General features: G+C 73.3%; 52 protein-coding genes and 2 riboswitches (2 of these 54 only partly in view). Of the genes, 24 read left to right on the top strand and 28 right to left on the bottom strand.

Annotated elements, in window-relative coordinates; translation table 11 throughout:
- Positions 1-180: the start of a GlxA family transcriptional regulator gene (locus IE170_RS10605; RefSeq protein ID WP_189809076.1), read on the bottom strand. It extends 852 nt beyond the left edge of the window; only the first 180 of its 1,032 coding nucleotides appear in the window; its start codon is at positions 178-180; its stop codon lies off the left edge, out of view.
- A 134-nt stretch (positions 181-314) separates the two neighbouring features.
- On the opposite strand from IE170_RS10605, the gene IE170_RS10610 reads away from it, so the two are divergent.
- Positions 315-1,244, top strand: coding sequence for an NADP-dependent oxidoreductase (locus IE170_RS10610; RefSeq protein WP_189809077.1), 930 nt, complete (start codon positions 315-317; stop codon positions 1,242-1,244).
- 45 nt (positions 1,245-1,289) lie between these two features.
- On the opposite strand, the gene mnmA is transcribed toward IE170_RS10610, so the two are convergent.
- The gene (mnmA, locus tag IE170_RS10615) at positions 1,290-2,420 is read right to left on the bottom strand and encodes a tRNA 2-thiouridine(34) synthase MnmA (RefSeq protein WP_189809078.1); all 1,131 of its coding nucleotides are present in this window, start codon (positions 2,418-2,420) and stop codon (positions 1,290-1,292) included.
- Positions 2,421-2,488: 68 nt separating this feature from the next.
- On the opposite strand from mnmA, the gene IE170_RS10620 reads away from it, so the two are divergent.
- Positions 2,489-3,172, top strand: a complete 684-nt coding sequence (locus tag IE170_RS10620; protein WP_189809079.1) for an N-acetylmuramoyl-L-alanine amidase — start codon at positions 2,489-2,491, stop codon at positions 3,170-3,172.
- An 11-nt stretch (positions 3,173-3,183) separates the two neighbouring features.
- Here IE170_RS10620 and IE170_RS10625 read toward each other — a convergent pair whose 3' ends face one another.
- The 11 genes from IE170_RS10625 to IE170_RS10675 form a co-directional block, all read right to left on the bottom strand.
- Entirely contained in the window at positions 3,184-4,347 is a 1,164-nt protein-coding gene (locus IE170_RS10625; RefSeq protein ID WP_189809080.1) for a cysteine desulfurase family protein, read from the bottom strand.
- Positions 4,348-4,493: 146 nt separating this feature from the next.
- Positions 4,494-5,348, bottom strand: a complete 855-nt coding sequence (locus tag IE170_RS10630; protein ID WP_189809081.1) for a thioesterase family protein — start codon at positions 5,346-5,348, stop codon at positions 4,494-4,496.
- Between the two features lie 58 nt (positions 5,349-5,406).
- Positions 5,407-6,063, bottom strand: coding sequence for a trimeric intracellular cation channel family protein (locus IE170_RS10635; protein WP_189809082.1), 657 nt, complete (start codon positions 6,061-6,063; stop codon positions 5,407-5,409).
- A gap of 152 nt (positions 6,064-6,215) precedes the next feature.
- Positions 6,216-7,310, bottom strand: a complete 1,095-nt coding sequence (locus IE170_RS10640) for an ABC transporter ATP-binding protein (protein WP_189809083.1) — start codon at positions 7,308-7,310, stop codon at positions 6,216-6,218.
- Between the two features lie 5 nt (positions 7,311-7,315).
- Positions 7,316-8,338 carry an ABC transporter ATP-binding protein gene (locus IE170_RS10645; protein WP_223857032.1) on the bottom strand — a complete coding sequence of 341 codons (1,023 nt, stop codon included), beginning with the start codon at positions 8,336-8,338 and terminating at the stop codon, positions 7,316-7,318.
- Positions 8,339-8,433: 95 nt separating this feature from the next.
- On the bottom strand, positions 8,434-9,435 hold the full coding sequence (locus tag IE170_RS10650; RefSeq protein WP_189809085.1) for an ABC transporter permease: 1,002 nt from the start codon (positions 9,433-9,435) through the stop codon (positions 8,434-8,436).
- A 139-nt stretch (positions 9,436-9,574) separates the two neighbouring features.
- Positions 9,575-11,338, bottom strand: a complete 1,764-nt coding sequence (locus IE170_RS10655; protein WP_189809086.1) for an ABC transporter substrate-binding protein — start codon at positions 11,336-11,338, stop codon at positions 9,575-9,577.
- 41 nt (positions 11,339-11,379) lie between these two features.
- Positions 11,380-12,372, bottom strand: coding sequence for an ABC transporter permease (locus IE170_RS10660; RefSeq protein WP_189809087.1), 993 nt, complete (start codon positions 12,370-12,372; stop codon positions 11,380-11,382).
- A gap of 616 nt (positions 12,373-12,988) precedes the next feature.
- Complete coding sequence (locus IE170_RS10665) at positions 12,989-13,729, bottom strand: enhanced serine sensitivity protein SseB C-terminal domain-containing protein (RefSeq protein ID WP_125543002.1); 741 nt, start codon at positions 13,727-13,729, stop codon at positions 12,989-12,991.
- Positions 13,730-13,811: 82 nt separating this feature from the next.
- Positions 13,812-14,558 carry an enhanced serine sensitivity protein SseB gene (locus tag IE170_RS10670; RefSeq protein ID WP_189809088.1) on the bottom strand — a complete coding sequence of 249 codons (747 nt, stop codon included), beginning with the start codon at positions 14,556-14,558 and terminating at the stop codon, positions 13,812-13,814.
- Between the two features lie 104 nt (positions 14,559-14,662).
- The gene (locus IE170_RS10675; RefSeq protein ID WP_189809254.1) at positions 14,663-15,346 is read right to left on the bottom strand and encodes an AAA family ATPase; all 684 of its coding nucleotides are present in this window, start codon (positions 15,344-15,346) and stop codon (positions 14,663-14,665) included.
- A gap of 227 nt (positions 15,347-15,573) precedes the next feature.
- Positions 15,574-15,677, top strand: a riboswitch (glycine riboswitch).
- 182 nt (positions 15,678-15,859) lie between these two features.
- Here IE170_RS10675 and gcvT point away from each other — a divergent pair.
- The 5 genes from gcvT (at position 15,860) to IE170_RS10700 (ending at position 21,106) form a co-directional block, all read left to right on the top strand.
- Positions 15,860-16,975, top strand: a complete 1,116-nt coding sequence (gene gcvT, locus IE170_RS10680) for a glycine cleavage system aminomethyltransferase GcvT (RefSeq protein WP_189809089.1) — start codon at positions 15,860-15,862, stop codon at positions 16,973-16,975.
- A gap of 109 nt (positions 16,976-17,084) precedes the next feature.
- Entirely contained in the window at positions 17,085-17,468 is a 384-nt protein-coding gene (gcvH, locus tag IE170_RS10685) for a glycine cleavage system protein GcvH (RefSeq protein WP_189809090.1), read from the top strand.
- Between the two features lie 14 nt (positions 17,469-17,482).
- Entirely contained in the window at positions 17,483-18,739 is a 1,257-nt protein-coding gene (gene glyA / locus IE170_RS10690) for a serine hydroxymethyltransferase (protein ID WP_189809091.1), read from the top strand.
- Positions 18,740-19,030: 291 nt separating this feature from the next.
- The gene (locus tag IE170_RS10695) at positions 19,031-20,413 is read left to right on the top strand and encodes an L-serine ammonia-lyase (RefSeq protein WP_189809092.1); all 1,383 of its coding nucleotides are present in this window, start codon (positions 19,031-19,033) and stop codon (positions 20,411-20,413) included.
- A 171-nt stretch (positions 20,414-20,584) separates the two neighbouring features.
- Positions 20,585-21,106, top strand: coding sequence for an AMIN-like domain-containing (lipo)protein (locus IE170_RS10700; protein WP_189809093.1), 522 nt, complete (start codon positions 20,585-20,587; stop codon positions 21,104-21,106).
- A gap of 21 nt (positions 21,107-21,127) precedes the next feature.
- On the opposite strand, the gene IE170_RS10705 is transcribed toward IE170_RS10700, so the two are convergent.
- Complete coding sequence (locus IE170_RS10705) at positions 21,128-21,859, bottom strand: flavodoxin family protein (RefSeq protein WP_189809094.1); 732 nt, start codon at positions 21,857-21,859, stop codon at positions 21,128-21,130.
- Between the two features lie 297 nt (positions 21,860-22,156).
- A riboswitch (cobalamin riboswitch) is annotated at positions 22,157-22,351 on the top strand.
- A 29-nt stretch (positions 22,352-22,380) separates the two neighbouring features.
- Between IE170_RS10705 and IE170_RS10710 the strand changes: the two genes are divergently transcribed.
- From IE170_RS10710 to IE170_RS10730, 5 genes are all read left to right on the top strand, one after another.
- Positions 22,381-23,073, top strand: coding sequence for an energy-coupling factor ABC transporter permease (locus tag IE170_RS10710; RefSeq protein ID WP_189809095.1), 693 nt, complete (start codon positions 22,381-22,383; stop codon positions 23,071-23,073).
- 5 nt (positions 23,074-23,078) lie between these two features.
- Positions 23,079-23,432, top strand: coding sequence for an energy-coupling factor ABC transporter substrate-binding protein (locus IE170_RS10715; RefSeq protein WP_189809255.1), 354 nt, complete (start codon positions 23,079-23,081; stop codon positions 23,430-23,432).
- 3 nt (positions 23,433-23,435) lie between these two features.
- Positions 23,436-24,185, top strand: a complete 750-nt coding sequence (cbiQ, locus tag IE170_RS10720) for a cobalt ECF transporter T component CbiQ (protein WP_189809096.1) — start codon at positions 23,436-23,438, stop codon at positions 24,183-24,185.
- The gene (locus tag IE170_RS10725; RefSeq protein WP_189809097.1) at positions 24,182-25,003 is read left to right on the top strand and encodes an energy-coupling factor ABC transporter ATP-binding protein; all 822 of its coding nucleotides are present in this window, start codon (positions 24,182-24,184) and stop codon (positions 25,001-25,003) included. Before cbiQ ends, IE170_RS10725 begins: the two co-directional genes overlap by 4 nt.
- A gap of 73 nt (positions 25,004-25,076) precedes the next feature.
- Complete coding sequence (locus tag IE170_RS10730; RefSeq protein ID WP_189809098.1) at positions 25,077-25,670, top strand: PadR family transcriptional regulator; 594 nt, start codon at positions 25,077-25,079, stop codon at positions 25,668-25,670.
- A gap of 64 nt (positions 25,671-25,734) precedes the next feature.
- Here IE170_RS10730 and IE170_RS10735 read toward each other — a convergent pair whose 3' ends face one another.
- On the bottom strand, positions 25,735-25,947 hold the full coding sequence (locus IE170_RS10735) for an EF-hand domain-containing protein (RefSeq protein ID WP_114054268.1): 213 nt from the start codon (positions 25,945-25,947) through the stop codon (positions 25,735-25,737).
- 255 nt (positions 25,948-26,202) lie between these two features.
- Here IE170_RS10735 and IE170_RS10740 point away from each other — a divergent pair, with 255 nt between their 5' ends.
- Together IE170_RS10740 and IE170_RS10745 are read left to right on the top strand one after the other, a co-directional pair.
- Positions 26,203-26,943, top strand: a complete 741-nt coding sequence (locus IE170_RS10740) for a tRNA-dependent cyclodipeptide synthase (RefSeq protein WP_189809099.1) — start codon at positions 26,203-26,205, stop codon at positions 26,941-26,943.
- Positions 26,924-28,162, top strand: a complete 1,239-nt coding sequence (locus IE170_RS10745) for a cytochrome P450 (RefSeq protein WP_189809100.1) — start codon at positions 26,924-26,926, stop codon at positions 28,160-28,162. The genes IE170_RS10740 and IE170_RS10745 overlap by 20 nt, the downstream gene beginning before the upstream one ends.
- A 47-nt stretch (positions 28,163-28,209) precedes the next feature.
- Here IE170_RS10745 and IE170_RS10750 read toward each other — a convergent pair whose 3' ends face one another.
- The 7 genes from IE170_RS10750 to IE170_RS10780 all read right to left on the bottom strand — a co-directional run bounded on the left by IE170_RS10750 (position 28,210) and on the right by IE170_RS10780 (position 37,180).
- Positions 28,210-29,400 carry a YncE family protein gene (locus IE170_RS10750; RefSeq protein ID WP_189809101.1) on the bottom strand — a complete coding sequence of 397 codons (1,191 nt, stop codon included), beginning with the start codon at positions 29,398-29,400 and terminating at the stop codon, positions 28,210-28,212.
- Positions 29,397-30,188, bottom strand: a complete 792-nt coding sequence (locus tag IE170_RS10755) for a polysaccharide deacetylase family protein (protein WP_229884675.1) — start codon at positions 30,186-30,188, stop codon at positions 29,397-29,399. Before IE170_RS10755 ends, IE170_RS10750 begins: the two co-directional genes overlap by 4 nt.
- 387 nt (positions 30,189-30,575) lie before the next feature.
- Positions 30,576-31,184, bottom strand: a complete 609-nt coding sequence (locus tag IE170_RS10760; RefSeq protein WP_373298973.1) for an ATP-binding protein — start codon at positions 31,182-31,184, stop codon at positions 30,576-30,578.
- Between the two features lie 142 nt (positions 31,185-31,326).
- Positions 31,327-32,094, bottom strand: a complete 768-nt coding sequence (locus IE170_RS10765) for an enoyl-CoA hydratase/isomerase family protein (protein ID WP_189809104.1) — start codon at positions 32,092-32,094, stop codon at positions 31,327-31,329.
- 87 nt (positions 32,095-32,181) lie between these two features.
- Positions 32,182-33,405 carry a L,D-transpeptidase gene (locus IE170_RS10770; protein ID WP_223855885.1) on the bottom strand — a complete coding sequence of 408 codons (1,224 nt, stop codon included), beginning with the start codon at positions 33,403-33,405 and terminating at the stop codon, positions 32,182-32,184.
- Positions 33,406-33,592: 187 nt separating this feature from the next.
- Positions 33,593-35,803: a choice-of-anchor A family protein gene (locus tag IE170_RS10775; RefSeq protein WP_189809106.1), complete on the bottom strand. Its 2,211-nt coding sequence runs from the start codon at positions 35,801-35,803 to the stop codon at positions 33,593-33,595.
- 153 nt (positions 35,804-35,956) lie between these two features.
- Positions 35,957-37,180, bottom strand: coding sequence for a L,D-transpeptidase (locus IE170_RS10780; RefSeq protein WP_189809256.1), 1,224 nt, complete (start codon positions 37,178-37,180; stop codon positions 35,957-35,959).
- Positions 37,181-37,360: 180 nt separating this feature from the next.
- Between IE170_RS10780 and glgX the strand changes: the two genes are divergently transcribed.
- On the top strand, positions 37,361-39,631 hold the full coding sequence (gene glgX, locus IE170_RS10785) for a glycogen debranching protein GlgX (RefSeq protein WP_189809107.1): 2,271 nt from the start codon (positions 37,361-37,363) through the stop codon (positions 39,629-39,631).
- A 59-nt stretch (positions 39,632-39,690) separates the two neighbouring features.
- On the opposite strand, the gene IE170_RS10790 is transcribed toward glgX, so the two are convergent.
- The gene (locus IE170_RS10790; RefSeq protein WP_223855867.1) at positions 39,691-40,185 is read right to left on the bottom strand and encodes a MarR family winged helix-turn-helix transcriptional regulator; all 495 of its coding nucleotides are present in this window, start codon (positions 40,183-40,185) and stop codon (positions 39,691-39,693) included.
- A gap of 70 nt (positions 40,186-40,255) precedes the next feature.
- Here IE170_RS10790 and IE170_RS10795 point away from each other — a divergent pair, with 70 nt between their 5' ends.
- Together IE170_RS10795 and IE170_RS10800 are read left to right on the top strand one after the other, a co-directional pair.
- Positions 40,256-41,458 (top strand): MFS transporter, encoded by a 1,203-nt coding sequence (locus IE170_RS10795; protein WP_189809109.1) that lies wholly within the window; start codon positions 40,256-40,258, stop codon positions 41,456-41,458.
- 64 nt (positions 41,459-41,522) lie between these two features.
- Entirely contained in the window at positions 41,523-42,245 is a 723-nt protein-coding gene (locus IE170_RS10800; RefSeq protein WP_189809110.1) for a CDP-alcohol phosphatidyltransferase family protein, read from the top strand.
- Here IE170_RS10800 and IE170_RS10805 read toward each other — a convergent pair.
- Entirely contained in the window at positions 42,226-42,708 is a 483-nt protein-coding gene (locus tag IE170_RS10805) for an FAD synthase family protein (protein WP_189809111.1), read from the bottom strand. The genes IE170_RS10800 and IE170_RS10805 overlap by 20 nt on opposite strands.
- A 172-nt stretch (positions 42,709-42,880) precedes the next feature.
- Here IE170_RS10805 and IE170_RS10810 point away from each other — a divergent pair, with 172 nt between their 5' ends.
- From IE170_RS10810 to IE170_RS10820, 3 genes are read left to right on the top strand one after another with little or no spacing between them, the layout of a single operon-like run.
- Complete coding sequence (locus tag IE170_RS10810) at positions 42,881-44,086, top strand: glycosyltransferase (RefSeq protein ID WP_189809257.1); 1,206 nt, start codon at positions 42,881-42,883, stop codon at positions 44,084-44,086.
- Positions 44,083-45,819 (top strand): lipopolysaccharide biosynthesis protein, encoded by a 1,737-nt coding sequence (locus IE170_RS10815; RefSeq protein ID WP_189809112.1) that lies wholly within the window; start codon positions 44,083-44,085, stop codon positions 45,817-45,819. The genes IE170_RS10810 and IE170_RS10815 overlap by 4 nt, the downstream gene beginning before the upstream one ends.
- Complete coding sequence (locus tag IE170_RS10820) at positions 45,816-47,009, top strand: MATE family efflux transporter (RefSeq protein ID WP_189809113.1); 1,194 nt, start codon at positions 45,816-45,818, stop codon at positions 47,007-47,009. The genes IE170_RS10815 and IE170_RS10820 overlap by 4 nt, the downstream gene beginning before the upstream one ends.
- Before the next feature lie 18 nt (positions 47,010-47,027).
- On the opposite strand, the gene IE170_RS10825 is transcribed toward IE170_RS10820, so the two are convergent.
- Complete coding sequence (locus IE170_RS10825; RefSeq protein ID WP_189809258.1) at positions 47,028-48,491, bottom strand: hypothetical protein; 1,464 nt, start codon at positions 48,489-48,491, stop codon at positions 47,028-47,030.
- Between the two features lie 178 nt (positions 48,492-48,669).
- Here IE170_RS10825 and IE170_RS10830 point away from each other — a divergent pair, with 178 nt between their 5' ends.
- The 4 genes from IE170_RS10830 to IE170_RS10845 are packed head-to-tail and all read left to right on the top strand — an operon-like array spanning position 48,670 to position 52,386.
- Complete coding sequence (locus IE170_RS10830; protein ID WP_189809114.1) at positions 48,670-49,209, top strand: WcaF family extracellular polysaccharide biosynthesis acetyltransferase; 540 nt, start codon at positions 48,670-48,672, stop codon at positions 49,207-49,209.
- On the top strand, positions 49,206-50,324 hold the full coding sequence (locus IE170_RS10835; RefSeq protein ID WP_189809115.1) for a glycosyltransferase: 1,119 nt from the start codon (positions 49,206-49,208) through the stop codon (positions 50,322-50,324). The genes IE170_RS10830 and IE170_RS10835 overlap by 4 nt, the downstream gene beginning before the upstream one ends.
- A gap of 12 nt (positions 50,325-50,336) precedes the next feature.
- Positions 50,337-50,975, top strand: a complete 639-nt coding sequence (locus IE170_RS10840) for a hypothetical protein (RefSeq protein ID WP_189809116.1) — start codon at positions 50,337-50,339, stop codon at positions 50,973-50,975.
- A gap of 43 nt (positions 50,976-51,018) precedes the next feature.
- A complete protein-coding gene (locus IE170_RS10845; RefSeq protein WP_189809117.1) occupies positions 51,019-52,386 on the top strand; it encodes a CoA transferase in 1,368 nt (455 codons plus the stop codon).
- Positions 52,387-52,453: 67 nt separating this feature from the next.
- Here the strand turns inward: IE170_RS10845 and IE170_RS10850 are convergent, their stop codons facing one another.
- The 3 genes from IE170_RS10850 to gmd all read right to left on the bottom strand — a co-directional run.
- Positions 52,454-53,125, bottom strand: a complete 672-nt coding sequence (locus tag IE170_RS10850; RefSeq protein ID WP_189809118.1) for a hypothetical protein — start codon at positions 53,123-53,125, stop codon at positions 52,454-52,456.
- A gap of 87 nt (positions 53,126-53,212) precedes the next feature.
- Complete coding sequence (locus tag IE170_RS10855; protein WP_189809119.1) at positions 53,213-55,990, bottom strand: DNRLRE domain-containing protein; 2,778 nt, start codon at positions 55,988-55,990, stop codon at positions 53,213-53,215.
- A gap of 245 nt (positions 55,991-56,235) precedes the next feature.
- Positions 56,236-56,725, bottom strand: the end of a protein-coding gene (gene gmd / locus IE170_RS10860; protein ID WP_114054250.1) for a GDP-mannose 4,6-dehydratase. The gene runs 524 nt beyond the window's last position; 490 of the gene's 1,014 nt are visible here — the last part of the coding sequence; its start codon lies off the right edge, out of view; its stop codon occupies positions 56,236-56,238.

Genomic DNA, 56,725 nt, shown 5'->3' on the forward strand with positions numbered 1-56,725 from the left:
GGCGGCGGAGCCGATGGTGAAGCCCGCGTCGGTGGCGACGGGCCCGCCGTCCGGGGTGCAGACGGTGACCTCGTACAGCAAGGAGCCGTCCTCGGCGCGGGCGTTGCCGAACACGCGGGACGGCATGCCGAGCTCGAAGGGTGCGACGCCTTCCAGGGCGAGTACGGCGACACGGTGCATGGCCAGATTCTGTCACATGGTGGCCTTCCGGCCACCACCACGCGGGGCTCCGGGCGGCGAAGCTGGTCCTACCGGCCGGGCGAACCGGCACGGAACTGCACGAAGCACCGCACAGCACTACCGAGGAGACATCCATGCGAGCCGTCGTCATCAGCCAGTGGGGCGGGCCCGAGGTCCTCACCGAGGTCGAGGCGGACCGGCCGGAGCCGGGCCTGAACGAGATCCTGGTCCGGGTCCGCGCGGCCGGCGTGAACCCCGTGGACTGGAAGACCCGGGCCGGGGGCGCCCTGATCGGCTGGGGCGAGACCCCGATGGTCGGCTGGGACGTCTCGGGCACCGTCGAGGCGGTCGGCCCGGGCGTGACGGTGTACCGCCCGGGTGACGAGGTGTACGGCATGCCGCACTTCCCGCGGCAGGCCGGCGGCTACGCGGAGTACGTGGCGGCCCCGGCCCGGCACTTCGCCCGCAAGCCCGCCTCCCTGGACCACGTGCAGGCGGCCGCGCTGCCGCTGGCGGCGCTCACGGCCTGGCAGGCCCTGGTCGAGGGCGCGGGCCTGCAGCCGGGCGAGCGCGTGCTGGTCCACGCGGCGGCCGGCGGCGTCGGTCACCTGGCCGTGCAGATCGCCAAGGCGCGCGGGGCGTACGTGATCGGCACCGCCAGCGCCGCCAAGCACGGCCTGCTGCGCGGGCTCGGCGCCGACGAGCTGGTCGACTACCGCGCACAGGACTTCGCCGAGGCCGTCTCCGAGGTGGACGTGGTCCTCGACGGGCTGGGCGGCGAGGTGGCCCGCCGCTCCCTGGAGGTGCTGAAGCCGGGCGGCCGGCTGGTGTCGCTTCCGGGGCCGGGCGACGTCCCGGCGGAGGCCGCGGAGCGGGGCGTGCACGCGTCCTGGATGCTGGTGGAGCCGGACCGCAAGGGGCTGGAGGAGATCGCCGCCCTGGCGGACCGCGGCCTGCTGAAGCCGATGGTGGACACGGTGCTGCCGCTGGAGCAGGCTGCGCGGGCACACGAGATCGGCGAGCAGGGCCGCACCACCGGCAAGATCGTCCTGACGGTGGCCTGAGCCCGGAAGCTGGGGCGGCCGCGGGGGCGGGGCGGCCGCCCGGCGTCACACCGCGGCGGCGGCGCGGGTGGTCGTCGCGATGGTGGCGGAGCCGACGACGCGGGTGCCGTCGTAGAGGACGATCGCCTGGCCGGGGGCCACCCCGCGGACCGGCTCGGTGAAGCGGACGCGCAGCTCGCCGTCGACGACCTCGGCGAAGACCTCGGTCTCGCCGCCGTGGGCGCGCAGCTGGGCGGTGTAGGTGCCGGGGGCGGCGGGGGTGGAGCCGCACCAGCGGGGGCGGATCGCGGTGAGGGCTCCGACGTCCAGGGACTCGGCCGGCCCGACCGTGACGGTGTTGTTCACCGGCGAGATGTCAAGGACGTAGCGCGGCTTGCCGTCGGGGGCGGGGTGGCCGATGCGCAGGCCCTTGCGCTGGCCGATGGTGAAGCCGTACGCGCCGTCGTGGGTGCCGACCTTGGCGCCGGACTCGTCGACGATGTCGCCCTCGGCCCGGCCGAGGCGCTTGGCGAGGAAGCCCTGGGTGTCGCCGTCGGCGATGAAGCAGATGTCGTGGCTGTCGGGCTTCTTCGCGACGGCGAGGCCGCGGCGCTCCGCCTCGGCGCGGATCTCCTCCTTGGTGGTGATCGTGTCGCCGAGCGGGAAGAGGGCGTGGGCGAGCTGCTTCTCGTCGAGGACGCCGAGGACGTACGACTGGTCCTTGGCCATGTCGGAGGCGCGGTGCAGCTCGCGGGTGCCGTCCTCGCCCACGACGATCGTCGCGTAGTGGCCGGTGCAGACCGCGTCGAAGCCGAGGGCGAGGGCCTTGTCGAGGAGCGCCGCGAACTTGATCTTCTCGTTGCAGCGCAGGCACGGGTTGGGGGTGCGGCCCGCCTCGTACTCGGCGACGAAGTCCTCCACCACGTCCTCGCGGAAGCGCTCGGCGAGGTCCCAGCAGTAGAAGGGGATGCCGATGACGTCGGCCGCGCGTCGGGCGTCCCGGGAGTCCTCGATGGTGCAGCAGCCGCGCGCGCCGGTCCTGAAGGACTGCGGGTTCGCGGAGAGCGCCAGGTGGACACCGGTCACGTCGTGCCCGGCTTCGACCGCGCGGGCGGCGGCGACGGCGGAGTCCACGCCGCCGGACATGGCGGCCAGGACGCGGAGGGGACGGGCGGGGCGCGGCAGGTTCTCAGTCATAGCGCTTTCCAGGGTACGGGGGAACCGTGCGGGGTCACAGTGCGTTGTCGGGGGCAGGGGGTGAGCGCATGGGGACCGGGGAGAAGGCGGGGAAGCCGGCCGGCGGGCCGGGCCGGGGCAGGACGCGCCGGGCGGTGCTGTTCGGGGGCCTCGGCGTCGCCGCCGTGGCGGGCGTGGCCGGGGCGGACGAGGTGCGGCGGCTGTGGTGGCTGCTGCCCGGGGTGTCCAAACCGCGCAAGGAGGGCGAGCTGGACTACGCGGGCGCGGGCTGGACGGCGGCCTCGCCGGCGAACTGGCGGCTGGCGGACCGGCCGGACGACTACCGGGTCGACCGGATCGTGGTGCATGTCACGCAGGGCGGCTTCGCCTCGTCGGTGGACGCGTTCAGGAATCCGTGGCACAAGGCGTCGGCCCACTACATAGTCCGCCAGGACGGGCACGTGGAGCAGATGGTCCGCGAGCTGGACGTCGCCTTCCACGCCGGGAACCGCTCGATGAACGAGCGGAGCATAGGCATAGAGCACGTCGGCTACGTGGAGCGGCCGCGGGACTTCACGGACGCGATGTACGCGTCCTCGGCGCGGCTCGCCGCCGACATCTGCCGGCGGTACGGCATACCGGTCGACCGCAAGCACATCGTGGCGCACTCCGAGGTGCCGGGCACGGACCACACCGATCCCGGGCCGCACTGGGACTGGGACCGGTACCTGCGCCTGGTGCGGGCCGAGGTGGCGGCCGGGGGCCCCGCCTGACCGGGCTTCCGTCAGGAGAGCCCGGCGGTGCGGGCGCGTGCGACGGCGGGGCCGATGGCGGCGGCCACGGCGGCGACGTCCTCCTCGGTGGAGGTGTGGCCGAGGGAGAAGCGCAGGGTGCCGCGGGCCAGCTGCGGGTCGGTTCCGGTCGCGAGGAGGACGTGGCTGGGCTGGGCCACGCCGGCGGTGCAGGCGGAGCCGGTGGAGCACTCGATGCCCTGGGCGTCGAGCAGGAGCAGCAGCGAGTCGCCCTCGCATCCGGGGAAGCTGAAGTGCGCGTTCGCGGGGAGCCGGTTGTCGGGGTCCCCGCCGAGGACGGCATCGGGCACGGCGGCGCGCACGGCGCGGACCAGCTCGTCGCGCAGCCGTCCGACCTCCGCGGCGAACCGCTCGCGCCGCTCGGCGGCGAGGACGGCGGCGACGGCGAAGGCGGCGATGGCGGGCACGTCGAGGGTCCCCGAGCGGACGTGCCGCTCCTGGCCGCCGCCGTGCAGGACGGGTACGGGCGTCTGGTCGCGGCCGAGCAGCAGGGCGCCGATGCCGTAGGGGCCGCCGATCTTGTGGCCGCTCACGGTCATCGCGGCGAGCCCGCTGTCCCCGAAGCGGACGTCGAGCTGGCCGACGGCCTGGACGGCGTCGGAGTGCAGCGGGACGCCGAACTCGGCTGCCGCCTCGGCGAGTTCGCGGACCGGCATGACGGTGCCGATCTCGTTGTTGGCCCACATCACGGTGGCCAGCGCCACGTCGCCGGGGTTGCGGGCGATGGCCTCGCGCAGGTCCTCGGGGCTGACGCGGCCGTACCGGTCGACCGGCAGGTACTCGACGCGGGCGCCCTCCTGCTCGGCCAGCCAGTGGACGGCGTCGAGGACGGCGTGGTGCTCGACGGGGCTGGCGAGGACCCGGGTGCGGGCGGGGTCCTGGGCGCGGCGGGCCCAGTAGAGGCCCTTGACGGCGAGGTTGTCGGCCTCGGTGCCGCCGGCGGTGAAGACGACCTCGCTGGGGCGGGCGCCGAGCGCCTCGGCGAGGGCCTCGCGGGCCTCCTCGACGGTCCGGCGGGCGCGCCGGCCGGCGGCGTGCAGGGAGGAGGCGTTCCCCGTGGCGGCGAACTGCGCGGTCATCGCCGCGGCGGCCTCCGGGAGCATCGGAGTGGTGGCGGCGTGGTCGAGGTAGGCCATGATTTCCCGATTCTACGAGCCCCGGGGCGCCCGGGACCCACGCCGCCCCCCGCTCCGGCCCGCCGGAGGACCGGCCGCCGGACGGCGTCGGCCCCGGCCCCGTCAGCGGGGGCCGGGGCCGGGCCGTCGGGCCGTGCCGCAGCGGGTCAGCTCCGCGGGGCGCGGGCCAGCTGGCGGGACTGGGCGACCAGGCGGTCCTCGGAGTCCCAGACCTCGGCGTCCTCCTCCAGGAAGCCGCCGGCGAGGTTCCGGGTGGTGATGGAGATCCGCAGCGGGCCGGGGGCGGGGCGGCGGCGGACGTGCGCGGTCAGCTCGACCGTCGGGCTCCAGCCCATCATGCCGAGGTCGAAGCAGGTCGGCGGCAGGGCGTCGACGGCGAGGAGCAGGGACAGCGGGTCGGCGTCGCGGCCGTCGGACAGCTCGAACCAGGCCCGCATCTCGCCCTTGCCGGAAGGCGCGCCGAGCGCCCAGCCGGCGGTCGCCGGGTCCAGCCGCAGGCGGAGCCGGTCGACGATGGCGTTGCTGCCGGGGATGGGGGCCGGGCCGGCCTCCGGGCCGAGGCAGGCCTCGTACGGCGGCATCGCGGGCGGGAGGGCGGTGGTGCGGACGTCGTCCGGGAGGGCGGCGAGGTCGCCGTAGGAGGCGACGACGCGGATGCGCTCGATCTCGGCGCCGGACTCGTCGTACTGGTACAGGGAGGCCTGGCCGGTGGAGAGGGTGCGGCCGACGCGGACGACTTCGGTGCGGATGACGGCGGGGCCGGGCTCGCTGGAGGTGAGGTAGTGGGCGGAGACCGTGAAGGGGTCGGGGTGCGGGAGGGCCGCCGCCAGCGCCCTGCCGACCATGGCCAGCAGGTAGCCGCCGTTGACGGCGGTGATGATCGTCCATCCGGCCGAGAGCTCGGCGTCGTACACCCCGGGCTCGCCGGCCCGCTCGGTGATGGTCGTGTCGCGGTCGAACTCGCTGTCGCCGATGGAGGCCTGGGCTGCTGCGTATGCCATGCGATCGAGCCTACAACCGAAGGCTACTAAGCGGTAGCTTTTCAGGGTGACGCGGTGGTCACGGCTCCTCGGACACAGCGGAGCGACGGTTCCAGGCCAGCGGGGCCCGCCAGTGGAACTGCATGGCGAGCAGCCGCAGCACGAAGGTCGTGACGATGGCGGCGGCCGTGGTCAGTGCGTTCAGCGCGTCGAAGGCGATGGAGAGGGCGACCATCGCCGCGCCGACGGTCGCGGGCACCGCGTACATCTCGCGGTCGCGCAGCAGCGAGGGCACCTCGTTGACGAGGACGTCGCGCAGGACGCCGCCGCCGACGGCCGTGGCCAGCCCTAGCGCGGCCGACGCCGTCAGGCCGAGCCCGTACTCGTACGCCTTCGTCGTGCCCGTCACGCAGAACAGGGCCAGGCCCGCGGCGTCGAAGACGTTGATCGCCCGGTTGATGCGCTGCACCTCGGGGTGGAGGAAGAAGACGATGGCCGCGGCGATCAGCGGGGTGACGAAGAAGCTGAGCTCGCCGAAGGCCGCCGGCGGGACCGCGCCGATGACCAGGTCGCGGAAGAGGCCGCCGCCCAGGGCGGTCACCTCGGCGAGGACGGCGATGCCGAAGACGTCGAAGTTCTTGCGTACGGCGAGCAGGGCGCCCGCGGTGGCGAAGACGAAGATGCCCGCGAGGTCCAGGGCGTGCTGGATGCCGGGCGGGAAGAGGTCGTGGAGCACCGCCCCATTGTGCCGCCCGCCCGCGGCCGGACCGCAGGACGCCCTTCCCGTGCCCGCCGGACGGCCCCGCGGACAGGCCGGCGGCCCGGACACCGACCGCTACTCGGTGTCCGGGCCGCCGGACGAAGGTGCCCCAGAGGCGGGCCGTCTGTCTAGGGCGTCACCGCCGCCAGGGCGTCCGCCGCACCCGGCAGGGCCGGGTCGCCGGGCGCCTGGTCGGGGGCGTTCTCCGGGTGGTGGCAGGCCACTTGGTGCCCGGCGACCGGAGACGCCAGCGGCGGCTCCTTCACCGTGCAGATCTGCGTCGCCTTCCAGCAGCGGGTGTGGAAGCGGCAGCCGCTCGGCGGCGAGATCGGCGAGGGCACGTCGCCCTTGAGCAGGATGCGCCCGCTCTTCGCCCCCCGCCGGCGCGGGTCCGGCACGGGCACGGCCGACAGCAGCGCCTTGGTGTACGGGTGCATGGGGCTCTCGTACAGCGAGGTGCGGTCGGTCAGCTCCACGATCTTGCCGAGGTACATGACCGCGATGCGGTCGGACACGTGCCGGATCACCGACAGGTCGTGCGCGATGATCACGTACGTGAGGCCGAGCTCCTCCTGGAGGTCGTCCAGCAGGTTGACCACCTGCGCCTGGATCGACACGTCCAGCGCGGACACCGGCTCGTCGGCGACGACCAGCTTCGGCTTGAGCGCCAGGGCGCGGGCGATGCCGATGCGCTGGCGCTGCCCGCCGGAGAACTCGTGCGGGTAGCGGTTGTAGTGCTCCGGGTTGAGGCCGACCAGCGACAGCAGGCGCTGCACCTCCGCCTTGAGCCCGCCCTCCGGCTCGACGCCCTGGAGCCTGAACGGCGCGCTGACGATCGTGCCGACCGTGTGGCGCGGGTTCAGCGAGCCGTACGGGTCCTGGAAGATCATCTGGACGTCGCGGCGCAGCGGCCGCATCCCGGCGACCCCGAGGTGCGTGATGTCGCGGCCCTCGAACTCGACCGTGCCGCCGGTGGGCTCCAGCAGGCGGGTGATGAGCCGGCCCATCGTGGACTTGCCGCAGCCGGACTCGCCGACGACGCCGAGCGTCTCACCGCGCCGGACGTCGAAGTCGATCCCGTCGACGGCCTTGACGGCCGCGACCTGCCGGCGCAGCAGCCCCTTGTTGATGGGGAAGTGCTTGACCAGGCCGGTCACCTTCAGCAGCGGCTCTCCGGCGGCCGCCTCCGGCGCGTCCGCCGCGGCCGTGTCCTTCTTCGTCATGTCGGTCACAGCTTCGGCGCAATCTCTTCGGTCCAGATCCGGGTCCGCTCCTCCTGCGCCATGTGGCAGGCCGACCAGTGCCCGCTGCCGTCCTCGGTCAGCTCGGGCCGGCGGGTGCGGGTGATGCCGCCCTCGGGCACGTCCGCGTACGGGCAGCGCGGGTTGAACGCGCAGCCGCTCGGGATGTTGATGAGGCTGGGCGGGGAGCCCTTGACCGGGATCAGGCGCTCGGTCTGCTCGCGGTCGATGCGCGGCATGGAGCCGAGCAGCCCCCAGGTGTAGGGGTGGCGGGGCTCGTAGAAGACCTTCTCGGCGGTGCCGCGTTCGACGCAGCGGCCGCCGTACATGACGAGGATGTCGTCGGCCATCTCGGCGACCACGCCGAGGTCGTGCGTGATCATGATGACGGCGGAGCCGAACTCCCGCTGGAGGTCGCGGATCAGGTCGAGGATCTGCGCCTGCACGGTGACGTCGAGCGCGGTGGTCGGCTCGTCGGCGATGAGCAGCTCCGGGTTGTTGACCAGCGCCATCGCGATCATCGCGCGCTGGCGCATGCCGCCGGAGAACTCGTGCGGGTAGGCGTCCACGCGCCGGTGCGGCTCGGGGATGCCGACGCGGTCGAGCATCTCGACCGCCCGCTTGCGGGCGGCCTTCTTGTCGGTGTCGTGGTGCGTGAGGTACGCCTCGACGATCTGCTTGCCGACGGTGTAGTAGGGGTGCATCGCGGACAGCGGGTCCTGGAAGACCATCGCCATCTTGCGTCCGCGCAGCGTGCGCACGTGGTCGGCGTCCGCCTTGACGAGGTCCTCGCCGTCGAGGACGACCTCGCCGGAGATGTGCGGGCGGCTGCGGGCGTTGCCGGTGCGGTGCAGGCCCATGATGGCCAGCGAGGTCACCGACTTGCCGGAGCCTGACTCGCCGACGATGCCGAGCGTCTTGCCGCGCTCCAGCTCGAAGGAGAGCCCGTCGACGGACTTCACGAGGCCGTCGTCGGTCGGGAAGTGCACCTTCAGGTCGCGCACCGACAGGAAGGCGCCGCTGCGCGGGCCGGCCTGCTCGGGGACGAACGCGGGGCCGGCGGTGGTCGCGGCGGAGCCGCCGGATCCGGCGGTGGGGTTCTCGGTCACGTCAGCCTCACGCGCGGGTCGATGACGGCGTACAGCAGGTCCACGATCAGGTTGGCCATCACCACGAACAGCGCGGCGAGCAGGGTGACGCCCATGATCACGGGGAGGTCGCCCTGGCCGATGGCGGCGACGGCGGCCGTCCCGAGGCCCTGGAAGTTGAAGGTCGTCTCGGTGAGCACGGCACCGCCGAGGAGGCCGCCGAGGTCGAGGCCGAACATCGTGACGATCGGGGTGAGGGTGGAGCGCAGGGCGTGCTTGCGGATGACCACGCCCTCCTTGAGGCCCTTGGCGCGGGCGGTGCGGATGTAGTCCTCGCCGAGGACCTCCAGCATCGTGGCGCGGGTGATGCGGGCGTAGGTGGCGGCGAAGAGGAAGGCGAGGGTGATCCAGGGGAGGATCAGGGAGTTGAGCCAGGCCCCGGGGTCCTCGGTGAGCGGTTTGTAGTTGGAGACGTCGAGCCAGCCGAGGCTGTAGACGAAGATCGCGGGGGCGACCATGCCGGTGAAGAAGATCGGCAGGGAGACGCCGGCGAGGGCGCCGACCATGACGGTGCGGTCGACGGCGGTGCGGCGCTTGAGCGCCGAGACGACGCCGGTGGCCACGCCGGCGAGCACCCAGATGACGGCCGCGCCGAGCGCCAGGGAGAGGGTGACCGGCATGCGGTCGACCATGGTCTCCCAGACGGGCGCCTCGGTCTTGAACGAGTAGCCGAAGCAGGGCGCTTCGCAGTGGGTGGTCTCGGTGCCGCCGTCGTAGTCGCGGCCGACGAAGATCCCCTTGACGAAGGTCAGGTACTGCTCGGAAATGGGCTTGTCGAAGCCCATCTTCACGCGGATGCCCGCCAGGGCGGTCTCGTTGGTCTCGCGGCCGGCATACATGAGCGCCGGATCGCTGCCCGTGATCTTGGGGACCGCGAAGAAGATGCCGAAGGTGACCACGGAGACCACCAGCAGCGTGGCGGCGACGTTGAACAGCCGCCGTATGAGGTAGACGAGCACTGCAGTCGGCCGCCGGGGCGGGCGGCCGCCGCCCCTCGTGGGGACGGCAGCCGCCGCCTGCGGCCTTCACCTGCCCTTCGGACTAGCGCATGTGCGGTGAAGGCTCTTGCCTGTTGTTACGTGGCGACTCGCCCGGTGGCTACTTGCCGACGCCGATCACGGCGAGGTCGATCTTGCCCATGGAGTCGTTGAAGTAGACGTTCGTCAGACGCGGGTTGTGGTAGACGAAGGCCTTGTCGAAGTTGATGGGAAGGTAGAGCGCCTTCTCCATGACCTTCTTGTTGATGTCGGCGTAGATCGGCGCGGCGGCGTCCGGCGTCGCGGCGGCGGCCGCCTTGTCGAACAGCCCGTTGATCTCCGGGTCGTTCAGCTCCGTGTAGTTGTTGTTGCCGTTCGGCAGGATGAACGAGCCGTCGACGAGCGGCTGGAGGAAGCCCGAGCCGGAGTTGTAGTCGGCGCCCCAGCCCATGACGATGATGCCGTAGCCCTTCTTCTTCACGTTCTCGGGCGAGCCGATCGTGGAGGAGGAGAGCTTGCCGTCGTACTGGTCGATGGTGGCCTTGATGCCGACCTTGGCGAGCGAGGCCTGGAGGGACTCGGCCGTCTTCACCTCGGGGGCGCGGTTGTTGCGCACGGCGATGGTGGTCTCGAAGCCGTCGGGCTTGCCGCAGGCCTTGAGCGCCTCCTTGGCCTTGTCCTCCTGCGGCTGGCCCTTGGTCAGGCCGAAGGGGTCGTAGCCCTTGTCGGAGCCGGGGACGCCGGGCGGCAGCATGTTGGCGCCGAGGTCACCGCTGGTCGGGCCGCCGCGGGCGGTCTGCAGGGACTTCGGGTCGGCCGCGTAGATGACGGCCTTGCGGCACTCGATGTTGTCGAACGGCGCGACCGTCTGCGGGAAGGCGAAGTAGCGGATGTAGCCGGTGAAGGGGTTGTCCGCGTTCTTCTTCAGGTTCGGGTCCTTCAGGACCTTGTTCTTCGCGGCCTGCTGGAGGCCGGTGCCGTCGACCGCGAGGTCGATGTCGCCGGAGAGCAGGCGGGCGTCCATGTCGTCCGGGTTGGTCGTCACCGTGAAGGTGACCTTGTCCGGCAGGCCCGTGCGGATGGTGTCCGTCTTCGGGTCCCAGTTCTCGTTGCGGACGAAGGTGGCGCCCTTGCCGGCGGTGAAGCTCTCGACCTTGTACGGGCCGGTGGAGACCGGCTTGTTCGTGTACGTGGCGCCGGTGTCCTTGGCCATCGGGACCGGCGAGGAGGACGGCATGGCCAGCAGGTAGCTGAAGTCGGAGTTGGCGCTCGCCAGGTTGAAGACGATCGTCTTGTCGTCCGGCGTCTGGACGGACTTCAGGCCCATCTTCCCGGGGTCGGTGTCCTTGTACGGGCCGGGGTACTTCTGGCCCTGGTCCAGGATGTCCATCAGGTAGGTCGGGCCGCCGGACAGCACGTCCTGCGCGAAGACGCGCTCGATGCCGTACTTGACGTCCTTCGAGGTGATCGGCGTGCCGTCCTCGAACTTCACGCCGTCCTTCAGCTTGAGGGTGTACGTCTTGCCCTCGTTGCTGATGACCGGGAGGGCCTCCGCGAGGTCCGGGACGAGCTTCGTGCCCGCCTCGCCCGGCTTGCTGTCGTACGCGAGCAGCTGGCGGATGTAGAGGCGCTGCATGTTCCACACGAAGCCGTAGTAGGCACGCGCCGGGTCGAGGTAGTCGACGTCCTGCGGCGACCAGAGCTTGAGCTCGCCGCCCTTCTCGGTGGACGGGTTGACCACGCCGGTGGTGGCGGCGTTGAAGGCGGCGCCGCCGGCGCCCTTCGCCTCGGACTTCTTCTCGCCGTCGCCGCCGCCGCACGCGGCGGTCAGCGACAGGGCGGCGATCACGGCGGTGATCGCGAGTGCCTGCTTTCTGCGGATCACGGTGGTCCAACCTCCAGTGGTGGGTGAATCGGTGAAGCGGTTCAGCTGCCCTTGGGGTCGAGTGCGTCGCGCAGCCCGTCCCCGAAGAGGTTGAACGCCAGGACGGTGATGAAGATCGTCATGCCGGGGACCACCATGTACATGGGGTCGTCCTGGTAGATGGGGACGGCGTCGGAGAGCATCTTTCCCCAGGAGGCGGTCGGCGGCTTGACGCCGGCGCCGAGGAAGCTGAGGGCCGCTTCCGTCAGGATGTTGGTCGGGATGATCAGCGTCGCGTAGACGAGGATCGGGGCGACCAGGTTCGGCAGCAGCTCCTTGACCAGGATGTAGCCGCGGCCGGCCCCGAGGCTCCGGGCCGCCTCGACGTACTCGCGCTCGCGCAGGGAGATCGTCTGGCCGCGGACGATGCGGCCGATGTAGGGCCACCCGAAGAAGCCGATGACGACGATCAGCACGCCCATGCGGACGCCCGAACCCTCGAACCCCCAAAGGGAGTTGGGGACGACGGAGACCAGGGCGATGGTGAACAGCAGCTGCGGGAAGGCCAGCAGCAGGTCCATCGTGCGGCTGATGAGGCCGTCGACCCAGCCGCCGAGGAAGCCGGCGAGGGCGCCCAGGAAGCTGCCGATGGCGACGGAGACGAAGGCGGCGAGGAAGGCGACGACCAGGGAGATGCGGGCGCCGTAGACGATCCGGCTGAACACGTCGCGCCCGTTGGTCGGTTCGACGCCGAGCAGGTGCTCGGAGCTCATGCCGCCGAAGGAGCCGATCGGCGTGCCGAGGTCCGGGTCGATCAGGTCCTCGTGGAACTCGTTGGGCGGGTGGCCCAGCACGCTCACGATCTGCGGCGCGAACACCGCCACCAGGATCAGGAGGATCACGACCATGCCGCCGGTCAGCGCGACCTTGTCGCGCTTGAGCCGCATCCAGGCGATACGGCCGGGCGAACGGCCCTCGATGGCCTTCGCCGGGACATCGGCTACGGACACGGGTGCGGGGGTTTCCGCGCTCGTGTCATGCAGTGGTGCCGTCATCGTGGTGGGGACCCCTCTCGGCCGGCGGGTCGCCGGCCCATGCCCGCCGCTGTGGCGGCGTTGGTGCGGAGTGGCGCTGGACTGCGTCGTGGCACGCAGCAGGGGCGTGCCGGGGTGCGGGATTGCGGAAAGTGCGGGGTGTGCGGGACGCACGGGACGTGCAGCGGTGCGGGAGGTGCAGAGGTGCTGGACGTGCGGGAGGTGCTGTGCTCGGTGCGGTGCGGTGCGGAGAGCAGGGCGGAGCGCGGAGCGGTGTGGCAGGTGAGCCGGGTCCTTCCCGAGGTCCGGAGCGGCTCTTGGGTGGGGAGTCTTCATCGGCGCGTCGATCAGCCGCCAGACCCGCAGATGAATGGATGCGCAACCGTGATGTGAGGGTCCGATTCCCGTTATCCGGACTCCGCTGTCGGCTCAGCGGAGCAACACCGTCCGTTCGGTGCGCATTCGGACATGGTGCCCAACGGACCCCAGGAGCACGCCTTTTGGGTGTTCAAGAGCAGCGAAATCCGGACAAGGCGAAGGCCGCGGGGAGCGGCTGCGAAGCCGTTGCTCCCCGCGGCCCGGAGAGGTCGCGCGGCAGGTGCGTCCACGGAGCGGACGGGGCCCGTGTGGCCGGTTCTCAGTAGGCCGGGGCCTGCCCCTCGCGGTCGTAGAACGGGCGCGTCTGCGACCGGAGCCACATCGCGACGGGGTCGTGCTCGTCGGCGAGCGCCACCGTGCAGACCGGAACGCCCTCGGGCACCGCCCCCACGGACTGGCGCATCATCTCCCGTACGGACTCCAGCGCGGGCGCGGACGCGTCGTACAGGTCGAGGCCGACCGCGAGGTACGGCGAACCCAGCGCGGGCTGCACCCAGGCGCGGCGCAGCGACCGCACGGCCGGGGTGCGGTGCGCGTGCTGGGTCAGCAGCCCGTAGAACTGGGGGAGCTCCAGCGCCGGCTCGGACAGCCGCAGCGGGCCGGCCGGCATCCGGTCCAGCCCGGTGGCGATGCGGCGCAGGTCGGCCCAGGGGATGCCGAGGCCGCCGCCCTGGGCGTGGGGGTTGAGCCAGAGCCCCCACCGGTCGGGGTAGAGGGCGCGGGCGATGTCCCGGCCGGTGACGACCTCGTAGCCCCGGTTCCAGCCGCTGGCGGCCAGTTCCTGGGGCGAGGTGACGCACGGGGCGTAGCCGAGGCCCTCCAGCTCCATGCCGCCGTACTGGGCGTCCGGGGAGCCCGGGGAGCCCTGCCAGAGCAGCATCCACAGCCGGCCCTCGGCGAGGGCGTGCAGAAGTGACTCGTAGCTCTCGTAGCGCCCGGGAGTCACTTGGCGCATCACGTGCTCGACCTGCCCGGCCGCGGCCGTGCCTGACGCACTCACCGGTACCCCTCCTCGTCCGCCCGCGTAGACCCGCTGTCCAGGCCACTCGTGCGGCCAGGAGATGTCACCAGCTTAAGCGGCGCTAGGGGACGTAGAAGGGGCGTACGCGCGTAACGATGTGGTCGGCGACCGGGTCGCCGGCGGCCTCGGGGGCGTCGAGCAGCACCAACTGGACGGGCCAGGGCGCCGGGACGCGGCCCAGGGCACGGCCGAGGGCCTCCAGGGGGAGGTCCCGCAGGGCCGGATCCGCCCCGGTGAGCCGGACCCCGATGTAGAGCTCGGGCGCGCCGCCCTCGACACTGGCCAGGCAGCGGTACGCGGCGGCGACGGCGCCGGTGGCGCGGAACTCCTCCGAGGCCGCGGACAGGAGGTCCACCGGGTCCTCCTGCCAGTCGGGCTCGTAGAGGCGGACGCGGGCGCCGGAGGCGGCCCCGTCGAGCTCGGTGCGGCCGGCGCGGCAGAGGGCGGCGACGGCGGGCGGGGGCAGGGGGACGCCGACGGCGCCCTCCGGGTTGACGGCGATGCCGAGTTGCGGGGGCAGGCCGCGGGCGAACTCGACGGCGGGCGCGACCGCGAAGTCCATGGCGGTGCCCGCGCAGGCGCGGAACTGCGAGGCGGAGCTGTAGACGGGGACGTACGCCGCCCCGCCGATGTCCATGGTGGGCAGCGTGAGGGAGGCGCTGTCGGGGCCGCCTCCGGCGGGCAGCGGCACCCAGACGGAGCTGCGGCCGAGGACCTCGATGATCCGCGGGCCCGCGTCCGGCGCGCCGAGGGCGGCGCCGAGCACCTGCTCCAACTCGTTCTCCGGCCAGCCGCCGTCCCCGCCCATGTCCGCCTCCGCTCGTCGCGCCGTGTTCCGCGCCCGAGGGTAGCCGCCCGCGGGGACACCCGCGGCCCGGGCCCCCGCGGCCGGGCAGGCAACCGGCCAGGCGGTCAGGCGGCCGGTCGGGCGGCGGGGGGCGCCGGCCGGAAGGAAATGCGGGACAGCCGGGCGGCCGCGGGGCGGTCCAGCAGGACCACCGAGGCACAGCCGGCGGGCAGCGGGCCGCTTTCCGCGGCCCTGAGCAGGCGGTCGACGGCGGCCCGGTGGCGGGAGAAGGCGTACGCCGACACGCCGCGGCCGCGCGCCCGCTGCCCGGCCAGGGCCTCCTGCGGGGTGGCCACGAGGAGCACCAGGTGCAGGGCCCGGCCGCGGCGCCGCGCGGCCGCGGCGAGCAGTCCGCGCACCCAGGCCTGCGTCCCGCAGTCGTGGACGACGACGGAGGCTCCGGAGCGCAGGGCCCGCCACATCCCCCAGTAGTGGGCGATCCGCACCAGCGGCCGGTAGGCGACGTACGGCAGGGCCCTGGGCATGCGGCGCTCCCAGCGCTCGCGCACGTCCTGCGAGTCGATGCCGCGGCCCTCGGCGGCGCGCTTGATCAGCGTGCTCTTCCCGCCGCCTGGCAGGCCCGAGACGACGACGACGTCCCCCTCGGCGAAGCCGAGCCGCTCGGGGCCCCTCCCTCCGGTGCCGCGCAGGTCGCGCACGGACCCGCGGCACGCTCCCGCCGCCGGCCGGGCCGGCACCCCCTCCGCCGTACCCGCCGTGGCCAGCACTCCGAATCTCCGCACACCGATCGCCTCCCCCGCACGGGTCACCGGGACCCATTCCCACCCAATGTAAAGGGACGGTAATACGGCGTCCCGGGTTTGCGTCGGCGCGTCCGCCCGGCGGACGCGCCGCCCCGCCCGGCCCCGTCCCCTCCGGCTTTGGCGGATGAAACGGTCTTTCGGGCCCGCCCACCCGTTCTCCGGCACCTCGTGCAATGATGTGCGCCATCTGGACCAACTGCATACCGGCCGCTTGAATCCGCGCGGGAGAGTCCCGGCAGGCCGCGAGGCCGTGTCCGGGCGCCGAAGGAGCAAGTACCTCCCTTGAATCTCTCAGGCCCCGTACCGCGTGGATGAGGCAGATCTGAAAAGCGAGCCGCGCCCCGCCCGTCCGCCGCGACGGAGCCGGGGGGTGCTCCACCCAAGGTGCAAGTCGGTGATCCCGCTCCCGGGAACTCTCGGCGAACCTCTCAGGTTCCGATGACAGATGGGGAGGAACGTCCTCGTCATGTCATGCCCTGGGACCCGGGAGCCACACCCATGAGCAACGCCCCCCGCCTGACCGCGCTCGATGCGCTGCACCGCTCGCTCGGTGCGACCATGACCGACTTCGCCGGCTGGGACATGCCCCTGCGGTACGGCAGCGAGCGCGACGAGCACAACGCCGTGCGCACGAAGGCCGGCCTGTTCGACCTCTCCCACATGGGCGAGATCACCCTGACCGGGCCGGAGGCCGTCAAGGCCCTCGACTACGCCCTGGTGGGCAACATCTCCACCGTCGGGGTCGGCCGCGCCCGCTACACGCACATCTGCCGGGAGGACGGCGGAATCCTCGACGACCTGATCGTCTACCGCCTCGGCGAGACCGAGTACATGGTCGTCGCCAACGCCTCGAACGCCCAGGTCGTGCTGGACGCCCTCACCGAGCGCGCGGGCGGCTTCGACACCGAGGTCCGCGACGACCGCGACGCGTACGCGCTGATCGCGGTGCAGGGTCCGGAGTCCCCCGCCATCCTGGCGTCGCTGACCGACGCCGACCTGGACGGCCTGAAGTACTACGCGGGCCTGCCGGGCACGGTCGCGGGCGTCCCCGCGCTGATCGCCCGCACCGGCTACACCGGCGAGGACGGCTTCGAGCTCTTCGTCTCCCCCGGGCACGCCGTGGAGCTGTGGCAGGCGCTGAGCAAGGCCGGCGAGGGCCGCGGCCTGGTGCCGTGCGGGCTGTCCTGCCGCGACACGCTGCGCCTGGAGGCGGGCATGCCGCTGTACGGGCACGAGCTGACCACCTCCCTGACCCCGTTCGACGCGGGCCTGGGGCGGGTCGTGAAGTTCGAGAAGGAGGGCGACTTCGTGGGCCGCGCCGCCCTGGAGGCCGCCGCCGAGCGCTCCGCGTCGAACCCGCCGCGCAAGCTGGTCGGCCTGGTCGCCGAGGGCCGCCGGGTCCCGCGCGCCGGCTTCCCCGTCGTGGCCGGCGGCCAGGTGGTCGGCGAGGTCACCTCCGGCGCCCCGTCCCCGACCCTCGGCAAGCCGATCGCGATGGCGTACGTCGACGCGGCACACGCCGAGCCGGGCACCTCCGGCGTCGGCGTCGACATCCGCGGTACCCATGAGCCGTACGAGGTCGTCGCCCTGCCCTTCTACAAGCGGCAGAAGTAGACCCCGGACGCGTCGGCACGTCCGCACGCTCCCGCCTGCCGGGCCGAGCCGTCTCGACAGGCAAGACAACCGTTCGTTCGCACTCCCCCGCATCCAGGAGAATCAGGCCATGAGCAACCCCCAGCAGCTGCGTTACAGCAAGGAGCACGAGTGGCTGTCGGCCGCCGAGGACGGCGTCGCGACGGTCGGCATCACCGCGTTCGCGGCCAACGCGCTCGGTGACGTCGTCTACGCCCAGCTCCCCGCCGTCGGCGACACCGTGACCGCGGGCGAGACCTGCGGCGAGCTGGAGTCGACCAAGTCGGTCAGCGACCTGTACTCCCCCGTCACGGGCGAGGTCGTCGAGGCCAACCAGGACGTCGTGGACGACCCGGCGCTCGTGAACAGCGCCCCCTTCGAGGGCGGGTGGCTCTTCAAGGTGCGCGTGTCGGAGGAGCCGGAGGACCTGCTCTCCGCCGCCGAGTACGAGCAGCTCACCCTTTCCGGCAACTGAACCAGGGACCGATGATGTCCGTTCTGAACACCCCTCTCCACGAGCTCGACCCCGACGTCGCCGCCGCCGTCGACGCCGAGCTCGCGCGCCAGCAGTCCACCCTGGAGATGATCGCGTCGGAGAACTTCGCTCCGGTCGCCGTCATGGAGGCCCAGGGCTCGGTCCTGACCAACAAGTACGCCGAGGGCTACCCGGGCCGCCGCTACTACGGCGGCTGCGAGCACGTCGACGTCGTCGAGCAGATCGCCATCGACCGGATCAAGGCGCTCTTCGGCGCCGAGGCCGCGAACGTCCAGCCGCACTCCGGTGCGCAGGCGAACGCCGCCGCGATGTTCGCGCTGCTGAAGCCGGGCGACACGATCATGGGCCTGAACCTGGCCCACGGCGGTCACCTGACCCACGGCATGAAGATCAACTTCTCCGGCAAGCTCTACAACGTGGTCCCGTACCACGTCGGCGAGGACGGCCAGGTCGACATGGCCGAGGTCGAGCGCCTCGCCAAGGAGTCCAAGCCGCAGCTGATCGTCGCCGGCTGGTCCGCCTACCCGCGCCGGCTGGACTTCGCCGCCTTCCGCCGCATCGCGGACGAGGTCGGCGCGTACCTGATGGTCGACATGGCGCACTTCGCGGGCCTGGTCGCCGCGGGCCTGCACCCGAACCCGGTGCCGCACGCCCACGTCGTCACCACCACCACGCACAAGACCCTCGGCGGTCCGCGCGGCGGTGTCATCCTGTCGACGCAGGAGCTCGCCAAGAAGATCAACTCCGCGGTCTTCCCCGGCCAGCAGGGCGGCCCGCTGGAGCACGTGATCGCCGCCAAGGCGGTCTCCTTCAAGGTGGCGGCCTCGCCCGAGTTCAAGGAGCGCCAGGAGCGCACCCTGGCCGGCGCGAAGATCATCGCCGAGCGCCTCGTGCAGGACGACGTCAAGGCCGTCGGCGTGGACGTCCTCTCCGGCGGCACCGACGTGCACCTGGTCCTGGTGGACCTGCGCAACTCGGAGCTGGACGGCCAGCAGGCCGAGGACCGCCTCCACGAGATCGGCATCACCGTCAACCGCAACGCCATCCCGAACGACCCGCGGCCCCCGATGGTCACCTCGGGCCTGCGGATCGGCACGCCGGCCCTGGCCACCCGCGGTTTCGGCGCCGAGGACTTCACCGAGGTCGCCGACATCATCGCCGAGGCCCTGAAGCCGTCCTACGACGGCGAGGCCCTCAAGGCGCGCGTCTCGGCGCTCGCCGCGAAGCACCCGCTGTACCCGTCGCTGTAAGGCCGCGGCTCGGAGGGCCCGGCCTTGTGTCCCACAGGGCCGGGCCTTTTCCATGGCCGGGGCCGGCGGCGCGGCGCGCCACCGGCCCGCAAGCCGCCGTACAGGCCGGCGTCACCGGCCGCCTCACGAACTGACGTACGCTGATTAACCGGGCAAGGGCGCCCACGAGGCGATCTTTCCCTGCAATCCCTGCAAAGTCCGCCCCCTCCGTCGGCCGCCTCGCCCCCGCTGCGAGAGCGACTCGGCGGTTCGTTCCCCGCCACCGCGGGGGTGACCCGGGAGTCCGCCACCGTGGCCATTTCCGTCTTCGATCTCTTCTCGATCGGCATCGGTCCGTCCAGCTCGCACACCGTCGGCCCGATGCGCGCCGCCCGCATGTTCGTCAACCGGCTGAAGAAGGACGGCCTGCTCGCCCAGACCGCCTCCGTCCGCGCGGAGCTGTACGGCTCGCTCGGCGCGACCGGCCACGGCCACGGCACGCCCAAGGCGGTGCTGCTGGGCCTGGAGGGCCACTCCCCGCGGACCGTGGACGTCGAGACCGCCGACGACGAGGTGGAGCGCATCCGCAGCACGGGCCGGCTGCGCCTGCTGGGCACGGAGATAGGGAGCGCCCACGAGATCGCCTTCGACGAGCCGAACCAGCTCATCCTGCACCGCCGCCGGTCCCTGCCGTACCACGCGAACGGCATGACCCTCTTCGCGTACGACGCCGCCGGCGCCCCGCTGCTGGAGAAGACCTACTACTCGGTCGGCGGCGGCTTCGTCGTCGACGAGGACGCGGTCGGCGAGGACCGGATCAAGCTCGACGACACCGTGCTGAGGTACCCCTTCCGCTCGGGCGACGAGATGCTGCGCCTGGCGAAGGAGACCGGCCTGTCGATCTCCTCGCTGATGCTGGAGAACGAGAAGGCCTGGCGCACGGAGGAGGAGATCCGCGAGGGCCTCCTGGAGATCTGGCGGGTCATGCAGGCCTGCGTGGCCCGCGGCATGTCCCGCGAGGGCATCCTCCCCGGCGGCCTGCGCGTCAAGCGCCGCGCCGCGGCCACGGCGCGCCAGCTGCGCACCGAGGGCGACCCGATGATGCACCGCAGCGAGTGGACGACGATCTACGCGATGGCGGTCAACGAGGAGAACGCGGCGGGCGGCCGCGTCGTGACGGCCCCCACGAACGGCGCGGCGGGCGTCCTTCCGGCCGTCCTGCACTACTACGTGAACTTCGTGCCCGGCGCGGACGAGGACGGCGTGGTCCGCTTCCTCCTCGCCGCGGGCGCGATCGGCATGCTGTTCAAGGAGAACGCCTCGATCTCCGGCGCCGAGGTCGGCTGCCAGGGCGAGGTCGGCTCGGCCTGCTCGATGGCGGCCGGAGCGCTCGCGGAGGTCCTGGGCGGCACCCCGGAGCAGGTGGAGAACGCGGCCGAGATCGGCATGGAGCACAATCTGGGCCTGACCTGCGACCCGGTCGGCGGCCTGGTGCAGATCCCGTGCATCGAGCGCAACGGCATGGCGGCGGTCAAGGCCGTCACGGCGGCGAAGATGGCGATGCGCGGCGACGGCTCGCACAAGGTCTCCCTCGACAAGGTCATCAAGACCATGAAGGAGACCGGCGCCGACATGAAGATCAAGTACAAGGAGACGGCGCGCGGCGGCCTCGCCGTCAACGTCATCGAGTGCTGACCCCGGCCGGCTGAGCCGGGCGGACGCGGACAGAAGGGGCGGACTGGCGGACCTCGCCAACTTCACCCCTTCTGTCCAATTTTTTGATGTTTTGCTGCAACCATGGGTCTGCACGGCGTGTCTTCAGGAGCGACAACCTGTCCCCGTCTCTCGAAGAACAGGGGGGACGCCATGAAACACCTCCGCCGCCGGCGGACCGCGGCTCTGGCCACCGGAGTCCTGCTCACCGCCGCCACCGCCCTCGCCGCACCGGCCTCCACGGCCGCGGCCCCCGCCGGCCGGGCCCCGGCCACCCCGCTCGTCGTGGGCGCCCGCTGGGCCGGGCACTGCACGTACGACCGGATCGTCATCGACCTGAAGGGGTACGTGCCCGACGCGGACGTCACCCGCGTCCCCGCACTCCACCAGGACGGCTCGGGGGCGCCCGTCCCGCTCGCAGGGAAGCACTTCCTGCAGATCCGGCTGCACCCCGCCGCGGCGCACCTGCGCTCCGGCGAGGGGACCTACCGCGGGCCCAAGCTGGTCCGGACGGACCTGCCCGCCCTCAAGGGGCTCGCCATGACCGGCGACTTCGAGGGGTACGTCACCTTCGGCGCCGCCTTCGACAGCAGGCCCTCGTACAAGACGTTCACGCTCCGCTCGCCCGACCGGTTCGTGATCGACATCGCGCACCGGAGCGTGTGCTGCGGCTGACCGGCACCGGCCGGGCCGCAGCTAGCGGTGTTCCGGGTTGGGGAAGTCGAAGCGGCAGCCGGCGTCCCACAGCGAGCGCTGGTTGCCGTGGGCCGGGATGCCGCCGGAGCGCTTGAGCAGCGCCGCGAGGTGCATGAGGTTCCACGACATGAAGGCGGTGTTGCGGTTGGTGAAGTCGTTCTCGGGGCCGCCCGATCCCGGATCCAGGTAGGAGGGACCGGGCCCGGCCTCGCCGATCCATCCGGCATCGGCCTGCGGCGGGATCGCGTAGCCGAGGTGCTGGAGGCTGTAGAGGATGTTCATCGCGCAGTGCTTGACGCCGTCCTCGTTGCCGGTGACGAGCGCCCCGCCGACCCGCCCGTAGTAGGCGTACTGGCCGTGCTCGTTCAGCAGGGAGGAGCAGGCGTAGAGGCGCTCGACGACCTGCTTCATGACGGAGCTGTTGTCGCCGAGCCAGATGGGCCCGCACAGCACGAGGATGTCCGCGTCCATGACCCGGCTGTACAGGACGGGCCACTGGTCCGTCTCCCAGCCGTGCTCGGTCATGTCCGGCCAGACGCCGGTGGCGATGTCGTGGTCGACGGCGCGGACGACCGAGGTGCGGGCGCCGGCGGACTCCATGACGGCGCGGCTGCGGTCGATGAGGCCCTCGGTGTTGCTGGTCTCCGGCGAACGCTTGAGCGTGCAGTTGACGAAGAGGGCGGTGAGTTCGGAGTAGTCGTACGGGTTCGCGGTGTCGGGTTCGGCGGCCACGGCTCCACCCTGCGCGGCCCCGTCGCGGACCCGCCAGCGGACGGCGGCCGTTCGGGGGGCGGGCCCGTTTCGCGGCTCCGGCGCACGCCGGTGGGAGCACGGGGGCGGAATCACGCCGGGCCGCGCGCCGGGTCCCGTCCGGCAGCCCGCATGGCCGCCATCGGGGCGGGAACACGCGGCAAAACAGCCGCTCTGCCGCCGCCCGGAGAGCGCGTACGGAGCCGGGCGGCCCGAAAGCGGAATCCCGATCGGGCGTGCGCTCGCCCACACCGGCTTGTTCCGGGTCCGTGCGGGCCATTAGGGTCAGCGGGCCTTGGTGTTCGGGAAACCGGTGGAAGACCGGTGCGGCCCTCGCCACTGTGAACGGGAAGTCCGGCTCCACTCCTGCGGGAAGCCACTGGGCGGCGCGGGGTGATCCGCACCGCCCGGGAAGGCGGAGCCAGGGCGGCAGCACCCGTGAGCCAGGAGACCGGCCGGGGCGCGTTGTCCATCCACGAGGTGCTGGAGAGGTCTCCTTACACATGCACATAGCCGAGGGGTTTCTGCCCCCGCTGCACGCGGCCGCCTGGGGCGCCGCGTCCGCTCCCTTCGTCGTCCACGGCGTCCGCGCACTCACCCGCGAGGTGAAGGAGAACCCCGAGAGCACCCTGCTCCTGGGCGCGTCCGGAGCCTTCACCTTCGTCCTTTCCGCCCTGAAGATCCCCTCCGTGACGGGCAGTTGCTCGCACCCGACGGGGACCGGGCTCGGGGCGATCCTGTTCCGGCCGCCGATCATGGCGGTGCTCGGCACGATCACCCTGCTCTTCCAGGCGCTGCTGCTCGCGCACGGCGGCCTGACCACCCTCGGCGCCAACGTCTTCTCCATGGCGATCGCCGGGCCGTGGGCGGGCTTCGGGGTCTACCTGCTGCTGCGGCGGTTCGGCGCCCCGCTGATGGTGGCCGTGTTCTTCGGCGCCTTCTCCGCGGACCTGGTCACCTACTGCGTCACCTCCGTGCAACTGGCGCTCGCCTTCCCCGACCCCGGCAGCGGTGTCGCCGGCGCCCTCGCGAAGTTCGGCGGCATCTTCGCCGTCACCCAGATCCCGCTCGCCGTCAGCGAGGGCCTGCTGACGGTGCTGGTGATGCGGCTGCTGATGCAGTCCAGCAAGTCCGACCTGGTCCGGCTGGGCGTCGCCAAGCTCGCGGGCCGCTCCGACCGGAAGGCGGCGGCGTGATGGGCATGAGCCGGAACGCGAAGATCAACACCCTGCTGCTGCTCGTGGTCGCCGCCCTCGCGGTGCTCCCCCTCGCCCTGGGCCTGGGCGAGGGCAAGGAGGAGCCGTTCAGCGGCGCCGACGCCCAGGCCGAAGCGGCGATCACCGAGCTCAAGCCCGACTACGAGCCCTGGTTCACCCCGCTGTACGAGCCGCCGTCCGGCGAGGTCGAGTCGGCCCTGTTCGCCCTCCAGGCGGCCCTCGGCGCGGGCGTCCTCGCCTACTACTTCGGGGTGCGCAAGGGACGCCGCCAGGGCGCCGCGGCAGCCGCTGCGGCCGCCGGATCCGGCACCCCGGGCGACACCCGCGCGGAGGACTAGCCGGTGCTGCCGATCGACGTGGCTGCGCACGGCAGCCGCTGGCGCGGCCGGCACCCCCTGGAGAAGGCCCTGCTGGGACTCGGGCTGACGGTCACCGCCGTGTGCCTTCCGCCCTGGCCCGGCGGGCCCCTGGTCGCCGCGGCGACCCTCGCCGTCCTGCTCGGGCCGGCGGGGGTCGCCGGGCGGCAGCTGTGGCGGGCCTTCCGGATCCCGCTCGGCTTCTGCTTCACCGGTGCGCTGCCGCTGCTCGTCGCGGTCGGCGGACCGGCCGGGCCGGTGTCGCTCGCCCCGGACGGGCCGCGGCACGCGGGCGAACTGCTGCTCCGCACGTCCGCCGCGTCCCTGGGCGTCCTGCTGTTCGCGTTCACCACCCCCGTCTCGGACGTGCTCCCACGGCTGGTCCGGGCCGGGGTGCCGGCGCCCGTGGTGGACGTCGCGCTCGTGATGTACCGCATCGGGTTCCTGCTGCTGGACTCGCTGGCGCAGGTCAGGCGGGCCCAGGCGGCCCGGCTGGGGGCCGCGGACCGGGCGGCGGTGTGGCGGTCGCTGGCCGGGCTCGCCGCGACCTCGTTCGTCCGGGCCTTCGACCGGGCGGCGCGGCTCCAGTCGGGCCTCGCCGGTCGCGGGTACGACGGGGCGCTGCGCGTGCTCGTCCCCGAGGCCGCCCTGTCGCGGCGCTTCCTCGCGGCCTCGGCGGCCCTCATCGCGGGCCTGGTCGCGCTGACCCACACCCTGGAGGGGCTGTACTCGTGAACCCGTTGGTGGAACTGGCCGGAGCGGGCTACGCCTACGAGGACGGCCCGGCCGTGCTGGACGGCGTGGACTTCTCCATCGCCGAGGGCCGGGCGCTGGTCCTGCTGGGCCGCAACGGCAGCGGCAAGACCACGCTGATGCGGCTGCTGAGCGGCGGACTGCGGCCGGCCTCCGGAGAACTCCTGCTGGACGGGGTGCCGGTGGCGTACGACCGGGCGGGCCTGACCCGGCTGCGCAAGGCGGTCCAGCTGGTGGTCCAGGACCCCGACGACCAGCTGTTCGCGGCCTCCGTGGAACAGGACGTCTCCTTCGGCCCGATGAATCTCGGCCTGCCGGCCGCGGAGGTGCGGGAACGCGTCGGGGAGGCGCTGTCCGCGCTCGGCATCACGGCGCTGCGTGACCGGCCGACGCACCTGCTGTCGTACGGGCAGCGCAAGCGGGCGGCGATCGCAGGGGCGGTGGCGATGGCCCCGCGGGTGCTGATCCTGGACGAGCCGACGGCCGGCCTGGACCCGGAGGGGCAGGAGCGGCTGCTGGACGCCCTGGCGGGCCTCCGCGCGGCCGGGACGACGGTGGTGATGGCCACGCACGACGTCGACCTGGCGGTGCGCTGGGCGGACGACGCGGCGGTGCTCACGCCGGAGGGGATCCGCTTCGGTGCGGCGGCGGCGCTGCTGTCGGACCCGGAGCTGCTGGCGGGGGCGGGGCTGCGGCAGGCCTGGTCGCCGGCGGTGGCGGTGTTCCTGCGGGCGCGCGGCCTGCTGGCGGCGGGCGCCCCGGGGCCCAAGTCGCCTGAGGCGCTGGCCTCCTGGCACTGAGCCACCCCGTCAGGGGCGTGCCGGGCGGCGGGATCCGCGCCGCCCGGCACTCCCGCCTCCCTAGGATGGCGGCATGTCCCTGCCGCACGCCATCCTCACCGCCCTGCTGGAGAAGCCCTCGTCGGGGCTGGAGCTGACCCGCCGGTTCGACCGGTCGATCGGGTACTTCTGGTCGGCGACGCACCAGCAGATCTACCGGGAGCTCGGCCGGCTGGAGGAGGCCGGGCTCATCCGGGCCCTGCCCGGCGACGGGCCGGCGCGGGGGCAGAAGAAGGAGTACGAGGTCCTGCCCGCGGGCAGCGGGGAGCTGGCGCGCTGGGTGGGCGGGAGCCAGGACCCGAAGGCCATCCGCGACCCGCTGCTGCTGCGCGTCCGCGCCGCGGCCGTGGTCGGCACGGACGGCCTCCTGGCCGAGCTGCGGCGGCACCTGGAGCTGCACCGCCGTCAGCTGGCGCTCTACGAGGCCATCGAGGAGCGGGACTTCCCGCCCGGCCGGGACTCCGAGGAGGACCGGCTGCGCCGGCTCGTGCTGCACGGCGGCATCGGGCTGGAGACGTTCTGGCTGCGCTGGCTGGAGGAGGCCCTGGAGGAGGTCGGCGGCATGGCGGACCGCCCGGGCGGCGGGCCGGATCCCGCGGGGCCCGCCGAGGGGGCGTGCGCGTCCTGACGGGCGCGCACGCGGCCGTGCCCCCGCCTGCCCGGCTCGGGCGGGCGGGGGCACGGCGCACGGCTCACTTGTTCAGGGAGGCCCAGAACTCGTCGAAGCTCATGAGGCCGTCGGCGTCGGTGTCCCGGGCGGCGATCACGGCGTCCGCGACCGGGCCCGTCACGAACGGGTCGCCCATCTGGGCCATGGCCTGACGGAACTCGTCGGCCGTCACGAAGCCGTCGCCGTCCGCGTCGAACCTGCCGAACGTCGCCCGCGCGCTCTCGATGTCCGCCACTTGGGATCCACCCCTTCTCGGTGCTGATTGACCGGCTCAGGGTAGCGCCAGCCGGGGCGGCCGCGGACTCCGGGTCCCGTTCGCCCGGCAGAAAGAAATTCAATTACCGCCCCGTAACCCGGAATGAGTGATTCCGGCCGAGAAACCGGACTCGGACTTGTCACGTTCCGGGGTCACCGCATAACGTACCGGCATTGCCGCCACACCAGGAGCGCAGGGCTCCCAGGGACATGCGGCGAACAAAGGTGATCACAGGTGGCGATCACAGCCGACACACCATTCGAAGTCCTTCCCTTCACCCGCACCTGCCGGCACATCTGGGAGGACGGCGACCATGTGCTCATCGGGGTCAGCCCCGGAAACAGCTACTTCAACTCCGAGCGCATCGGAAGCCTCGCCCGCTGGGCCTCCTCCCGTTTCGCGCAGGTCGACTTCGTCTACGCGGACCTGCACGTGGACCGCATGTTCGCGGAGTTCGGATACAGCCGCGAACACGCCGCCAGGCGGGCCTCCAAGGAGATCAAAGCCGTCCGCAGGCGCATCCTGAAAGGGGTGGAGGAATCCGGGCGGGCACACCCGGGGATACGGGTGGGTGCGCTGTCCGACTTCCAATCGAACCCCGTTTACCAACTCCTGCACCGGCGCGTCCTGCATTTCCTGGAGACCGACGGCGAATTTCGCAAGGGATGCGAGGAGATGGCCTTGCATTTCATCGGGCCCAAGCTGCCGGAGGGCGAATCCATGACGGACGCCCAGGTGCAGGCCTGTTTCGACTACCTTGCTGCAGAACTGCCGTTCTTCCTGGACACCCCGAGCATTCTGGACGTGCCCTCGTCGGTGGCCGCGTACCACGTGCGGATGCCGCTGACCGACCTCCTCTTCGCGCGCGGCGGGGGCCTGCGCGCGGCCCGCAACCAGGCATACGCCGTCGTCCGGCCGGAGGCCGCGGACCGCGCACCGACCGAAGGGAGCGCCGATGAGCGCCGAGCAGCCTGACCGGGGCCGGCGGCAGGCCGCCCCCCTCCTCGACTTCCCGCTGTCGCGCCGCGGCGACGTCATCCCCGAGGAGTGCGCCTGGCTGCGCGAGAAGGCGCCCGTCGCCCGGGTGCGCACCCTGACGGGCGACGAGGCCTGGCTGGTGAGCAGCTACGCGCTGGCCAAGCAGGTGCTGGAGGACGACCGCTTCAGCCTGAAGGACACGGCGAACGGGGGCGTGCCCCGGCAGTACGCGCTGACGATCCCGCCCGAGGTCGTCGACAACATGGGCAACATCAACAGCGCGGGCCTGCGGACCGCGGTGATGAAGTCGCTGAACCCGCGCCAGGCGGGCCTCCAGGACGCGCTGCGGGCCACGGCCCACGCCCTCCTCGACGCGATGGCCGCCGAGGGGGCGCCCGCCGACCTGAGGGCCGCCTTCGCCGACCCCTTCTCGGCGGCCATGCACTGCCGGGTCCTGGGCGTGCCGTTCGACGACTGGCGGCGCCTGATGTCCGGGCTGGACGTCGCGTTCATGACCGCGCGCGAGCCGTTCGCCGACTCCGCCCTCAACTGGTACAAGGACGTCGGCTACTTCGCCGGCCGTCTGGAGGAGCAGTTCGCGCTGCCCGCCGAGGAGCGTACGGGGCTCCTCGGCCGGTTCGCGGAGCTGAAGGAGGCCGATCCGGAGTCGGCGCACCTCACCGACGAGATGTTCGCGACCGTCGCCGTGTCCCTCTTCGGCGCCGGTGCGGTGTCCACGTCCGCGTTCCTCGTCCTCGCCGTGCTGGCGCTGCTCCGGCGGCCGGAGCTCATCGCCTGGCTGCGCGGGCACCCCGAGCGCATGGGGCGGGCGGTCGACGAGCTGCTGCGCTGGAACCTCTCCGTCGGCGACGGCCTGCCGCGCATCGCGCTCGCCGACGTCCGGGTCGGCGACGTCCTCGTCGAGGAGGGCGAGCTCGTCCTCGTCCTCCTCGAAGGGGCCAACTTCGACCCGGAGGCCTTCGACCGGCCCGAGGAGCTCGACCTGGAGCGCGAGGGCCGCAACGCCCACCTCGCGTTCGGCGCGGGCCGGCACTTCTGCCCGGCCTCCGCGCTGGGCCGGGTGCACGCGATGATCGCGCTGGAGGTGCTCGTGGAACGGATGCCCGGGCTGCGGCTCGCCGTGCCCGCGGAGAACCTGGTGTGGCGCACCGGCTTCATCAAGCGCCTGCCGGAGCGGCTCCCGGTCGCCTGGTGAGCCGTGGGGGAGGTGCCCCGGTCCGGGGCGCCTCCGCCCGCGCGCTCCTAACGGAAGATGCCGGTGTGGCCGAGGGAGTAGCGGCCCGGCTGGGGGTAGACGGCCAGGCCGTGCGGGCCGCCGCCGACGGGGACCCGGGCGAGCTGCTTGCCCGTCACCGTGTCGATCGCGTAGACCTCGTCGTCGTAGCGGCCGGACAGCCACAGCACCTTGCCGTCGGCGCTGACGCCGCCCATGTCGGGGCTGCCGCCGTCCGGCAGCTGCCACTTCTTCGTGAGCTTGTTCTGCGTGAAGTCGAAGACGGACACGGAGCCCTCGCCGCGGTTGGAGACGTACATCTCCTTGGAGTCGCGGCTGACGTACAGCCCGTGGCAGCCCTTCCCGGTGGGCAGCAGCTTCGGCGTCTCGAACCGGTCCCCGCTGAGCACCCACATGCCGTGCGCCATCATGTCGGCGACGTAGAAGGTCTTGCCGTCCGGGGAGACCTTCACGTCCTGCGGCATGGCCCCCTCGAAGGGCAGCTTCTGCTGGGCGACGACCTCCATCTTCTCCGTGTCCACCTTCAGCAGCTCGCCGGAGAACTCGCAGGAGACGATGAAGTAGCGGCCGTCCGCCGAGAAGTCGGCGTGGTTGACGCCGAAGCAGGTCACGGGGACCGTCTTGACCCGGTCCATGGTCTGCGGGTTGCGGAAGACGAGCTCCTTGTCCATGGAGGCCATGACGACCGCGTACTTGCCGTTCGGCGTGAAGTACAGGTTGTACGGGTCGTGCACCTCGACCGGCTTGCCGGCCTCGCCGGTGGCCGGGTTGATCGGGGTGAGGGTGTGCCCGCGGTTGTTGTTGACCCAGAGGGTCTTCAGGTCCCAGGACGGGACGACGTGCTGCGGCTGGACCCCCACCGGGATGGTGTCGATGACCTTGTACGTCACCGGGTCGATGACCGAGACCGTGTTGGAGTTGGTGTTCGGGACGTAGACGCGCGACGGGAAGTCCTTGACCACCGGGGACAGCGCGTTCGGCCGGTCTGCGGCGTAGACGTCGTCCGGGTCGAGGAGCGGCGGCATGCCGGGGAGGCCCGGCGGGGCCGCGGGGACGGCCTTGGCCGGCTGGCGGGCGGGGGCCTTGGAGCCGAGCGCCTCGGCGGGGCCCCGGTCGGCCGATCCGCAGCCGGCCAGGGCGGCGAGGGCCAGACCGGCCACGAGCGCGGCGGCCTTACGGGAGGGACGGGGGGTCGTCATGGGGTCAGCAGCTCCGTGGTGGTCACCGCGCGCAGCTTCCGGCGCGCGAGTTCTTCGAGGAGGGGCGGCATCGCGTCGACCGTGTCCGCGTAGCCGAAGTGCAGGCTCACCACCGATCCGCTGCGGATCGTCCCGGTGACGTTGCGGATGACGGCCGCCGCGCCGGGCGAGGTGAAGTCGAGGGAGTCCACGTCGTACGAGAGGACGTGCGGGTAGCCCGCCCTGCGGGCCAGCGTCCGGACGAGGGGGGTGGCGTGCTGCGTCTGCGAGGGGCGGAACCAGGTGCCGACGGAGCCGGTGAGCCGCCGCAGGCGCTGGGCGCAGCCGGTGATCTCGGCGTACGCCTGGGCCTCCGGCAGGTCGTTCAGGGCGAGGTGGCGCTGGGTGTGGTTGCCGAGTTCGTGGCCGCCGTCCAGGATGCGCGCGGCCATTGCGGGGTGGGCGTCGAGCCAGGTGCCGACGGCGAGGACGGTGACCCGGGCGCCGGCGCGTTCGGCCTCGGCGAGTACGGCGCGGGCGGTCGCGGGGTCGCCGTTGCCGTGGAAGGTGAGGGCCACCTCGGGGCGGGTGCGCGGGCCGTGCGCGATCTCCTCGGGCTGCCCGGCGAAGCGGCGCGGCGCCGCTGCGGGGCGGCGGGCCGGGCGGGCCGGGGCGGGCTCGGCGGGGGCCGGGGAGGCCGGTGCGGCGGCGGGGTGCCCGCCGCCCGCGCCACAGGCGGTGGTGAGGGCTCCGGCGGCGGCCGCCGCACCGGCGCGGAGGGCGGACCTGCGGTCCGGGTAGCGAGGCACCCGCCCATTTAAGGGCGCCTTGGGGCGAGAAGTAACGATTGACCCAATTCGGGACGCCGACCAGAGAGGGTCCATTCGGGGGAACGTTCACCACTCGATCAAGGATTCACGCGAGCGGTTGGATATCTATTCATGGAAAGCGAGGCACGTAACCGACCTCACCTAAGATTTAGCGAGAAAGTCTTAGGATATGCACACTTATGTCCAAGTTGGGACTTTTGGCATTCGGTCCCCCGTCTGCCATAGTCGGAATCACGGCTTCCCCATTGACCCGAGCGAAGTCGCATGACGCCGAGGATCACACCCCCTTCGATCCTCGGCGCACCCATGAGGCCCCCACGACGCCCCACCGCGGCGACCGGGGGCTTCAGGCGTTCCGGGGCCCGCTCAGCGGTCCGCCACACGCATCTCGAACCAGGTGATCTTGCCGCGGGGCAGCAGGTCCGCGCCCCAGCGGTCGGACAGCTTGTCGACGAGGAAGAGCCCCCGCCCCGTGGTGTCCAGCTCGTGCACCGGCATCAGGCAGGGCAGCCCGCGCGAAGGGTCGCGCACCTCCACCCGGATCCAGCCGCGCCGCCGCACCATCCGTAAGCCGAACGACCGGGCGCCCGTGTGGCGCACCGCATTGCCGACGAGCTCGGACACCAGCAGCACGGTGTGCTCCGCGACCTGCGGGGAGAAGCCCCAGAAGCGGATCACCACGTACTGGGCGAGCCGGCGGGCGGTGCCGGCCGAGACCGGCATGGACGGCAGTGTCACCTCCGCCTCGGCCGGATTGCCGTATTCCTCCACCGCACCGAGGCCCTGCTCGTCCTCCAGTGCCGCCGTCGGCCGCACGGCCGCGGTGCCGCCCTGCGGCCGCGGCTGCTCCACACCCTCCAGGCCCGCCATGCACCCATCATGGACGGCCCGCGGGCCCGCCCGGGTCGTTCCGCGGGAAAACACCCCCCGCAGCGGGATGCCGCGCAGGGGTGCCCCGTCATATGCGCCGGGCAACCGGAAGCCCGCCCGGTGGCGCTGAACTGCGGTGACGCACCGCACTGCGATGATCACCCGCGGCCGATCGCCCGGCCTGCTTAAGGCTGCCTTAAGGCCGGGCTAATCCACCCCCAGGGAGGACCGGCGAATTCCCGCCTGATCAGAGGAACTTCGCCTTGCCGGGGCCCTCCTCGACGAAGCTGCGCATGCCGCGCTCCCGGTCCTCGGTCGCGAACAGGCCCGCGAACCAGTTGCGTTCGATGGTCAGACCCGTGTCGATGTCCGCCTCCAGGCCCGCGTCGACGCACTCCTTCGCCGCGCGCAGCGCGATGGCCGGGCCCTGTGCCAGCTTGGCCGCCCAGGCGTGCGCCTGCTCGTACACCTCCGCCGCGGGCACCACGCGGTCGACGAGGCCGAGGGCGAGCGCCTCGTCCGCCTTGACCATCCGGCCGGTGAAGATCAGGTCCTTGGCCTTCGACGGGCCGACCAGGCGGGCGAGGCGCTGGGTGCCGCCCGCGCCGGGGATGAGGCCGAGCAGGATCTCGGGCTGGCCGAGCTTGGCGTTGTCGGCGGCGATGCGGTAGTCCGCGCAGAGCGCCAACTCGCAGCCGCCGCCCAGCGCGTAACCGGTGACGGCCGCCACGACCGGCTTGGGAATCCGCGCCACCGCGGTAAAGGCGTCCTGGAGCGCACGGGACCGGGCGACCATCGCCGCGTGGTCCATCGTCTGCATCTCCTTGATGTCCGCACCGGCCGCGAACACCTTCTCGCCGCCGTAGAGGATGACGGCCCGGACGTCGGCCCGGTCGGTGGCCTCGGCCGCCAGCTCGCGCAGCCGGTCCTGGGTGGCGATGTCCAGGGCGTTCATGGGCGGCCGGTCCAGGCGGATGGTGCCGACGCCTTCGGAGACTTCGAGAGAGATGGTCATACGGGGAAGGTTAGCGCCGGTTAACACGAAACGGCCCGGTGCCGTGGGTCACAGCACCGGGCCGCCGTCAGCGGGCTCCGGGAGGAGTTACTTGATCCACTCCGCCCAGTCCATGTTCCAGCCGTTGAGGCCGTTGTCCGGGGCGATCTGCTTGTCCTTGGAGTTCTTCACGATGACGACGTCGCCGATGAGCGACTCGTTGAAGAACCAGGCGGCGGGCTGGTTGCCGTCGTAGGCGCCGCGGACGTCCTTCAGGCCGATGCAGCCGTGGCTGACGTTCTGCGAGCCGAACGTGCTCGCCGACGCCCAGTAGTTGCCGTGGACGAAGGTGCCCGAGGTCGAAAGCCGCATCGCGTGCGGGACGTCGGAGATGTCGTACTCGCCGCCGAACCCGACGGTCGCGCCGTTCATCCGGGTCACCTTGTACTTCTCGCTGATGACCATCTGGCCGTTGTACGTGGTCGTCGACGGGGCGCCCGCCGTGATGGGCAGGTTCTTGATGACCTGGCCGTCGCGGACGACCTGCATCGTGTGCTCGCTCGCGTCGACCGTGGAGACCTGCGAGCGGCCGATGGTGAAGCTGACCGTGCGGGTCTGCTTGCCGTAGACGCCCGGCCGGCCCTCGACGCCGTCCAGGGCGATCTTCACCGTGACCTTGGTGCCGGCGGCCCAGTACTTCTCCGGGCGGAAGTCGAGGCGGTCGTTGCCGAACCAGTGGCCCTCGATCGGGACGGACGGCTCGGCCGTCACCGTGATGGCCTTCTCGACCGCCTCGGTGTTGGTGATGCCTCGGGTGAAGTTGAACGACACCGGCATGCCGACGCCGACGGTCTGCCCGTCCTCCGGCGTGTAGTGGCCGACGAAGGTGTTCTTCGGGGTGAGGGTGGTGAAGGTGGTGTCCTTGGCGGACTCGCGGCCCGCCTCGTCCTTGGCGACCGCGTGCACCTTGTACTCGGTGGCCGAGGCCAGGTGCCGCGCCGGCTCCCAGCCGGCGCCGTCCGCCGATATCTTGCCCTCGACCTGGTTGCCCTTGGTGTCGGCGACGGTCACCGTGGTGAGCTTGCCGCCGGTGGCGGTTATCTTCAGGACGCCGCTGGTGGCCACTTCCTTGGACCCGTCGTCCGGCTTGACGGTCACGACGGCCTTGGAGGCCTCCGTCCCCGTCTTGGCCGCGCCCCCCGCGCCTGCGCTGCCGGCGCCTGCGCCGCCGGCGTCGCCGCCGTTGCTGCACGCGCTCGTGAACAGCAGCGCCGCTCCCAGCAGGAGGGCCGGCAGACCGGTGCGGCGGGCACGGCCGCGAATCGGCTGCAGCTTCACTCTTCTCTTCTCCCCATGTCCCCCGCGCGCGGACGCTCGCGCGCATGCCCACAGGAAAACACACGGAGACATCACGAAGAGAAACGGTCATGTCACCGTTCCGTCCCAAGACCCGCAAGCGGGCAGCGGAGGACCCCCGCGCGGCTCGGCAGCGCGCGGGGGCCCTTGCGGGGACGCCGGGTCAGGAGTGCGGCTTCTCCGCCTTCTCCTTCTCCTTCTTGCCCTTGTCCTTGTCCTTCTTCTTGCCCTTGTCCTTGTCCTTCTTGTCCTTGCCGTGCTCCTTGTCCTTGCACTCGCACGCGCCCTCGCGGCGGTTGTCGACCGTCACCGCGACCGTGGCGCCCGGGCTGTTCGCGTCCAGGACGAGCGGGCCGGTGACGGGGTTCCGCGGGAGCACGTAGCCCGGGGGCACGGCGGTCTCCACCAGGTAGTACGAGCCCGGCTCCAGCTGCCGGAACGCGCAGCGGCCCGCAGTGTCGGTGGTGCAGCCCGACCCGATGCGGAGGTCCGGGCCGGTTCCGCCGGTCTGGAGGCCCTCGATGCCGTTGGCCTCCTTCCAGAGGTCGAACGCCGCCCCGCGCAGCGGGAGCTGCGTCGTCTTGTCGCGCTTCAGCACCTGGACGGCGCCGCCGTCCTCGACGCGCCGGGTGTTGGGGAGCGTCACCGTCACCCCGGCCGGTGCGTTCTGCGCCGTCAGGACGAGGACTGCGACGGGCTGGGCGGGCAGCTCGTACCCGTCCGGGGCTGCGGTCTCCCGCCAGTAGTAGGTGCCGGGCTCGACCTCGCGGGAGCAGCGGCCGTCCGCGCCGGTGGTGCACTCCGCGCCGACGCGCCGGTCGGGGTTGATGCCGAGGGTCTGGAGGCCCGCCGTCCCGTTGGTCTCGCGCCACAGCTCGAAGACGGCGCCGGCCAGCGGGGCGCCGCCCGCGGCGTCCACCTTGCGGACGGCGACCCGCCCGGTGACGGGCTGCGGCAGCCTCGTGTTGTCGACCGTGACGCCCGCGCCCGCTTCGGCGTCCTCGGCGGTCAGAGTCAGCGGGAAGACGGGGTCGGCGGGGAGCTCGTAGCCGTCGGGGGCGGCGGTCTCCCGCCAGTAGTAGGTGCCGGGCTCGACCTCGCGGGAGCAGCGGCCGTCCGCGGCGGTGGTGCACTCCGCGACGCGGGTGTCCGGATCGGCTCCGGTGAACTGGGCCCCGTCCTGCCCGTTCGTCTCCCGCCACAGCTCGAAGCGGGCCCCGGGCAGTGCGGCCCCGTTCCCGTCGCGCTTGAAGACGGACACCGCACCGGTGACCGGCTCGGGGCCGGGGCCGCAGGCGGGGAGGTCGCCGGTGAAGGGGTAGGCGTGGAACTCCTGGCCGCTGCCGGGGAGGGTGGTGCTGCCGTGGGTGACGGAGCCGGTGGTGAAGAAGCGGCCGTTCATGCCGGGGAGGGTGACGGTGGCCTCGGAGGCCTGGTTGCCGATCAGGACGCTGCCCTGGAACTGTCCGGTGCCGTTCAGGTTGACCGTGGTGGCGTCCGGGAAGTTCCACAGGAGCCGTTCGCGGTAGGCGTTGAGGGGGTCGGTGTCCGCGATCCCGCCGCTGAAGGTGTTGATGGTGCGGGTGGTGCCGAGGACGTTGACGAGGATGGTGGCGTCCGCGGGGATGCGGGCGAAGCGGATGCCCTGCTGGCCGTTCATGGCGCCGGCGTTGACGAGGTCGGCGTCGACGTTGAACACCTGGAGGGGCGAGGTGCCGTCCCCGGTGAAGAGGGTCTCGAAGCCGCTGTTGACGGCCGTGCCGGTGGCGGGCCGGGGCTGTCCGTCGGCCCGGGCGTAGCACTGGCTGGCGGCGGTCAGGCGGTCGCGCAGGCCGGCGTAGGGGGCGGCGGCGTCGGGGTCGGCGACGAGGGTGCCGGTCACGGTGCCGGTCAGGGTGCCGCCGTGGCGGACCACTCCGGTGTCGGCGAGGAGGCGCTCGCCGTCCGCGACGGCGACGTCCCGGCCGGTGGTGAGGAAGTCCGCTCCCGCGGGCGGCGGTACCAGTGAGCCGGCGCCGACGACGCCGACGTTGTACCGCTGGTCCCCGCCCGCCTGCTTGTCCTGGTCGAAGTCGCCCAGGACGACGAGGCGGCCCTCGGCCTCGGAGGCCGTGCCGCGCACGCGGAAGTCCCCGCCCGCGAAGATGTTGACGGCGTTGTCGCGGCCCGCCGGGATGCCGTTGCTGCCGATCGGCGGGAAGGGGCTGGGGCAGTCCCCGGGGACGCACGGGCCGAGGCCGCCGGGCAGCGGGGCCCGCGCCGCGGCGGCGGCGGGCCGTTCCCCGCTGGTGTCGGCGCCCAGGGCCGCGGCGGGCGTCCCCGCGGCCACGACGGCTCCGATCGCGAGCCCGAGGGCCCAGTTCCTTGCTGACATGAGACTCCGTCCTTGCCTGCGCTGATGTGCCCTGTCAGGCTGCGGGCGGGGCTCGGCGGGGGGCGCACGGACACTCCCTGCGCTACGGCAATCCGGTCATGTGAATTCACCCGCGCGCCCGCAGGGGCGCCGAGCGCGGGGCCGGGACCGCGGTCAGGACAGGGCGGAGCCGGCGGCCCACTCCGTCCAGGACATGTTCCAGCCGCCCAGCCCGTTGTCCGGGGCGACCGTCTTGTCCTGCGAGTTCACGACCTCCACCACGTCCCCGACGAGGGTCCGGTCGAAGAACCAGCCTGCGGGGGTGTCCGAGCCGCCGCCCTTGTCGTCGCGCAGGCCCACGCAGCCGTGGCTGGTGTTGGCGGAGCCGAAGGTGTCGGGGCTGACCCAGTAGTTGCCGTGCAGGAAGGTGCCGGAGGTGGTGAGCCGCATCGCGTGCGGGACGTCGGGGATGTCGTACTCGCCGCCGAAGCCGACGGTCTGCCCGTTCATCCGGGTGACGTCGTACATCTCCATCACCACCATCCTGCCGTTGTAGGTCGGGTTCTCCGGGGACCCGGCGCTGATGGGGACCGTGGACAGCAGGCGGCCGTCGCGGCGGACCGCCATGGTGTGCGCGGCCGCGTCCACGGTGGAGACCTGGGCGCGGCCGACGGTGAAGCGGACCGTCTTGTCCTGGATGCCGTACGCGCCGCGGGCGCCCTGGACGTCGCGCAGCCTGATGCGGACGGTGACCTCGGTGCCCGGCTTCCAGTACTCCCGGGGCCGGAAGTCGAGGCGGTCGCGGCCGAACCAGTGGCCGGCGACCTCGACGGGGGGATCGGCGGTGACGGTGACGGCCCGTTCGACGTCGGCCCGGTTCTCGATGGGCCGGCTGAACCGGAAGGACACGATCATGCCGACGCCGACGGTGGAGCGGTTCTCCGGCTTGAAGTAGCCGATGAAGCGCTCCTCGGGCACGTACGTGGTGAAGGTGGTGTGGCGGGCCTGGCGGCGGTTGTGGCCGTCGACGGCGACGGCGTCCACCGTGTACTTGGCGGCGAGCGCGAGGCGGCCGGCGTCCGGGTCGGGGCTCCAGCTGAGCCCGTCGGGGGCGACCGCGCCGGGGACCCGCACCTCCTGGGCGTCCTCGACCTTCGTGACGACGACGCGTTCCAGGCGGCCCTCGGGGACGCGGACGCTCAGCGGTCCCTCGGCGGGGACGCCCTCGGCGTTGTCCTCGGGGGTGATGCGGATGGCCTCCGCCGGGGAGCGGGGTTTGCCGGGCAGCTGGATCTCGACCGGGGAGCCGCCGGCCCCGCCGGTGCACGCGGACAGCCCGCCCAGCAGGCACGCCCAGGCCGCTGCGGCGGCCAGGGCCGCCCCTGCCCGCCTCGTCAGAAGTGTCACGATCCCTCCAACGACCGGGTCCCGCCGGGGAAACGTCGCCGCGGCCCACGTTCCGGGGGGAACTGTCCGGGCAGAACAGTGGGAAGGACCAGACGGGGGCGGGACCGGGCCGGGACGCCCGGGCCGCACAGCCCTGCCCCCGCCGGTACCGAGGAGCCGTGGAGGCGGGCAGTGTCGAGCGCAGCCGAGCAAGATGCGGTGGATGCCGCGGTGGACGCAGGGGAGGCGCCGGGGAGCCCCCGGGCCGTGGAGGCCGTACGGGGGGCGGGGCCCGCCGCGGCGGCGGAGCCGGCCGGGCCGCCGGTGTGGCCGGGGTCGGCGCACCCGCTGGGGGCACGCTTCCGGACCGGGCCGGACGGGGCGGCGGGCACCAACTTCGCGCTGTGGGCGCAGGGCGCCGAGGCCGTGGAGGTCTGCCTCTTCGACGCGGACGGCTCCGAGACGCGGTGCGCGCTGACGGAGCTGACGCACGAGATCTGGCACGGCTTCCTGCCCGGCGTGCGGCCCGGCCAGCGGTACGGCTACCGGGTGCACGGCCGGTGGGACCCCTGGACGGGGGCCCGCTTCAATCCGGCGAAGCTGCTCCTCGACCCGTACGCGCGGGCGGTGGACGGCGATTTCACGCTGCCGCCGGAGGTGTACGGGCACGTCCGGGACTGGCCGCAGCAGTACATCGCCGACACGGTCCGCGACGACCGGGACTCGGCGCCGTTCGTGCCGAAGGGGGTCGTCGTCCACGATGACGACGACTGGTCGGACGACGTCCGGCCGAAGACGCCGTGGGCCGACTCGGTGATCTACGAGCTGCACGTGCGCGGGTTCACGATGCGCCACCCGGGTGTTCCCGAGCACCTGCGCGGCACGTACGCGGGACTCGCCCACCCGGCGGCGGTCGAGCACCTGGTGCGGCTCGGGGTGACGGCGGTCGAGCTGCTGCCGGTGCACCAGTTCGCCCACGAGGACCACCTGCTGCGCCGGGGCATGCGCAACTACTGGGGCTACAACTCGGTCGGGTACTTCGCCCCGCACGCGGGGTACTCCTCCAGCGGCACGGCCGGGCAGCAGGTCGGCGAGTTCAAGCGGATGGTGCGGGCCCTGCACGCGGCGGGCATCGAGGTCATCCTGGACGTGGTCTACAACCACACGGCGGAGGCGGGCGAGCTGGGGCCGACGCTGTCGCTGCGCGGCATCGACAACCGGGGCTACTACCGGCTCCAGCACGACCAGCGGCGCTACGCCGACTACACGGGCTGCGGAAACACCCTGCACGCGGGCCGGCCGCACGTGCTGCGGCTGATCACGGACTCGCTGCGGTACTGGGTGACGGAGATGGGGGTGGACGGCTTCCGCTTCGACCTGGCGGCGGCGCTGGCCCGGTCCATGCACGACGTCGACATGCTGTCGCCGTTCCTCGCGGTCATCGCGCAGGACCCGGTGCTGCGCCGGGTGAAGCTGATCGCGGAGCCGTGGGACGTGGGCTCGGGCGGCTACCAGGTGGGGGCCTTCCCCCCGCTGTGGACGGAGTGGAACGACCGCTACCGGGATGCGGTCCGGGACTTCTGGCGGGGCGCCCTGCCCGACGTGCGGGACCTCGGCTACCGGCTGTCGGGGTCGAGCGACCTGTACGCGTGGGGCGGGCGGCGGCCGTACGCCTCGGTGAACTTCGTGACCGCGCACGACGGCTTCACCCTGCGGGACCTCGTGAGCTACGAGCACAAGCACAACGAGGCGAACGGGGAGGAGAACCGGGACGGCACCAACGACAACCGGTCGTGGAACTGCGGCGCGGAGGGCGAGAGCGCCGATCCCGGGATCGGCGCACTGCGGCGGCGGCAGCTGCGGAACCTGCTGACCACGCTGCTGCTGTCGACGGGGGTGCCGATGCTCGTCGCGGGCGACGAGTTCGGCCGGACGCAGGGCGGCAACAACAACGCGTACTGCCAGGACAACGCGATCGGCTGGGTGGACTGGTCGCTGCTGGAGGATCCGCAGTGGCGGGAGCTGTCCACGCTGGCGGCGCGGCTGGTGGCGCTGCGCCAGGAGCACCCGGTGCTGCGCCGGCGGGCGTTCTTCTCCGGTCGGCCGCAGGCCGCCGACGGCCTGCGGGACCTGGCCTGGTTCACGCCGGCCGGGGCCGAGATGACGGAGCAGGACTGGTACGCGCCGGCCGCGGCGCTGGGGATGTACCTGTCGGGGCGGGACATCCCGGGGCGGGACGGGCGGGGCCGGCAGGTCGCGGACGACAGCTTCCTGGCGCTGCTGCACGCCGGGGACCGGCCGCTGCCGTGGGTGCTGCCGGGGCCGCCGTGGGCGGCGGAGTACGAACTGCTGCTGGACACCTCGCGGGAGGACCAGGCCGCGGCACCGGGCACGCGGCACCGGGGCGGGCAGGAGCTGACGGTGCCGGCGCGGTCGGTGCTGCTGCTGCGCGTGGCGGACTGAGGATCCGGGCGGGTGCGGCGCCGGCTCGGGCCCGGGGGCGGTGGGGGGTGGGCGGTGGACTACTTCCCCTCGACGTGCAGCAGCATCCGCTTGAGCAGTGCGGAGAGCACGGCGCGTTCGCCGTCGTCGAGGGGCTCGACCATCTCGGCCTCGGCGATGCTGCGCCAGCGCATGGCGTCGATCCAGCGTTGGCGGCCCTCCTCCGTGAGCTCGACGTCGACCCGGCGGCGGTCGCCCTCGGCGCGGACCCTCCGGACCAGCCCGGACTTCTCCAGGGTGTCGAGGCGGCCCGTCATCCCGGCCGGGGAGAGCAGCAGTTCGGCGGCGAGTTCGGCGGAGGGCGCCCGCCATGGGGCGCCGCGGCCGGCGAGCCGGTGCATGGTCTCGAACTCGAACTCCTGCAGGCCGGTCTCGGCCAGGGCCCGCTCCTTGCCGTACTTGACGTGCTTGGCCAGCAGCTGGATCCGCGTGATGACCCCTTCGGTGGGCACGTCGAAGGGCACCTTGCCGCTCCAGCGGGCGATGTGGCGGTCGACGGAGTCCTCTGTGTCCATGCGGGGATTATCGCACCCGCCGCCATATATTTCGTTGACGAATGATTCGCTGGCGAAATAGCCTGCCGTCATGACCTCGCCGATCCGGCGGCTCCTCGCGGGGCGCACCTGCGCCGCCTTCGCCACCGCCCTCATCCCCACCACCCTCACCCTCGCCGTCGTGCGCAGCGGTTCGGCCGCGGACCTCGGCATCGTGCTCGCCGCCGAGCTGGTGCCGATGCTGCTCCTGCTCCCCGTCGCCGGGGTGGCCGCCGACCGCTTCCCCGCCCGGCGCGTCGTCCTCGCCGCCGACCTGGTGCGCGCCGCCGCGCAGTTCGGGACCGGGCTCCTGCTGCTCGCGGGGCCGGTGCGGATCGGCTGGCTCGCCGTGCTCGCCGCCGCCACCGGCGTCGGCGTCGCCTTCGGCAACCCGTCCGCCCGGACCCTGGTCGCCGCGGTCGTCCCCGCCCCCGACCGGCTGCGCACCAACGCCCGGCTCGGTGTCGCGGGCGGGATCGCGCAGATCGCCGGCCCCGCCACCGCGGGCGGGACGGTGCTGGCCCTCGGCGCCGGCTGGTCGTCGCTGCTGACCGCCGCCCTGTTCGCCGGCTCCGCGTTCACCCTCGGCGGGCTGCGACCCCTCCAGGCCCCCGCCGCCCGGGTGCGGGGCGGGTTCGCCGCCGAGCTCCGGGGCGGCTGGGCCGAGGCGCGCCGGCACCCCTGGTTCCTGGCCAACGCCCTCGCCCACGGCGTCTGGCACCTCGCGGCCGGACTCCTGCTGACCCTCGGGCCGCTGATCGCGGTCGAGAGCCTGGGCGGGGCCGGCTCCTGGGTCGTCGTCGCCCAGGTGGGCACCGCCGGGCTGCTGGCCGGGGTGTGGGCGGCCGGCCGGCTGCCGATCCGGCGCCCGCTGTACGGGGTGGCCGTCGGGGCGGCGGCGCAGGCCCTGCCGCTGGCGGCGTTCGCGCTGCGGCTGCCCCTCGGCGTGACGGCCGCGGCCTACTTCGCCGCGATGTTCGGGCTGGGCGTCCTCAGCCCGCTGTGGGAGACCGAGCTCCAGCGCCGGATCCCGCTGGAGGCGCTGGGCCGCGTCGGCTCCTTCGACACCCTGATCTCCTTCGCCTCCCGGCCCCTGGGCCTCGCCGTCGCCGCCCCGCTCGCGGCCGCGGCGGGCACGGCCGTGCCGCTGCTGGCCGCCGCCGTCCTCAGCGCCGCCGCGAACCTGGGCGTGCTGCTGCTCCCGGACGTCCGCGCGGCGGATTCCGAACGGGAGCCGGCTCCGGCCCTGCGATGATGTGGCCTTCGTACACACGTGCCTCGCCCGTGCGCGTGTGCCGTCGCGGGAAACAGGGGTGCGCATGGCGAGTGTCGGAACCGCGCTGCGGGAGCTGCGCGGTGCGCAGAAGTCGGCGAAGGGGGTCTCGCTCTATTCGCGGTTCGTCAACCGGCCGGCGGGCCGCTACCTGGCCGCCGGCTCCTACGCCCTCGGGCTGACCCCGAACCAGGTCACCCTCGTCAGCGCAGCCTTCAGCTTCGCCGCCGTGGCCGCCGTGGCGCTCGTCCCGCCGTCCTGGGCGCTCGGCGCCGCCGTGTGGGCCGCGCTGGCCGCCGGCTTCGCCTTCGACTCGGCCGACGGGCAGCTGGCCCGGCTCCGCGGCGGCGGCAGCGCGGCCGGCGAATGGCTCGACCACGTCGTGGACGCGGCCAAGCTGACCGCGCTGCACTCCTGCGTTCTCGTCGCCTTCTTCCGCTTCCCCGAGGCGTACGGCACGGAGTCCCCCGGCTGGCTGCTGGTGCCGCTGGGCTTCCAGTTCGCAGCGGTCGTCACCTTCTTCGGCGGACTGCTGACCGAGAAGCTGAAGCCACGGCCGGCGCCGGGCAGCCCCGCCGCCGCGCCGTCGACGCTGCGCGCGGTGGCCCTGCTGCCCGTCGACTACGGGGTCTTCTGCCTGGTGTTCCTGCTGCTCGGCGGCGGCGGGCTGTTCCGCTGGGCGTACGCCGGCCTGGGCGCGGTCGCCGCCCTGTTCCTCGCGGCGTTCCTCGCGAAGTGGTTCCGCGAGCTCAGCGCCGTTCGGCGGTGACGGCCTCCGCGGGCGGCCCGGCGAGCGCGTCCAGCGCCCGGCGCAGCTGGGTGCTGGAGGTGTGCACCGTGTAGGGGAAGTAGACGACGTCGACGCCGACGGCGGCGAAGTCGCGCTCCAGCTTGTCCCCCTTCGGGGTGCCCCTCCAGTCGTCGCCCTTGAAGAGGACGTCGAAGCGGACCTGCTTCCAGGTCTCCACCTTGTCCGGGACTGTCTCGACGAACGCCGCGTCCACGTACTTCACGCTGCGGACGATCTCCAGGCGCTCCACGAGCGGGATCATCGGGCGCCGCCCCTTGGCCAGTTCGGCCATCTCGTCCGAGACGACGCCGGCCACCAGGTAGTCGCAGCGGCTCCGGGCGTGCCGGAGGATGTTGAGGTGTCCGATGTGGAAGAGGTCGTACGCGCCCGGCGCATAGCCGACTCGATACGGTCTGCGCGCCCCGGCGCCAAGTTCGGGCATGTCCTGCTCCGTCATGAGTTACCCCCCAGCAACCACACCCCCCGGTGTGGTGGATTAGCAGACAATAGCGTGCACGTTCCACGGCGTGCCGGTGAACGAATAGGGTGACCAGCGCATCATCCTGGGGAGAAGGGGACCTCACGTGTCCACATCCGGCCACCGGCGCTTGCTGCTGGTTTCCACCAACTACGCTCCCGAGCACGCGGGGATCGGCCCGTACGCCACCCAGATCGCGGAGCACTGGGCGGAACTCGGCCACGAGACGCACGTCCTCGCCGGCATGCCGCACTACCCGTCGTGGTCGCTGGAGCCGGAGTACAAGGGGGCGCTCCGGCGCACGGAACGGCGCGCGGGGGTCACCGTGCACCGGCGCGCGCACACCGTGCCGGCCCGCCAGACCGCCGTGAAGCGCGCCCTGTTCGAAGGATCGATTCTCCTGCACGGTGCGGCGGCCCCGCCCCGCATGGGCCGCCCCGACGCCGTCATGGCGCAGATGCCGAGCCTCGCGGGCGGCATCCTCGCCGCCCGCCTCGCAGCGAAGTGGAAGGTCCCGTTCATACCGGTCGTGCAGGACCTGATGGGCGCCGCGGCCGCGCAGAGCGGCATCAGCGGCGGTGACAAGGCGGCCGTCCTCGCCGGACGCGCCGAGGCGTACGCCCTGAAGCGGGCGGCCCTCGTCGGCGTCATCCACGAGACCTTCACCGACCGCGTCGTCGGCATGGGCGTCGACCCCGGCCGGATCCGCCTCGTGCCCAACTGGTCCCACGTGCCCCAGCCCAAGCGGCCCCGCGGCGAGACCCGGCGCCACCTCGGCTGGGCCCCCGGCCAGACCGTGGTGCTGCACTCCGGGAACATGGGCCTCAAGCAGGGTCTGGAGGTGCTCGTCGGCGCCGCCCGCCTCGACCCCGCCGTCCGCTTCGTCCTCATGGGCGACGGCAGCCAGCGGGCCGCGCTGGAGGCGCTCTCCTCCGATGTGCCGAATCTGGACATCATCCCCCCTGCCGCCGACGGAGAGTTCCCGGATATCCTCGCCGCGGCGGACGTGCTCGCCGTGACGCAGCACGCGGCCGTGCTCGACATGAGCGTGCCGTCCAAGCTGACCTCCTACTTCCAGGCCGGCCGGCCGGTCGTCGCCTCCGTCGCGGCGGAGGGCGGCACGGCGCAGGAAGTGGAACGTTCGGGCGCGGGGGTGCTCGTGCCGCCGGAGGACCCCGAAGCGCTGCTGAAGGCCGTACGGGTCCTGGCCGAGGACCCCGCGGGCGCGGACGCACTGGGCGCGGCGGGGCCGCGCCACGTCGCGGCCCACCTGAGCCGCGAGGCGGGCCTGGCCCGCATCGACGCACTGATAGACGAAGCACTTGGGGGTCCGCAGCCGTGATCGAGACGAACCGCCCCGCAGCGGTCCCGGCCGAGGACGAACCCGACCTCCTCCGGGACCAGTTCCGCCAGCTCCTGCGCTACCGGCGGCTGATCGGCGCGGGCATCGGGGTCGGGCTGCTGGGCGGTGTCTACCTCGGCATCTCCACGGCCGACACCTACGTGGCCACCACCGACGTGGTGCTGCGCGCGCCCACCGACGACCCGTTCAACCCGAGCCTCGCCCCCGACAAGGCGATCAACATCGGCTCCGAGCGGCAGGTCGCCCTCTCCAGCTCCATAGCCAACGAGGCCGCGAAGAAGCTCGGCGTGACCTCCAAGGACTTCACCGCCTTCCGCTCGGGCCTGCAGGTCACCAACCCGCCGCAGACGATGGTGCTGCGCTTCACCTACACCGCGTCCTCCCCCAAGGAGGCCGCGAAGCGCGCCAACGCGATGACCGACGCCTACCTGCTGAAGCGGCAGGAGGCCCTCGACGTCACCCGCGACAAGATGGTCAAGGGCTACCAGGACCAGCGCGACCCGGTCGCCAAGCAGCTCGACGAGCTGGTCCGGCAGATCAACGGGATGCCGGCGGGCCCGGCGCGCGACGCCGCGTACTCCTCCAAGACCGACCTGCAGAGCAAGGTCAACACCCTCAACAGCAACATCGCCAAGCTCCAGGCCCTGGACATGGCGCCCGGCCGCGTCACCAGCGCCGCCACCCCGCCCGGCGACGACGACGGCCCGGGCATCGTGATGTCCCTGGCCCTCGGCGCCGCCGTCGGCCTCGCGCTCGGCCTGCTCGCCGCCTGGGTGCGGCTCGTCTTCGACCCCGCGCCGCGCTCCGAGGGCGACGTCGCACGCGCCCTGCGCGCCCCCGTCCTCGGCTCGCTGCCCAAGGACAAGAGCGCGGCCGGGCCGCTCCTCGCCGCGGGCGAGGAGGATCCGCGGCTCGCGGAGGCGTTCCGCTCCGTCGCGTTCCGGCTCGCCTACGACTCCCGGTTCGCCGACCGGCGCCGGCTCCTCGTCGTCGCCCCGCGCGGCAGCAGCGAGATCGCCGCCGCGGTCGCCGTCAACCTGGCCGCCTCCTTCGCGGAGACCGGCAAGGACGTCCTGCTCATCGAGGCCGACCTGCGCACGCCGGTGCTCGCCAGCCAGCTGCCCACCGACGCGGGCGGCCGGCCCCGCTGGAGCCAGATGCCGGGCGGGTCCGGTACGGGCGCCCCCGGCGCGCACGGCGACTCCGAGTGGCCCGACGGCCGCCAGCTCGTCGTCGACGCCGGCGAGTCCGGCGCGTTCGACCTCATCCCCGGCGACCGGGTCCGCAACGTGGCCCGCGCCCTGACCTCGCCGCGCGCCACCCGGCTCATCTCCGAGGCCGACTCCCCCAACTCCACCGTCGTGGTGCTGGCCCCGCCCGTCCTGTCGTACGCCGACGCGCTGGCGCTCGTCGACCGCGTCGACGGCGTGCTGGTGGTCTGCGACCCGCGCGCCGTGCACCGCACCGACCTGGTCCGCATCCGCGAGCTCATCACCGGCGCCGGCGGCACCGTCCTCGGCGCGGTCGTGCACGCCCCCCTGCCCGTCGAGAAGCGCGGCCGCGGCAAGTCCAAGGGCGACGCCCCCGCGGCGGCCCCGCCGGCTCCGGCCCCGAGGCCCCAGCAGCCCGCCGGCCCCCGCCCCGAGCAGCACATCCCCGGCGACGGCACGGACACCGTGGCGCTGCGCACCGTCCGCATGGGCAACAGGTGAGCCGGCGGAGCCTCGCCGCCGTCTCCTCCGTCCTCGACCAGGCCGCGTCCAGCGCCACCAACATCCTCGTGGTGGTGCTGGCCGCCCGGCTGTCCACCGCGGCCGGCTTCGCCGACTTCTCGATGGTGTACGTCGCGTTCAGCGTGCTGCTCGGGCTGAACATGGCCTACGTCGGGCAGAGCACCGTCCTGGAGAGGGACCCGGAGCGGCTCGGCGCGGTGTGCCGCTCCGCCCTCGGCTTCACCGCGGCCGCCGCGGCCGCGGCCGGGGCGGTGCTCGCGGCCACCGGGGCGCTGCTGCCGGGTGACGCCGGGGCGGCCTTCCTCGCCCTGGGCCTCGTCCTGCCGGCGGTGCTGCTCCAGGACGGGCTGCGGTACTGCTTCTCCGCGCTGCGCACCCCCGAACGGGCCCTGGCCGCCGACGCGCTGCGGCTGGTCTGCGCCGTCGCCGCGCTCATGGTCCAGCCCGCCGGTTCCGCGCCGGGGCGGCTGGTGCTGGTGTGGGGCCTGTCCGCCCTGCCGGCGCTCGCCCTCGGGCTGCTCCTGCTGCGGCCGTACGTCCGCGGGGCGAAGGCGGACCTGCGCCCGTACCTGCGGCGCGGGCACCTCGGGCAGCGCTTCGCCGTGGAGTTCGCCGTCGGCAACGGCGCGAGCCAGCTCGCGGTGCTGGGGCTCGGCGTCTTCGCGACCCCGCTGGCGGTCGGCGCGCTGCGCGGCGCGACGACGGCGTTCGGGCCGCTGAACGTGCTGTTCAACTCGGCGAACGCCTTCGGGCCGCCGGTCGTGGGCCGGGCCTCCGGCAAGCGGGGCGTCATCCGGATCACGGCGGCGATGGGCGCGGCACTGGCCGTGCTGGGCGCCGCCTGGGGGGCCGCGCTGTACGCGCTGCCCGACGCGGTGGGGCGGCGGCTGCTCGGCGACACCTGGCAGGCGGCGTCGGCGCTGCTCCCGGCGACGGGGGCGCAGTACGCGGTGATGGGGCTCGGCACGTGCGCGCTGCTGACGCTGCGGGTGCTCAGCCCGAAGGCCACGCTGTCCCTGCAGGTCGTGTTCTCGCTGCTGTCCGTCGGCTTCCTGCTGGGCGGGTACGCGCTGTTCGGCGTGGCGGGCGCGGCGTGGGGGCTCGCGCTCGGCTCCGCGGCGAAGGCCGCGGCGGCCTGGCTGCGGGCCGCCCGGCTGCCCGTCCCCTGACCGGGCGGCGGCTCCGGGTCAGCGGAGGGTGGTCGCCTTGTCCGTGCGGTACGTGGCCACCAGCGCCAGGCACAGCGCCGCGATCGCCACGCGCCCCGACGCCTGCAGCAGCGGCCCGCGCAGCAGGATGAACGAGTAGCCGGCGACGAGCGGCACGACCACGGAGATCAGGCTGCCGGGCGGCGCCCGCCGGGTGGCCCGCTTCGCGTACCGCCGGTCGACGCGTGCGGCCGCGTACCCCATCCCGAGCAGGCCGGCGCCCATGCCGAGCGGGCCGAAGTCGATCCACAGCTCGGCCCAGATCGGGGACGACAGGTTGGTGTTGACGGTGCCCATCCACTGGCCGACCATCACGCCGGTGTCGCGCGGCTTGCCCGGCCACACCGAGCGCGGCACCGCGAAGAAGACCGACCCGGCGAGCTGGCGGCCGTAGAAGTGGCCGGGCCCGGACTCCGAGAAGGTGATCGTGTTCGCGAACATGCCGATCTGGTCGTAGTCCTTCAGCGCCATCGGCTCCAGGAACGAGGTCGTCTCCACCGGCTTGTAGTTCTTCTCGTCGTACCGGAAGCGGTCCGCGAACGGGAAGACCAGCAGGGCGACGACCACGGCCATCGACAGCGCCACGCGGTACATGGCCGCGCTCACCGGGAAGACGGTGAAGAGCAGAGCGAACATGACGGTGAGGAACCAGTAGCGCGGGTTCGAGATCGGGTTGTTGACGACGAGGTTGAGCCCGCACAGCGCCGCCCAGGTCACGATGACCGACACCTTGCGGCGGGCGTACTTCGACGTGATCAGCCAGCGGGTGTAGAGCAGCAGCGCGAGCAGCGCCGGGACGGTGCCGAAGCCGCGCAGGAACGCCTGGCCGGCCTGGCCGTCGCCGTTGGAGACGCCCGCCTCCTGGATGCCGGCGATGATCTCCTGGCGGCTGGAGAAGAACACCGCTGGGCCGCCGAGCTTCAGGATGAAGACGGCCGAGCAGCCGAAGGCGAGGACCGTCAGCAGCTGGAGGCGGCGCCGGTGCGCCATGACGGGCCGTGCGGCCTCCCTGCGGGCGCCGGACGTCCTGACGGCCGGCCGGTGACGGGCGAGCAGGACGCCCACGTCGAACGCGGTGCAGCCGAGCAGGACGAGCCCGATGGCGAGGGTGAGGTCGGAGCGCGGGCCGACCACCGGGGTCGGGACGCGGCCCAGGACGGCCTGGGCGAGCGGGGCCACGCCCATCGCCATGTAGACGAACAGCCAGAAGGATCCCTGGAGCAGCTTGCGGCGGCTGGTCAGGATCATCGCGGAGAGCCGCACGCCCGCGTACATGGTCAGCAGGAGCTGGAGCCAGAAGGCGGCGTCGCGGCGGCCGTCGCCGGTCTGGACGGCGACGATCAGCGGCAGGAAGACGGTGAAGCCGAGGATCAGCGGGACGGACAGGGCCCGGGAGAGCAGGGTGCGGGGGGTGGTGACGCGGCCCCAGCGGGCGGCTTCCACCTCCTCCCGCGGGTCGGGGCGGAGAGCCGCGATGAGGGGCTTGCGTATGTCCGTTGCCACTGCTGCCCCCACCCCATGTGCCTGATCGGGCGGCAGTCTAGTCTGAGCGGGCGGCGCCAGGGGAGGCGCGGCCCGTGGGGGCCCCGGGGACGCCGGGGAGAACGATGAGGTGCGACCGTTGCGTGATCTTCCTTCCTTCACGCTGACCGGGTACGACAAGGGGCGCGGCCTGCTCGTGCAGGCCCTCTGGTTCGCCGTGATGAACACGGTGTTCATGGCGTGGTTCTGCCCGGCCCGGCTGCGGGTGGCCCTGCTGCGGGCCTTCGGCGCCGAGATCGGCGAGGGCGTCCTGATCCGGCACCGGGTGCGCGTGCTGTGGCCGTGGAAGCTCTCCGTCGGCGACCACACGTGGATCGGCGAGGGCGCCTGGCTGCTGAACCTGGAGCCGGTGGCCATCGGCGCGAACGTCTGCATCTCGCAGGAGGCCATGCTCTGCACCGGCTCCCACGACCACCGCGCGGCCGACTTCCGCTACCGCAACGCGCCGATCACCGTCGAGGACGGCGCGTGGGTCGCGGTGCGGGCGACGGTGCTGGCCGGGGTGACCGTCGGCCGGTGCGCGGTCGCGGGCGCCGGCTCGGTCGTCCACCAGGACCTGCCCGCGCTGACCCTGCAGACGATGGACGGGCGGCGCCGCCCGGTCGAGGAGCCCAGTTGAGAATCCTGCACGCCGTCACGCTGCACTCCCCCACGCACGCCTTCGGCGGCCCGGTGCGGGTCGCCCTCAACCTGGCCGGGGGGCTGCGGGAGCGCGGCCACGAGGCGGCGCTCCTCGCCCTCGGCGAGGGCTTCGGCGATCCCTGGCCGACCGAGGTCGAGGGGATTCCCGCGAAGCTGTTCCCGGCCCGCCGGATCCTCCCCCTCGGCTTCAGCGGCATGACCTCCCCGGCCCTGCTGGCCTCGGCGGGCCGGCTCGTGCGCGACGCCGACGTGGTCCACGTCCACCTGGCGCGCGACCTGGTGACGCTGCCGGTGGCCCTCGCGGCACTGCGCGCCGGGCGGCCGCTGGTCCTCCAGACGCACGGCATGGTCGACCCGAGCGGCAGGCTGCTGGCCAAGGTGCTTGACGCGCTGGCCGTACGCCGGGTGCTGCGCGGCGCGGACGCGGTGCTGTACCTGACCCCGTACGAGCGGGAGGGGCTGGACGCGGTCGTGGGCGGCCCCCTGCCGCAGGCCGTCCGGCTGGTCAACGGCACCCCGGCGCAGGAGGCGCGCCCCGCCCCCGAGGGGCCTCCGCGGATCCTGTACTCGGCGCGGCTGCAGGCCCGCAAGCGCCCTGTCGACTTCGTGGACGCGGCTCCGGCCGTGCTGGCGGCCCACCCGGACGCCGAGTTCGTGGTGGCCGGCCCGGACGAGGGCGAGCGGGCCGCGGTGCTGGCCCGGATCGGCGAACTGGGCCTGGCGGACCGGTTCACCGTGCCGGGGGCCCTGTCGTCGGCCGAGGTGCTCGCCGAGCTGCGCCGGGCGCACGTGTACGTGCTGCCGTCGGTGGACGAGCCGTTCCCGATGTCGGTGCTGGAGGCCCTCGCAGTGGGCGTGCCCGCGGTGGTCACCCACTCCAACGGGCTCGCCAAGGACGTCGCCGGAGCGGGCGCCGGCCGGGCGGTGGAGCCGGGCCCTGCGGGCGTGGCCGCGGCGGTGCTGGAACTGCTGGACCCGGCGACGGGCGCCGCCGCCTCGCGAGCCGCGCGCACCCTGGCCGCGCAGTCCTTCTCGATGGACGCGGTCCTGGACACCCTGCTGCCGGTGTACCGGGCGGCCCGGGAACGCTGACCGACCGGGCCCATGGGCATCTACGTGGTGAGCGTGGCGGAGGAGGACCGGGGGGACTCCGAGATCCGCGGTCCGGTCCTCGACGCCCTCCACGGGGAACTGGAGCGGCGCGGGCTCGCCTTCGCGGAGCGGCCCGCCGCGCGGGGGCCGGCCCGCAGGCCCGGGCTGCTCGGCCGGCTGGGGCTGCGCGGGCGCCCCGCCGGGCGCGGCGGGAGGGCCGACGGCTTCGCGGAGAAGGCGGACCGGCCCTACGGCGCCTTCGAGGCCCTGTGCCGGGCGCAGCCGGACGGATCCCGCCTGTACGACGCCCTGTTGGACTGGGAGCTGCTCGTCCCGGCCGACTTCGGCGGGGTGCTCGAACTGTCCGTGCCGGCGGAGCCCGGCGGGGACGGGGCGCGGGTCCGCAGCGCGCACCGCGCCGCGGGGGCGGCCCGGCGGCTGGCGGCCGTACTGGAGCTGCCCGACTGCGTACCGCGGGACGCCGGGCCCCTCGCCCTCACCGGCTGGTTCGCCGGTCCGGCGGCCGGACGGGCCGCTGCCGCGCACCCCGGGCCGTGGCAGGAGTCGCCCGACGCGGCGTACTACACCGCCCTGTACCTGGGCGCCGCCGAGCACGCCCTGCGCCGGGGCCGTGTCATCGCCTACGGCTGACGGCGTGTCCACCCGGCCGGGGGTGCTCGCCCACAATGGCCGCATGAAGACCAACGGGGAGACGGACGGGGCCACGCGGCAGGCGTGGGCGGCGCTCGGCGGGCCGGAAGGAGCGGTCCGGCGGCTGGTGTACCGCGGCGGCGGGGCGCTGGGCGCGGCGCGGCTGCCGGTGCGGGAGCTGGCGCGGGCGGCGGTCGGAGTGTGCTCGCTGGCCGCGGCCGAGCTGGCCGCCGTACGGGCCGGACGGCCGGCGGCGGAGGCGGCGGACGGGGCGGAGCTCGCGGTCGACGAGGGGGCCGTCTCGGCGGCGTTCACCAGCGAGCGGCTCCTGCGGGTGGAGGGGCGGGCGCCGGTGTCGTTCGCGCCGCTGTCCGGCTTCTGGCGCGCCGCCGACGGATGGGTGCGCACCCACGCGAACTATCCGCACCACCGGGCCGGCCTGGAACGCGGCCTGGGCGCCGGGCGGCTGACGCCGGAGCGGCTGCGGGCCGAGCTGGCCGGGCGCCGGGCGGTCGACGTGCAGGAGGCGGTGTACGCGGCGGGCGGCCTGGCCGTGGCCGTGGCCGGCTCCTTCGGCGCGCCGCAGCCGCCGGCCTGCGTACGGGAGACCGGCGGGCGGGGCCGGGAGTTCGGGCCGGGCCCGCTGCCCGCGTCCGGGGTCCGGGTGCTGGACCTGACGCGGGTCATCGCCGGGCCGGTGGCCACCCGCACGCTCGGCCTGCTCGGTGCGGACGTGCTGCGCGTGGACCCGCCCGGGATGCCCGAGGCGGACGACGCGCACGCCGACACCGGATTCGGGAAGCGCTCGGCGGTCCTGGACCTCGCGGACCGGGCGGACCGGGCGGTGTTCGACGGGCTGCTGGCGCAGGCCGACGTGGTGGTGACCGGCTACCGGCCGGGGGCGCTCGACCGGTTCGGCCTGGGCGCCGGGGAGCTGGCCGCGGCCCGGCCCGGGCTCGTCCTCGCGCAGGTGTGCGCATGGGGCTGGGAGGGGCCGTGGGCGGGCCGGCGGGGCTTCGACTCGCTGGTGCAGGCCGGGTACGGGATCGCGGCGGCGGAGGCCGGCCCGGACGGGGTGCCCGGGGTGCTGCCCGCGCAGGCGCTGGACCACGCGACGGGCTACCTGCTGGCCGCCGGGGTGCTGCGGGCGCTGGCGGCGGGCGGCGGGCGGGTGCTGCGGTTCTCCCTGGCGGGGACGGCGTCGTGGCTGGTGCGGGAGGTCCCGCGGGACCCGCGCCCGGCGCCCGGCGGGGCGGACGGGGCAGGTGCGGAGGCCTGGCTGCGCGAGGGCCCGTCCGGCTACGGCCGGCTGCGGTACGCGGCGCCCCCGCTCGCGGTGGGTCCGGGCGACTGGGCGACCGGGCCGTCCCGCTGGGGCACGGACCGCGCCGCCTGGCTCCCGGCGGCCTGACCGCCGCGACACGGCGGCGCCCCCGCCTCCCCGTGCGGGGGTGCGGGGGCGCCGTCGGAGAAGGGCGTCAGGCCGGGATCCAGGCGGAGCAGTTGACGGAGGTGAACTCCGCCGCGCCCGCCGGGACCGTCGCCGTGATCTTGTCGCCCGCCTTCGGGGCCGACTCGGGGCCCGAGGCCAGGACGGAGCCGTCCTTGCCCTTGGCCTCCCAGGTGCAGGCCGTGTTCTGGGTCAGCGCCCGGTAGGTGCCGGGTGCCGGGGCGGGCCGGGTGCCGTCGCCGAAGCCCTTGGCGGCGGCGTCCAGGATCGGCTTCTGCGCCGGGCACAGGTGCGGGATCGCGTCCTTCGCGCCGGGGATCTCCCCGGAGATGACCGCGCCGGTCGCCGCGTCCTTGTCCCGCTTGGCCGTGCGCTCCACCCGCTGGCAGGCCTCCTGGCCGCTCTGGAGCACGGCCGCCGGGTCCATCTTCTCGGGGACCCGGCCGCTCAGGTACGCCTTCTCGTTGGGCTTGAAGCTGCCCGTCTTCGGCGTGAGCTTCGCGTCCGGGAGGACGGGCCCGGTCGGCTTGGCGCCGGGCGTGGCCGGCGGGGCGGAGGAGTCCGCCGGGTCCGGGACCGGGGTGGAGGCCGGCGGCTTGGCCTTGGCCTCGTCGGCCTTGCCGTCACCGCCGGAGCTGCAGGCGGTCAGGGTGAGGGCTGCGGCCAGCAGGAGCGCAGCCGCGGTGGAGCGTCGGTACATCGGTGGGGCTCCCGTGCGTGCCGGTTGGTTCGGGGGCGGCAGGCGTGCGGGGCCCGGCGTGGAACGGCCGGGCCCCGCACCCTCCGGTTACTTCGGGCCGAAGGTCAGGACGAGCTGGGGAGCTGCGTCCGCCGCCGTCGACTCCTTCGACCACAGCCACAGCGCGTCGGTGCCCGTGCTGGTCAGGGCCAGGCCGTGGCTGCCACCGAGCAGCGCCGAGACCGCGGCCGTGTCCAGCTGGGCGCTGTGCAGCGCCGAGCCGTCCGGGATGGCCGCGAAGGTGCCGAGCGGCGCGGTGCCGAGGGCCGGCTTGGTGGTGTAGGAGGTGGTCGCGCCGCTCCAGGTGCCGGTGACCGGGACCACGGAGACGGTGTCGGCCGTGCCGGCGCCCGACTGCGTCGTCGTCTTGACCTGGAGCGTCGCCGACTTCAGGACCTGCCCGGCCGGCGCGGCCGGCAGGTCGAAGCGCAGGTACGCCTCGTAGCCCGGGGTGCCGCGGACGGCGAGCGAGGTGGACGCGCCGTTGGCCGCGCTCGGGGCGCCCTGGTTGACGTAGGTGTCCTCGGTCGCGGTGACCTTGGAGACCGTGTCGGAGGGGGCCTTCGCCAGGTCGAAGTGGTTCTTGACCTGGGCGGCGGTGAGCACCTTGCCGTAGACGGCCGTCTCGTCGAGCTGGCCGGCGAAGAAGTTGCTCGTCGGGCGCGACGGCCAGCCGGAGAGGTTGTCGCCGCCGACGTGCCAGTAGCCCGCGTAGGCGGTCGAGTTGGTGACGTTCAGCGTGCCCTTCAGCTGGCCGTCGACGTACAGCGCCATGCCCGAGGGGCCCTGGCTGGCGACCACGTGGTGCCACTTGTTGTCGTTGTACGTCTCGAACAGGCCGGTGCTGATGGTGCGCACCGAGCCGTTGTACACGCCGAACACCAGGCGGCCGGTGTTGGTCATGTAGATGTGCTTGTCGTGCGAGCCGCTGTTGCGGGTGGTGTTGTTGCCGAAGCCGACGAGCTTGCCGCCGCGCGTGGTGTTCGTCTTGAACCACGTCTCGACGGTGTAGCTGCTGCCGACCGTCTGGCGGTGGTCGCTGTGGAGCTTCTGGCTGGTGCCGTTGAAGCCCATCGCCGTGCTCGATCCGGTGACCGCGCCGGGCGTCTGGCGCAGCGCCGGGGCGTTGACCTGGATGCCGCTGGTGTTGCCGCCGTCCGAGGAGTCGGCCACGTAGGGGCTGACGGTGTCGTCGTAGCGCCAGTACAGCTCGGCGCCGTCGGCGCGGACCTGGTTCGGGTACGCCTGGACGGAGGACGGGACGGTCACCGAGGCGGCGGCCGACAGGGCGCTGGTGTTGCCGGCGGCGTCGGTGGCGGTGACCCGGTAGGTGTAGGTCTGGCCGGCCTTGGCGGTGGTGTCGTTCCAGGAGGCCTGGGGCCGCTCGAACTCCAGGGAGTCGGCGGTCATGGTGTGGATCGGCGTGGCGGAGCCGTTGCGGTAGATGCGGTACGTCAGCTTGCTGTCGTCCGCGTCGTAGCTGGTGCGCCAGCGGACCTGGACCTCGCCCGGCTTGACGCTGCCGGCGCTGGCGACCGGGGTGGTCGGGGCGCCGACGTCGCCGGTGGAGGCGAAGCGGGTCAGGCTCTGCTGCTCGGCGCCGTTGACGGTGGTGAACTCACCGCCGACCCACATGAACTTCTTGCCGTCCTTCTCCGACACGGCCATGACGCGCGGGCCGATGCCCTCGCCGAGGCCGTCGTTGGTGTCGGGGAACCAGCCGAGCTTGCGGGGGCCGCGCACGAAGCCGTCCACGGGCGCGGGGGCGGCGCCGGTGTGGTCGGTCGGCTGGGCCAGCAGGTGGCGGCGGCGGCCGTCGGGGTACTCGAGCTCGGTGGAGCAGTCGTGGGCGTGCGAGGAGCTGTAGAGCACGCCCTCGTACGGCAGGACCGCCTGGGTGGCGCCGAGGCAGCGGTCGCGCCACTTCTCGCCGAAGTCGCTGAGGCGCAGGCCGATGCGGCCGTCGAAGACACCGCCGCCGGAGCCCTCGTTGCCGGTGTAGAAGCCGGTCTCGTCGGTGGCGATCGACTTGACGACCGAGTTCCACGGGATGTTGTTGTACGTCTTGGCGAGCTTGCCGGTGGCCGCGTCGACCACGGCGAGCGCGTGCGAGTCGGTGCCGTTGACCGTGAAGAAGTCGCCGCCCAGCAGGACGTTCTTGCCGTCCGGGGTGACGGCGACGGCGCGGCCGGGCTCGTCGGCGTTGGCGGTGAAGGGCTTCAGGGCGCCGGTGCCGGCGTCGACCGCGGCGAACCGCTCGCGGGTCTGGCCCTCGACCTCGTTGAAGTCGCCGGCCGCGTAGAGGGTGTCCTCGGTTGCGGCGAGCGCCCGCACGGTGGCGGGGAAGCCGGGGTGGAAGGCGGCCTTGGGGGTGCAGCTCTCGATGTCGATCGCCGCGAGGCTGGAGACCGGGGTGCCGTTGACGGCGCCGAAGTAGCCGCCCGCGTACAGGGTCTTCTTGTCCTTCGACACGGTGAGCGCGCGGACGGTCGCGGTGCCGTCGCCGACGGTGAAGGCGAGCTTGCAGGCGGTCGGCTTGCCCGTCGCGGCGTCCAGCGCGACGAAGTTGACGGCTTCCTGCTCGGCTCCGGAGGTGCCGGCCGGCGGGCGGACCGCCGAGAAGGTGCCGCCGGCGAAAACGGTGCCGTTCGCCTCGGCCATCGCCCAGACGATGCCGTTGGGCTGCCACGTCGGCAGGCTGTCGGCGGTGAACGCCACGGGCGCCGTGATGGCGGACGCCTGGGGCATGAGCACCAGGCCTATCCCGGTGCCGGCACCGGCCAGTGACAGGACGAGGGCAGCAGTCAGCCCTCTGGATCTACGCATGAGCCCCCCAGGGCGTATCGCCCGGTTTTGATGGCTGGAACTATACGAACAGCCGTATGTACGGGCGCAGACTAGGGCGCAAACGGAACCCCGTCACCCCCCTTGACCGATTGCATACCGGGTTGGGACCAACCTGGTGCGGCCGGGCGGGCGCATTGCGGACATACGGCAGGTATGTCCGGTCACCGCCGCAGCTGCCTGCGGCGATGTCCGTACACGGCAAATCGTAGGGGAAATATAAGGCTTCAGCGGTCGATACGGACCGTTGCACCGGCCAGCTGGTCCTCGACGAGGCGGATGTCCGCGTCGACCATGATCTGTGCCAGCTCCGCGACCAGCACCGACGGCTTCCAGCCAAGCAGTTCCTGGGCCTTGGACGAGTCGCCGATCAGCGCGTCGACCTCGCTCGGGCGCTCGTACTTGGCGTCGTAGCGCACGTGCTCGGTCCAGTCGAGGCCCGCGTGGGCGAAGGAGGACTCCACGAACTCGCGCACCGTGGCGGCCACTCCGGTCGCGACGACGTAGTCGGTCGGCTCGTCCTGCTGGAGCATCCGCCACATCGCGTCGACGTACTCCGGCGCGTAGCCCCAGTCGCGGACGGCGTCGAGGTTGCCGAGGTACAGGTGCTCCTGGAGGCCGGCCTTGATGCGGGCGACGGCGCGGGTGATCTTGCGGGTCACGAAGGTCTCGCCGCGGCGCGGGGACTCGTGGTTGAAGAGGATCCCGTTGACCGCG

It is taken from the genome of Streptomyces toxytricini (assembly GCF_014649915.1).
Classification (GTDB): Bacteria; Actinomycetota; Actinomycetes; order Streptomycetales; family Streptomycetaceae; genus Streptomyces; species Streptomyces toxytricini.

Excerpts from the sequence above, each read along its gene's own strand:
- IE170_RS10715 (WP_189809255.1), top strand. The coding sequence starts at position 23,079 with ATGAGCCGGAACGCGAAGATCAACACCCTGCTGCTGCTCGTGGTCGCC.
- IE170_RS10800 (WP_189809110.1), top strand. The coding sequence starts at position 41,523 with ATGGCGAGTGTCGGAACCGCGCTGCGGGAGCTGCGCGGTGCGCAGAAG.
- IE170_RS10750 (WP_189809101.1), bottom strand. The coding sequence starts at position 29,400 with ATGACGACCCCCCGTCCCTCCCGTAAGGCCGCCGCGCTCGTGGCCGGT.
- IE170_RS10710 (WP_189809095.1), top strand. The coding sequence starts at position 22,381 with ATGCACATAGCCGAGGGGTTTCTGCCCCCGCTGCACGCGGCCGCCTGG.
- IE170_RS10620 (WP_189809079.1), top strand. The coding sequence starts at position 2,489 with ATGGGGACCGGGGAGAAGGCGGGGAAGCCGGCCGGCGGGCCGGGCCGG.
- IE170_RS10700 (WP_189809093.1), top strand. The coding sequence starts at position 20,585 with ATGAAACACCTCCGCCGCCGGCGGACCGCGGCTCTGGCCACCGGAGTC.
- IE170_RS10660 (WP_189809087.1), bottom strand. The coding sequence starts at position 12,372 with ATGACGGCACCACTGCATGACACGAGCGCGGAAACCCCCGCACCCGTG.
- mnmA (WP_189809078.1), bottom strand. The coding sequence starts at position 2,420 with ATGACTGAGAACCTGCCGCGCCCCGCCCGTCCCCTCCGCGTCCTGGCC.
- IE170_RS10845 (WP_189809117.1), top strand. The coding sequence starts at position 51,019 with ATGAAGACCAACGGGGAGACGGACGGGGCCACGCGGCAGGCGTGGGCG.
- IE170_RS10640 (WP_189809083.1), bottom strand. The coding sequence starts at position 7,310 with ATGACGAAGAAGGACACGGCCGCGGCGGACGCGCCGGAGGCGGCCGCC.
- IE170_RS10805 (WP_189809111.1), bottom strand. The coding sequence starts at position 42,708 with ATGCCCGAACTTGGCGCCGGGGCGCGCAGACCGTATCGAGTCGGCTAT.
- IE170_RS10630 (WP_189809081.1), bottom strand. The coding sequence starts at position 5,348 with ATGGCATACGCAGCAGCCCAGGCCTCCATCGGCGACAGCGAGTTCGAC.
- gcvT (WP_189809089.1), top strand. The coding sequence starts at position 15,860 with ATGAGCAACGCCCCCCGCCTGACCGCGCTCGATGCGCTGCACCGCTCG.
- IE170_RS10775 (WP_189809106.1), bottom strand. The coding sequence starts at position 35,803 with ATGTCAGCAAGGAACTGGGCCCTCGGGCTCGCGATCGGAGCCGTCGTG.
- IE170_RS10745 (WP_189809100.1), top strand. The coding sequence starts at position 26,924 with ATGAGCGCCGAGCAGCCTGACCGGGGCCGGCGGCAGGCCGCCCCCCTC.
- glyA (WP_189809091.1), top strand. The coding sequence starts at position 17,483 with ATGTCCGTTCTGAACACCCCTCTCCACGAGCTCGACCCCGACGTCGCC.
- IE170_RS10670 (WP_189809088.1), bottom strand. The coding sequence starts at position 14,558 with ATGGGCGGGGACGGCGGCTGGCCGGAGAACGAGTTGGAGCAGGTGCTC.
- IE170_RS10625 (WP_189809080.1), bottom strand. The coding sequence starts at position 4,347 with ATGGCCTACCTCGACCACGCCGCCACCACTCCGATGCTCCCGGAGGCC.
- IE170_RS10790 (WP_223855867.1), bottom strand. The coding sequence starts at position 40,185 with ATGGACACAGAGGACTCCGTCGACCGCCACATCGCCCGCTGGAGCGGC.
- IE170_RS10850 (WP_189809118.1), bottom strand. The coding sequence starts at position 53,125 with ATGTACCGACGCTCCACCGCGGCTGCGCTCCTGCTGGCCGCAGCCCTC.
- IE170_RS10795 (WP_189809109.1), top strand. The coding sequence starts at position 40,256 with ATGACCTCGCCGATCCGGCGGCTCCTCGCGGGGCGCACCTGCGCCGCC.
- IE170_RS10855 (WP_189809119.1), bottom strand. The coding sequence starts at position 55,990 with ATGCGTAGATCCAGAGGGCTGACTGCTGCCCTCGTCCTGTCACTGGCC.
- IE170_RS10765 (WP_189809104.1), bottom strand. The coding sequence starts at position 32,094 with ATGACCATCTCTCTCGAAGTCTCCGAAGGCGTCGGCACCATCCGCCTG.
- gcvH (WP_189809090.1), top strand. The coding sequence starts at position 17,085 with ATGAGCAACCCCCAGCAGCTGCGTTACAGCAAGGAGCACGAGTGGCTG.
- IE170_RS10730 (WP_189809098.1), top strand. The coding sequence starts at position 25,077 with ATGTCCCTGCCGCACGCCATCCTCACCGCCCTGCTGGAGAAGCCCTCG.
- IE170_RS10610 (WP_189809077.1), top strand. The coding sequence starts at position 315 with ATGCGAGCCGTCGTCATCAGCCAGTGGGGCGGGCCCGAGGTCCTCACC.
- IE170_RS10840 (WP_189809116.1), top strand. The coding sequence starts at position 50,337 with ATGGGCATCTACGTGGTGAGCGTGGCGGAGGAGGACCGGGGGGACTCC.